40 protein-coding genes, 1 rRNA gene and 1 pseudogene are annotated in these 57671 nt (G+C 34.2%); 32 read left to right on the top strand and 10 right to left on the bottom strand.

Annotated elements, in window-relative coordinates:
• The first annotated feature begins 74 nt into the window (after nucleotides 1–74).
• The 5 genes from ACP7AV_RS15410 to ACP7AV_RS15390 all read left to right on the top strand — a co-directional run bounded on the left by ACP7AV_RS15410 (nucleotide 75) and on the right by ACP7AV_RS15390 (nucleotide 11296).
• Complete coding sequence (locus tag ACP7AV_RS15410; protein ID WP_426092699.1) at nucleotides 75–659, top strand: cytochrome b/b6 domain-containing protein; 585 nt, start codon at nucleotides 75–77, stop codon at nucleotides 657–659.
• 519 nt (nucleotides 660–1178) lie between these two features.
• Nucleotides 1179–1988 (top strand): NIPSNAP family protein, encoded by an 810-nt coding sequence (locus tag ACP7AV_RS15405; RefSeq protein ID WP_426063322.1) that lies wholly within the window; start codon nucleotides 1179–1181, stop codon nucleotides 1986–1988.
• Nucleotides 1989–2154: 166 nt separating this feature from the next.
• Complete coding sequence (locus tag ACP7AV_RS15400) at nucleotides 2155–3837, top strand: Na/Pi cotransporter family protein (protein WP_426092698.1); 1683 nt, start codon at nucleotides 2155–2157, stop codon at nucleotides 3835–3837.
• A gap of 168 nt (nucleotides 3838–4005) precedes the next feature.
• Nucleotides 4006–9009, top strand: coding sequence for a translocation/assembly module TamB domain-containing protein (locus ACP7AV_RS15395; RefSeq protein ID WP_426092697.1), 5004 nt, complete (start codon nucleotides 4006–4008; stop codon nucleotides 9007–9009).
• Complete coding sequence (locus ACP7AV_RS15390; protein WP_426092696.1) at nucleotides 9002–11296, top strand: BamA/TamA family outer membrane protein; 2295 nt, start codon at nucleotides 9002–9004, stop codon at nucleotides 11294–11296. The genes ACP7AV_RS15395 and ACP7AV_RS15390 overlap by 8 nt, the downstream gene beginning before the upstream one ends.
• Nucleotides 11297–11364: 68 nt before the next feature.
• Here the strand turns inward: ACP7AV_RS15390 and ACP7AV_RS15385 are convergent, their stop codons facing one another.
• Nucleotides 11365–13872 (bottom strand): M14 family metallopeptidase, encoded by a 2508-nt coding sequence (locus ACP7AV_RS15385; protein WP_426092695.1) that lies wholly within the window; start codon nucleotides 13870–13872, stop codon nucleotides 11365–11367.
• 238 nt (nucleotides 13873–14110) lie between these two features.
• Between ACP7AV_RS15385 and ACP7AV_RS15380 the strand changes: the two genes are divergently transcribed.
• The 13 genes from ACP7AV_RS15380 (at nucleotide 14111) to ACP7AV_RS15320 (ending at nucleotide 29968) form a co-directional block, all read left to right on the top strand.
• Nucleotides 14111–15538, top strand: coding sequence for an L-serine ammonia-lyase (locus tag ACP7AV_RS15380; RefSeq protein WP_426092694.1), 1428 nt, complete (start codon nucleotides 14111–14113; stop codon nucleotides 15536–15538).
• 85 nt (nucleotides 15539–15623) lie between these two features.
• On the top strand, nucleotides 15624–15794 hold the full coding sequence (locus ACP7AV_RS15375; RefSeq protein WP_426092693.1) for a hypothetical protein: 171 nt from the start codon (nucleotides 15624–15626) through the stop codon (nucleotides 15792–15794).
• Nucleotides 15795–15922: 128 nt separating this feature from the next.
• Complete coding sequence (locus ACP7AV_RS15370; RefSeq protein ID WP_426092692.1) at nucleotides 15923–16555, top strand: SatD family protein; 633 nt, start codon at nucleotides 15923–15925, stop codon at nucleotides 16553–16555.
• A gap of 4 nt (nucleotides 16556–16559) precedes the next feature.
• Nucleotides 16560–16907, top strand: a complete 348-nt coding sequence (locus ACP7AV_RS15365) for a hypothetical protein (protein WP_426092691.1) — start codon at nucleotides 16560–16562, stop codon at nucleotides 16905–16907.
• A 580-nt stretch (nucleotides 16908–17487) separates the two neighbouring features.
• Nucleotides 17488–18306 (top strand): 3-methyl-2-oxobutanoate hydroxymethyltransferase, encoded by an 819-nt coding sequence (panB, locus tag ACP7AV_RS15360; protein WP_426063330.1) that lies wholly within the window; start codon nucleotides 17488–17490, stop codon nucleotides 18304–18306.
• A gap of 30 nt (nucleotides 18307–18336) precedes the next feature.
• Nucleotides 18337–19026, top strand: coding sequence for an RluA family pseudouridine synthase (locus tag ACP7AV_RS15355; protein ID WP_426063331.1), 690 nt, complete (start codon nucleotides 18337–18339; stop codon nucleotides 19024–19026).
• Nucleotides 19027–19182: 156 nt separating this feature from the next.
• Nucleotides 19183–20511 (top strand): aldehyde dehydrogenase, encoded by a 1329-nt coding sequence (locus ACP7AV_RS15350; RefSeq protein ID WP_426092690.1) that lies wholly within the window; start codon nucleotides 19183–19185, stop codon nucleotides 20509–20511.
• Nucleotides 20502–21239, top strand: coding sequence for a nitroreductase family protein (locus ACP7AV_RS15345; RefSeq protein WP_426092689.1), 738 nt, complete (start codon nucleotides 20502–20504; stop codon nucleotides 21237–21239). Before ACP7AV_RS15350 ends, ACP7AV_RS15345 begins: the two co-directional genes overlap by 10 nt.
• A gap of 20 nt (nucleotides 21240–21259) precedes the next feature.
• Entirely contained in the window at nucleotides 21260–22042 is a 783-nt protein-coding gene (locus ACP7AV_RS15340; protein ID WP_426092688.1) for a hypothetical protein, read from the top strand.
• 211 nt (nucleotides 22043–22253) lie between these two features.
• Nucleotides 22254–26192, top strand: a complete 3939-nt coding sequence (locus ACP7AV_RS15335) for a PAS domain S-box protein (protein ID WP_426092687.1) — start codon at nucleotides 22254–22256, stop codon at nucleotides 26190–26192.
• 82 nt (nucleotides 26193–26274) lie between these two features.
• Complete coding sequence (ypfJ, locus tag ACP7AV_RS15330; protein WP_426092686.1) at nucleotides 26275–27135, top strand: KPN_02809 family neutral zinc metallopeptidase; 861 nt, start codon at nucleotides 26275–26277, stop codon at nucleotides 27133–27135.
• Nucleotides 27136–27300: 165 nt separating this feature from the next.
• Nucleotides 27301–28590, top strand: a complete 1290-nt coding sequence (locus tag ACP7AV_RS15325) for a DEAD/DEAH box helicase (protein WP_426092685.1) — start codon at nucleotides 27301–27303, stop codon at nucleotides 28588–28590.
• Nucleotides 28591–28957: 367 nt separating this feature from the next.
• Nucleotides 28958–29968 (top strand): alpha/beta hydrolase, encoded by a 1011-nt coding sequence (locus ACP7AV_RS15320; RefSeq protein ID WP_426092684.1) that lies wholly within the window; start codon nucleotides 28958–28960, stop codon nucleotides 29966–29968.
• A 421-nt stretch (nucleotides 29969–30389) separates the two neighbouring features.
• Here ACP7AV_RS15320 and ACP7AV_RS15315 read toward each other — a convergent pair whose 3' ends face one another.
• Both ACP7AV_RS15315 and ACP7AV_RS15310 read right to left on the bottom strand, forming a co-directional pair.
• Nucleotides 30390–31175, bottom strand: coding sequence for a pseudouridine synthase (locus ACP7AV_RS15315; protein ID WP_426063339.1), 786 nt, complete (start codon nucleotides 31173–31175; stop codon nucleotides 30390–30392).
• A gap of 152 nt (nucleotides 31176–31327) precedes the next feature.
• Entirely contained in the window at nucleotides 31328–32863 is a 1536-nt protein-coding gene (locus ACP7AV_RS15310) for a YifB family Mg chelatase-like AAA ATPase (RefSeq protein ID WP_426092683.1), read from the bottom strand.
• A gap of 233 nt (nucleotides 32864–33096) precedes the next feature.
• Between ACP7AV_RS15310 and ACP7AV_RS15305 the strand changes: the two genes are divergently transcribed.
• The 4 genes from ACP7AV_RS15305 to ACP7AV_RS15290 all read left to right on the top strand — a co-directional run bounded on the left by ACP7AV_RS15305 (nucleotide 33097) and on the right by ACP7AV_RS15290 (nucleotide 39498).
• Nucleotides 33097–36087: an amidohydrolase family protein gene (locus ACP7AV_RS15305; RefSeq protein WP_426092682.1), complete on the top strand. Its 2991-nt coding sequence runs from the start codon at nucleotides 33097–33099 to the stop codon at nucleotides 36085–36087.
• A 70-nt stretch (nucleotides 36088–36157) separates the two neighbouring features.
• Nucleotides 36158–37465, top strand: a complete 1308-nt coding sequence (locus ACP7AV_RS15300; RefSeq protein ID WP_426063342.1) for an amidohydrolase family protein — start codon at nucleotides 36158–36160, stop codon at nucleotides 37463–37465.
• A 9-nt stretch (nucleotides 37466–37474) separates the two neighbouring features.
• Nucleotides 37475–37852 carry a PH domain-containing protein gene (locus ACP7AV_RS15295; protein ID WP_426063343.1) on the top strand — a complete coding sequence of 126 codons (378 nt, stop codon included), beginning with the start codon at nucleotides 37475–37477 and terminating at the stop codon, nucleotides 37850–37852.
• Nucleotides 37853–38181: 329 nt separating this feature from the next.
• Nucleotides 38182–39498: an ammonium transporter gene (locus tag ACP7AV_RS15290; RefSeq protein WP_426092681.1), complete on the top strand. Its 1317-nt coding sequence runs from the start codon at nucleotides 38182–38184 to the stop codon at nucleotides 39496–39498.
• Nucleotides 39499–39746: 248 nt separating this feature from the next.
• On the opposite strand, the gene ACP7AV_RS15285 is transcribed toward ACP7AV_RS15290, so the two are convergent.
• Nucleotides 39747–41594 (bottom strand): CocE/NonD family hydrolase, encoded by a 1848-nt coding sequence (locus ACP7AV_RS15285; protein ID WP_426092680.1) that lies wholly within the window; start codon nucleotides 41592–41594, stop codon nucleotides 39747–39749.
• Between the two features lie 631 nt (nucleotides 41595–42225).
• Here ACP7AV_RS15285 and ACP7AV_RS15280 point away from each other — a divergent pair.
• Genes ACP7AV_RS15280 through ACP7AV_RS15260 form a run of 5 tightly spaced genes read left to right on the top strand, consistent with a single transcriptional unit; the run spans nucleotide 42226 to nucleotide 47488 of the window.
• Nucleotides 42226–43698 (top strand): sodium:solute symporter family protein, encoded by a 1473-nt coding sequence (locus tag ACP7AV_RS15280; RefSeq protein WP_426092679.1) that lies wholly within the window; start codon nucleotides 42226–42228, stop codon nucleotides 43696–43698.
• Nucleotides 43679–44113 (top strand): GNAT family N-acetyltransferase, encoded by a 435-nt coding sequence (locus tag ACP7AV_RS15275; RefSeq protein ID WP_091207447.1) that lies wholly within the window; start codon nucleotides 43679–43681, stop codon nucleotides 44111–44113. The genes ACP7AV_RS15280 and ACP7AV_RS15275 overlap by 20 nt, the downstream gene beginning before the upstream one ends.
• Before the next feature lie 6 nt (nucleotides 44114–44119).
• On the top strand, nucleotides 44120–45274 hold the full coding sequence (locus tag ACP7AV_RS15270) for an amidohydrolase (RefSeq protein ID WP_426092678.1): 1155 nt from the start codon (nucleotides 44120–44122) through the stop codon (nucleotides 45272–45274).
• Nucleotides 45264–46415, top strand: a complete 1152-nt coding sequence (alr, locus tag ACP7AV_RS15265; RefSeq protein WP_426092677.1) for an alanine racemase — start codon at nucleotides 45264–45266, stop codon at nucleotides 46413–46415. The genes ACP7AV_RS15270 and alr overlap by 11 nt, the downstream gene beginning before the upstream one ends.
• Nucleotides 46415–47488 (top strand): alanine/ornithine racemase family PLP-dependent enzyme, encoded by a 1074-nt coding sequence (locus tag ACP7AV_RS15260; RefSeq protein WP_426092676.1) that lies wholly within the window; start codon nucleotides 46415–46417, stop codon nucleotides 47486–47488. Before alr ends, ACP7AV_RS15260 begins: the two co-directional genes overlap by 1 nt.
• A gap of 6 nt (nucleotides 47489–47494) precedes the next feature.
• Here the strand turns inward: ACP7AV_RS15260 and ACP7AV_RS15255 are convergent, their stop codons facing one another.
• Genes ACP7AV_RS15255 through ACP7AV_RS15245 form a run of 3 tightly spaced genes read right to left on the bottom strand, consistent with a single transcriptional unit; the run spans nucleotide 47495 to nucleotide 52152 of the window.
• Nucleotides 47495–49528, bottom strand: coding sequence for a cytochrome c biogenesis protein CcdA (locus ACP7AV_RS15255; protein WP_426092675.1), 2034 nt, complete (start codon nucleotides 49526–49528; stop codon nucleotides 47495–47497).
• Nucleotides 49528–50838 (bottom strand): tRNA lysidine(34) synthetase TilS, encoded by a 1311-nt coding sequence (gene tilS, locus ACP7AV_RS15250; RefSeq protein WP_426092717.1) that lies wholly within the window; start codon nucleotides 50836–50838, stop codon nucleotides 49528–49530. Before tilS ends, ACP7AV_RS15255 begins: the two co-directional genes overlap by 1 nt.
• A gap of 27 nt (nucleotides 50839–50865) precedes the next feature.
• A complete protein-coding gene (locus ACP7AV_RS15245; protein ID WP_426092674.1) occupies nucleotides 50866–52152 on the bottom strand; it encodes an anthranilate synthase component I family protein in 1287 nt (428 codons plus the stop codon).
• 143 nt (nucleotides 52153–52295) lie between these two features.
• Between ACP7AV_RS15245 and ACP7AV_RS15240 the strand changes: the two genes are divergently transcribed.
• Nucleotides 52296–52694: a VOC family protein gene (locus ACP7AV_RS15240; RefSeq protein ID WP_426092673.1), complete on the top strand. Its 399-nt coding sequence runs from the start codon at nucleotides 52296–52298 to the stop codon at nucleotides 52692–52694.
• A 42-nt stretch (nucleotides 52695–52736) separates the two neighbouring features.
• Nucleotides 52737–53117, top strand: a complete 381-nt coding sequence (locus tag ACP7AV_RS15235) for a DoxX family protein (RefSeq protein ID WP_426092672.1) — start codon at nucleotides 52737–52739, stop codon at nucleotides 53115–53117.
• 78 nt (nucleotides 53118–53195) lie between these two features.
• Here the strand turns inward: ACP7AV_RS15235 and lpdA are convergent, their stop codons facing one another.
• Nucleotides 53196–54599, bottom strand: coding sequence for a dihydrolipoyl dehydrogenase (gene lpdA / locus ACP7AV_RS15230; protein ID WP_426092671.1), 1404 nt, complete (start codon nucleotides 54597–54599; stop codon nucleotides 53196–53198).
• A 151-nt stretch (nucleotides 54600–54750) separates the two neighbouring features.
• Nucleotides 54751–55209 carry an Lrp/AsnC family transcriptional regulator gene (locus tag ACP7AV_RS15225; RefSeq protein WP_426063350.1) on the bottom strand — a complete coding sequence of 153 codons (459 nt, stop codon included), beginning with the start codon at nucleotides 55207–55209 and terminating at the stop codon, nucleotides 54751–54753.
• A 285-nt stretch (nucleotides 55210–55494) separates the two neighbouring features.
• Here ACP7AV_RS15225 and ACP7AV_RS15220 point away from each other — a divergent pair, with 285 nt between their 5' ends.
• The 3 genes and pseudogenes from ACP7AV_RS15220 to ACP7AV_RS15210 form a co-directional block, all read left to right on the top strand.
• Nucleotides 55495–56721, top strand: coding sequence for an aminotransferase class V-fold PLP-dependent enzyme (locus ACP7AV_RS15220; RefSeq protein WP_426092670.1), 1227 nt, complete (start codon nucleotides 55495–55497; stop codon nucleotides 56719–56721).
• 264 nt (nucleotides 56722–56985) lie between these two features.
• Entirely contained in the window at nucleotides 56986–57201 is a 216-nt protein-coding gene (locus ACP7AV_RS15215) for a DDE-type integrase/transposase/recombinase (protein WP_426092716.1), read from the top strand.
• Between the two features lie 18 nt (nucleotides 57202–57219).
• Nucleotides 57220–57459: pseudogene (locus tag ACP7AV_RS15210) on the top strand (integrase core domain-containing protein); the annotation flags it as partial.
• A 101-nt stretch (nucleotides 57460–57560) separates the two neighbouring features.
• Here ACP7AV_RS15210 and rrf read toward each other — a convergent pair.
• Nucleotides 57561–57670 (bottom strand): 5S ribosomal RNA (gene rrf, locus ACP7AV_RS15205).
• Nucleotide 57671: the final 1 nt, after the last annotated feature.

Raw genomic sequence — 57671 nt, 5'->3', positions numbered from 1 at the left:
TGGAAAACGAGATTTACTTTCGAATTTCTACAAAAGTTGAATCAAAAGCATAATTACACAACAGCGTTATAATCATGAAAAACAGAGAATACTCCGCCATTTACAGAATAATGCATTGGTCAATCGCCATATGTATGACTTTATTGCTTGTAACTATCTTTTTGAGACTTACATGGATGAATAAAAATAATGTGGCGCTAATCATTCAAGACTATTTAGCGACTACAGACCAAAAGTTGACGCAAGACCAACTCATTACTCTTGCTAAAAAAATAAGAAAACCAATGTGGGACTGGCATATTTATATTGGTTATGTTTTGGTCGGTTTGTATAGTATTCGAATTGCGCTTCCATTTTTTGGAAAAATGAAGTTCTCTAATCCATTCAACAAAGATTTGGGCAATAAAGAAAAATTCCAGTACTGGACTTATTTAATTTTTTATGTTTGTGTTGTTATTTCCCTGATCACCGGTTTAATTATTGTGTTAGGTCCAAAAAATCTAAAAGAACCGATGGAGGAAATACACGTACTTTCTATATATTATCTTCTGGCGTTCATCGTGATTCACTTGTCGGGAATTTTCTTCTCTGAATTAACAACCCAACGAGGATTAATTTCCAGAATCGTAAGCGGACCAACAAAGACAAACGAAAATTAGAAGCAAAAAATACTCTTTTTTGATCAGCAATTATTCGGTTTGTTGTTAACAAAAAAACAATTTCGGATTAACGATTGAATCCAAAAATAATTGTGTAAAATTGGTCTGTGACGATATATGTCAAAAACATGGCTTGTGAAAGTTGTAAAATATTTTTAACAGAGGCTTTAGAAGAACTCGATATCAATGCAACAAAAATAGCTTGGTGAAATAGAAGTCAAAGAAGAACTCACTTCCACCAAAAAAAAGAAATTAAACAGTAAAATTAAAAAAGCAGAATTGGAATTATTAGAAAAAAATAAGGCAATCTAATTGAGAAAATCAGAAGCGTAATAATTTTTGGATTCAAAAAAATAAAAAGCGTATTTATAGTTTTGGACAACTCTGTTTTGGGATATGTATTGAATCTTCTTTAAAATAAAAAAAGTTATCCGCTCCTTTTGTAATCGTACCCTAAAAAATTGCAATTTTATTAATACTTTTATAGAATTACTAACTTCAAAATTCCGACTCGATAAAATGAAATTTATAAAACTATTTTTCGCACTGCTAACTGTTTTTTCTATTACCAGTTTTAAAACAATACAAAATGATATTCTCGAAGTAAAAACTGCAGCACCATCAAGAGAATTCTACCAAATTAAAACTTATATTTTCAAAACGGAACAGCAAGTACAAACCACTGAAAAGTATTTGAAAGAGGCTTTGCTTCCGGGTTTAAAAAAACTTGGGATTAAAAATATTGGTGTATTCAAACCAAAACCGAATGCTACGGACACCCTAAAAAAAGTTATCGTAGTTATTCCGTTTTCATCCATCAATCAATTTCTAAGATTAGAAGATAAACTGGCCAATGACAAAATCTATTTAACTGCCGCAGCCGATTATTTGAATGCTTCTTACAAACAAGCGCCTTATTTGCGTATCGAATCTATTTTATTAAAGGCTTTTTCAGATCATCCTATTTTGTCAAGTCCCGCTTTGAATAGTCCAAGAGCAAATAGAGTGTATGAATTAAGAAGTTATGAATCAGCAACTGAAGCGATTTACAAAAACAAAGTCGATATGTTCAATGCCGGAGGAGAAATAAAACTCTTTGACCGCCTTGCCTTTAATGCTGTTTTTTATGGCGAAGTTATTTCGGGAGCCAAAATGCCGAACTTAATGTACATGACTACTTTTGCAGATCAGCAAAGTAGAGATGCGCATTGGAAAGCCTTTGTGGATTCACCAGAATGGAAAGGATTAATAGCTATGGAAAAATACAAAAACAATATTTCCCATATAGATATTACTTTTTTGTACCCAACTGATTATTCTGATTATTAGTTTTCCAACACATAATTATAATCGTAAGTTATTAAAACTGCAACCCTAAAAGTTGTAGTTTTTTGTTTAAAATAATAACCTCAATAATAATTTTTAAAGAATAGCAGTTGATATTTTACCAAAATTTTACTAGTAAATTTAAGTATCTTTAATACCAATTTAAGCTATGGAAACCCTCATTACAATACTAAAACTTGCTGCAGGCGTTGGTTTATTCCTTTTCGCCATGTATTTAGTTGAGGAATCCTTAAAAAATCTCTCCGGAAGAAGCTTCAAACTATTTCTGCAACGAATTACAAAAAACAATATTGGCGCAGTGGTTGGTGGGACAATAGTTACTGGCATACTTCAAAGCAGTTCGATGGTTTCGCTAATGGTTTTAGCGTTTGTGGGTGCAGGTGTTTTTACCATGAAGAATGCTATGGCTATTATTCTAGGAGCAAATCTGGGTACAACACTTGCCAGTTGGTTAGTCGCTACACTTGGTTTTAAAACTAATATTGAAGTGATTGCTTATCCGGCAGTTTGTTTGGGTGGTTTTCTTCTTATTTTACTTGGAACCCGCAAGAACATCAAGTACATTTCTTATTTTCTTTTGGGATTTGGTTTAATGTTCATCGGACTTTCCTTTATGAAAACCGCTATGGAAGCGCAGGTTCAATACTTCGATTTCTCGCAATATGCTTCGATGCCGCTAATCGTTTTTCTCGTTATTGGTTTTCTTATTACGCTCGTTGTTCAATCGAGTTCCGTAACCATGGCATTAACGTTAAGCGCGTTAAATGCCGGAGCAATTGGATTTCCAATGGCGGCAGCGATCGTGTTAGGTGGTGAAACCGGAACTATTATTAAAATTCTTTTGAGTGCGATTGGAGGAAACGCTTCCAAAAAACGGGTTGCTTTAGGCAATTTATTATTCAACATTTTCATTACTGCCATTGCTTTTGCACTGCTAAAACCGATTCTGTTGCTCATTACTGATGTCATAAAAATCAAAGATCCGCTCATTGGTTTGGTTACGTTTTCAAGTCTTATTAATTTATTGGCAATTGTATTGTTCCTTCCGGTTCTCGATTTATTTACTCAATTTCTGGAACGTTTTTTCAAAAACACGGATGGTAATACTGCCGCTTTTATAAGTCACGCCTCTATTACGGAACCTGAAACAGCTCTTGATTTATTCCGAAGAGAAACGAGCTATTTCATTTATAACTCAATGCTTTTCAATTTGGAATTATTCAAGATTGACACTCTCGCTTTTAAAAAACAAAGCGAGTACATTGAAATCAATGAGAAAAAAAGCTTTACATCTAAAACCCGTGAGGAGAAATATGAATTCCTAAAACAATTACAAGGCGAAATGCAGGCTTTCTATTTGAAACTAAGAACAAAATTGAACAGCGAACAAAATTCAGAGCTTAACCAATTGATTTCTGCTGCGCGAAGTTCCATGCATGCCGTAAAAAGTGTGAATGATATTGATAGCAATATATTGGACCTCAGTCACTCTTCAAAAGACATAAAATATCAGTTTTTTCTTCATCATAAAAAAGAAACGGAAAACCTATATTTAAAATTAAGTGCTTTTCTGAGCATGGAAATACCCGTAAACTTTAAAGAATTGGAGGCTATATTTAATACTATTCAAACAAACTACACGACAGCACTTAATACCTTTTACACCGATGTACAACTTACAATCGTTGAAAACATTGATATCACAACAGTCATAAATTTCAACAGAGAATTATTTATGTCAAATAAAGCCATGCTAATGGCACTGAAAGATTTAATTTTGGACGAAAAAAATGCTCAAAATTTTAATGAAATTTCTATTTACAAAACCTAAAATATTAGTAATTCGTTCAAATTTTATTCCCAAAAATTTTACAACTATATTTTTAAATTTCATAACATATTCCACATTCAATTTTCGAACTTGGTTACCAATTTGGTTTCACAGTGAAATTGCGATTCTGATTTAAATTGGTTATTTTTAACCAAAAAAACACATCATTTGAAAACATACATAAAGAAAATTTCGAAGGTTTTCCTTTGGATAATAGGATCCGTAATTCTGTTGCTCTTAATATTGATAGTTGCTATTCAGATTCCATCCGTTCAAAATTATGCCAGAAAAAAAGCGGTAACGTATTTGGAAGGAAAAATCAAAACCAAAGTCACTATAAAGAGAATAGAAATCGGACTACCCAAAAAAGTGATTCTTGAAGGTGTTTATTTCGAAGACCAGAAAAAAGACACCCTTTTTGCCGGAGAAAAACTAGCCGTAGATATCAGCTTATTCCAATTATTAAGCAATAAAGTCGAAATTAATTCCGTTCATTTAGAAGGTATTACGGCACATTTAAATAGAGATTCAAAAGCCGTTTTTAATTTTGAATACATCATTAAAGCCTTTGAATCACCAGAGAAACAGAAAACGGATTCGCCACCAATGCAGTTTTCCGTAGAACAAATAAAACTGGACCGAATTCAATTTAAATACAATGACTTTGTCACCAAAAATAATATCTATGCCAATCTAAATCATTTTGATACAAACATCAAAACTTTCGATTTAGATCAAATGAACTTTGAAATTCCCAAAGCAAAAATCAATGGATTAAAGTTAAGATTGAGGCAAGGTGTCGTTCAAATACCCAAAGCGACTAAAGTAGCAGCAATCAAAAACGAACCTGAATCCATTTTAAATTTAAAATTAGGAGAAATTGATTTGGCAAAAATTGATTTCGATTACGAAAGTGAAGAAACAAAATTAGAGACCACATTCTATTTGAAAAAATTACTCGCTAAAATTGACAAAATTGATCTTGATAATCAATTTGCCATTATAGAAAGTGTTGATTTAACCGGTGTGGAAGGCGCTTTGACTTTTGGAAAATTAGATAAATCAGTATCAAAAAAAGCACCCGTTGAAGGGAAATCAAACAATTGGGAAGTAAAAATAAAAACGACCGAATTCAAACGGATTAATTTTCGTTACGACAATAATAATGTTGCAGCAGTGCAAAAAGGGATTGATTACAATCATTTAAATCTTACCAATTTGAACCTGCAAGTCGATTTTCTGAACTACAATGCTGAAAATATATCTGGTGATGCCAATTCCTTGACAGTTAAAGACAAAAGCGGTTTAAACATTCAGTCCTTTAATGCTGAATTTTTCTATGGAAAAAAGAATGCATTTCTTAAAAAACTATATCTCAAAACGCCTCAAACTGAATTGCGAGACGAAATCCGAATTGGATACCCATCTATTGAATCTTTGGCTGGAAACCCAGGTGAATTGGGCCTTATCGCTTATTTAAAGAAAAGCAAATTGGGAATCAAAGACATTTTGCTTTTTGCCCCTACTCTAAATAAGACGAATCCTTTCATGAGTAATCCCAATGCCATACTGTTGATTAACGGTACCATAACAGGGAAATTGAATAATATTGTATTTCCATCTATTGAGATTAGCGGCATTGGAACAACAAAATTAGCAGCAAGTGGCAGTATTGTGGGTTTACCGGACGTGAATAAAGCCTATTTTGATTTAAACATTAAAGACTTGCAAACCGGTGCAAAAGATTTTGTTGGCTTTTTACCAAAAGGTACGATTCCAAATTCAATTCAGTTACCGTCAAAATTCAGCGTTAAAGGAAATTTTAAAGGAACAATTGCCAGTTTCAAAACTAATATGAACTTGGTAAGCAGTTTTGGCAATGCAAAAATCAAAGCAACTTTCGACCAAAGCAGAAAAAATTACGAGAAATACGATGCCCAAACGGAACTTTATAATTTTGATTTAGGAAAATTTATCAAAAACGATTCCATTGGAAAAGTAACTTTAAAAGCCAACATAAAGGGAACTGGTTTTGATCCAAAAACTGCAACAGCTTCATTGAACGGAAGTATCCTGAAGGCCTATTACAATAAATACACGTATCGAAATTTGAATGTGAAAGGTGCTATTCGCAATGGAAATTTCAATGTAAACGCTACTGCTAAAGATCCTAATCTGACTTTTGATTTAGTCAGCAGCGGAAGTTTTAAAGACAAATATCCTTCCGGGAAATTAAAATTAAATGTAGATATCGCCGATTTGGAAAAACTAAATCTGCATGCAGGTCCCTTAAAAATAAGAGGTGTAGTAGATGCTGATATTCAATCGGCTGATCTAGATTATCTCAATGGAACCGTTAATGCGCACAGTATAAATGTGACCAATTCCGCAGAACAATTTGTAATTGACTCGATAAATGTTGTAGCAACATCAACTGCTGATAAAAACACTTTGTTAATAAATTCCCCATTTTTAGACGCAGAAGTTAATGGAAAATATAAGTTGTCACAAATTGCAAAAGCGGTATCAAATTCTGTTGCTAAATATTATGACAGCGACCCAAATTCAAGAAAAATAGCAGTTGAAAACCAACAGTTCGCTTTTAAAATTGGCGTAAAAGACAATCCAATTATATTGAAACTTATTCCTGCATTGAAAAGTCTCGAACCTATAAATGTAACAGGACGATTCAATTCAATTAATGATTCAATTGTTATCAATGGAGCTATTCCAAAATTAATTTACGGAACAAATACGATTACAAATGCGACTTTAAAAATAGATACTCAAGACAAATCACTGCTTTACAGCTTTGTTGTAGACGACATTCAAAACAAACAAATTCAGTTACCGCACACGAGCGTTACTGGAAAAGTCAAGAATAATCTTGTGGATTACACGGTACAACTAAAAGATGCAAAAGATGTAGAACGGTATTTAATAACTGGAACATTAAAGGCCATTAACGGAAATAACGAAGTGAGCCTTGGTCCGGATAATTTGTTACTGAACTATGAATCTTGGAAAATAGCGCAAAATAATCTAATTCGTTTTGGAAAAAAAGGAATTTACGCGGATAATTTCGAATTGAGTAAAGACGGAAATAACATTCGAATCCAATCTCAATCTAATAATCCAAATGCTCCTATTGCAATTAATTTCAAGGATTTTGACATTAATACCATCACAAGTTTTGTTGAGAAAAAAGATTTACAGCTCAGTGGAAAAATTAATGGTAACGCATTGGTGAAAAATTTGAATACCACCCCTCTTTTTACTTCAGACTTAAATATTGAAAATTTCACTTTTAAGAAAGATACTGTCGGTAATATCAGCATCAAAGTAAATAATGCGGTTGCCAATCAATTTGATGCCAAAGTGAATATCAGTGGTCAGGGAAATCAAGTAGATTTGGTAGGATATTACAAAGCGAGCGAAAGCACTTTTGACATGAATCTGGATATTGCAAAACTGAATTTAAAAAGTATTCAAGGTTTTACCTTGGATAACATTGCTGAAAGTACTGGATTCTTGACTGGGAATTTCAAGATTACTGGAAATACAACACAACCAAAAGTGCTTGGAGAATTAAAATTTAATGAAATTGGTTTCAAAGCGGTACCGCTCAATGCGAAATTTAAGTCTTTGAATGATAAAATCACGTTTACAAATAATGCCATTATTTTCGATAATTTTATTATTAAAGATGAGAAAGACAATGATTTAGCAATAAACGGAACTATCAAGAGTGAAAATTTCAGCAATTTTGGATTTGAATTATCCATTGATGCTGACAATTTTAAAGCCGTAAATTCTGAAGCTAAAGACAATGATTTGTATTACGGAGAATTGTATTTGGACAACCATTTACGAGTGAGAGGGACAATTGACAATCCTATCGTTGAGGGAAATATCAAAATCAATAAAGACACTAAATTTACTGTAGTATTACCACAATCTGATCCATCAATTGCAGACAGAGAAGGAATCGTTGAGTTCATCGATCAAGATAATCCGCAAATTCTGAAGACTGTTTCAGTTGATGAAATCACAAGTGAAATGGAGTTAAAGGGGATTAATGCCTCTGTGAATATTGAAGTGGATAAAGAGGCTGAATTATCACTCGTTATTGACAAAGCCAATGGTGATTTCTTAAAATTAAAAGGAGAAGCACAATTGAACGGCGGCATTGATCCTTCCGGAAAAACTACGCTGACCGGGAGATATGAATTATCTGAGGGAAGTTATGAAATGAATTTTAACGCTATCAAAAGAAAATTCGATATCAAATCAGGAAGTTATATTTTATGGACTGGAGAACCAACAACTGCTGATATAAGTATTACAGCGATTTATAAAACGGAAGCGGCGCCAATCGATTTAATAAACGACCAATTAGGAGCTGTTACTGCCGAAATAAGAAATACTTACAAACAAAAAATTCCTTTTGAAACCCGTTTAAAAATGACTGGAGAATTAATGAAACCAACTATTTCATTTGACATTGTTTTACCTGATGGAAATAACAGCGTTTCAACCGAAATCATTAATACAACACAGGCTAAATTGACTCAATTGCGCCAGCAACCAGATGAAATGAACAAGCAGGTTTTTGCCTTACTCTTACTAAATCGTTTCATTGGAGAAAATCCATTTGCCAGCGAAACCGGTGGAACTAACGTTTCGTCATTAGCAAGAGAAAGTGCCAGCAAAATTTTGTCACAACAGCTTAATAATTTAGCGGGTGACTTAATTGAAGGTGTAGAACTTAATTTTGATTTGAATACATCAGACGATTATACGACTGGTCAGCGCGAAAATAAAACTGATTTGAATGTGGGAATTTCCAAGAAATTGCTGAACGACCGATTGAAAGTTACTATTGGAAGCAGCTTTGGGATCGAAGGCCCACAACAAGTGAATCAAAACGCCAATAATATTGCCGGAGATGTCTCTCTTGATTACCAACTTTCAAAAGATGGAAGGTATAAGATGAGAGTGTACCGCGTAAACAAATATCAAGTGGCACTTCAAGGAGAAGTAGTTGAAACAGGAATTGCATTCGTTATTACAATGAATTACAATAAGTTCAAGGAATTATATGCTAAAAGCGAAGCAAAAAAAGCAAAGCAGATAGCAAAAAAAGAATTAAAAAAGAAATCAGATGAATAAGAGTCCTTTATTATATATTCTTTTTTTAGGATTGTTCGTGTCTTCGTGCAGTAATACCAAATATTTGCCGGAAGGGGAACTGCTCTACACGGGTGCAAAAATCAAAGTGGAAGGAAAACAAACTTCAAAGAAAGAAAACAAAACGTTAAAAAACCAGTTGGAAGAAATCGTGAGACCAAAACCTAATTCTTCTTTTCTCGGGTTCAAGCCAAAACTATATATTTATAATTTGACCGGAACGCCAAAGAAAGAAAAAGGATGGCGCTATTGGTTGAAAACTAAAGTGGGTGAACCTCCTGTTTTTTACAGCCAAGTGGATTTAGAATACAACAAAAGCGTTTTGCAAAACTTTGCTGAAAACAGTGGTTATTTCAACACGAAAACTGCAGCAGATTCAACCCGAAAAGGAAAAAAAGCAAGTGCAGAATATCTTGTAAATCCAGCGCAACAATACAAAATTAGAGAAGTTAAATTTCCTACGGATTCTTCAATGATTTCAACTAGTGTGCGCAATACAAGACGCAGAAGTTTATTGAAAAAAGACGACGGTTACAGCCTTGATGCCATCAAAGAAGAAAGGATTCGCATTGACGCCAGATTAAAGGAAAAAGGATTCTTTTACTTCAACCCTGACTATTTACAAGTTCAGGTTGATAGCACTGTTGCAGATCATCAGGTCGATTTAATTGTAAAAGTTAAGGAAGAAACGCCAAGTCTTGCAGAGACACCTTATAAAATCAATAAAATTATTGTTTATCCAAATTATTCTATCGGGATGGACAGTGTAAAAACCAACTTGGATTCGATCCAAAAATACAATGATTTAACGATTATTGACCCGGAGAATTTATTCAAACCACGAATTTTTGACCGAGCATTATACTTCAAAAAGGAAGATTTGTACAACCGTACAAACCATAATTTATCGCTGAATCGATTGGTGAATTTGGGAACTTTCAAATTTGTAAAAAATCAATTTACGGTTTCTGACACAACAGGAAATTATTTGGATGCGTATTATTATTTAACACCATTACCTAAAAAATCAATTCGACTGGAATTATTAGCCAAAACGAATTCAGCTAATTATACAGGAACCGAACTTAATTTAAACTGGAGCAACCGAAATACTTTCAGAGGTGCTGAATTGCTTACTGTATCTGCTTTTGGCGGTGTCGAAGTACAAGTTTCCGGACAAAATAATGGATTTAATGTTTACCGATTTGGAACTGAAGCGAATTTAGTTTGGCCACGATTAGTTGCGCCTTTCAAACTTGATTCTCCGAGTGGTTTTGTACCAAAAACTAAGGCAACTTTGGGTTATGAATTCCAAAACAGAATTAAGTTATACTCGCTGCAAACCTTCAAAGGCTCTTTTGGATATTTGTGGAAACAGAGCGAACAGAAAGAACATTTATTGAATCTTACTGAAATTACATACGCCAGTCCGCAAAATGTAACGCCCTTGTATCAAGAACAAATTAATGCAAACCCTTCATTAGAAAAAGTGATTGAAAAACAGTTAATTTTTGGTCCAACTTATTCCTACACGTATACCAATACGTTGCAAAGAAGAAAGAAAAACACTTTTTATTACAAAGGAACTATCGACTTAGCCGGTAATATCGCCGGATTAGCTTCGGGAGCAAACATTGAAAAAAAGGAACCAATTAAATTATTCAATGTTCCTTTTAGCCAATTTATCAAAGTAGAAAATGATTTCAGACATTACTATAAGTTAGGTCCTGATTCTCAACTGGCCACCAGAATAATCGCAGGCGCTGGTTTTGCTTACGGAAATTCCCGTGAAATGCCATTTATTAAACAGTTTTTCATTGGTGGAACCAATAGTTTAAGAGCTTTTAGAGCACGTTCTATTGGACCGGGAAGTTTTGATGGCGCATCAACAAATACCAATACTTTTTTACCCGATCAATCCGGTGATTTAAAATTAGAATTTAATACTGAATACCGAGCTAAAATCTATGGATTAGTTAAAGGAGCTTTGTTTATAGATGCTGGAAACATCTGGTTGTTAAATGAAAATACGGAAAAACCCGGAGCTAAATTTTCCAAAAAATTCATGAATGAAATAGCAGTTGGAGCCGGAGCCGGATTGCGTTTTGATTTCTCTTTTCTTATCCTGAGAACTGATCTTGCCTTTCCTTTAAGAAAACCGTATTTGCCTGATGGCGATCGTTGGGTTTTGGATAAAATTGATTTTGGAAGCGGTCCTTGGCGTAGAGAAAATTTAGTTTTTAATTTAGCGATTGGATATCCTTTTTAAACAATATTATTGATACAAAAAAGAGCACGAAATAATCGTGCTCTTTTTATGTAATCTATTTTTAAAATTTAGTTTACCAAAAACAAGGCATTGCTAAACAACAAATTACCATTTTCCCAGAAACCTCTAAATAAGGGATTGTCCACCATATAAATTACAGATCCGTCGCCTTTACTTTCCACCGCAAAACTTACGGTGTTGTTCAGTTTCTTTTTGATTTCATTACCCACAAAACCATAACTTTTATAATCTTTAGGGATATAAGCAACATTAGTAGCTTTTTTCAATAGCGAATAATGCCTGTCATCCGTTTTTAGACTGAAATATTTATCCCCTAAACCAAAAGACATTGGATGTGTTTTATTCAGAAGATTTTCAATGATAGCGCCAGGAATCGATTTAGAAATATACCTGCGCTCTGAATCCTGAAAATCTAGAAACCGTTCTTTTAACTCCTCTTCTTCGGCTTCTTTCTCAGAACTTAATTTGTCTTCTTCGGTTGCAAAAGGGCTTAACGCGTATCCTTCTTTAGCCTCAAAAAGAGCAAGAGCGCTGTTCATCGCAATTACTTTTCCGCCATTTTTAATCCATTCACCAATTTTCTTTTGTTGGTCTTCTGATAAATCATAATATCCGTCCGCCATAATCAAAGTGTTATAATTGAAAAGCTTTAATCTGTCAAAATTACTAACCTCAACCACGCTCACCGGATACCCAATAGTTTCTTCCATAAAATACCAAGCAGCACCAAACTCTGTAGAACCAACTCCTTTTCCTGAAAATAATACAACTTTTGGTGCTTTCAATAAATTGAAATTTTCACCACCAACATCTTTAGAATTCGACGAAAAGCCTGTGGCTATGTAATTATAATCAGTTTTTATTTTTACCAATTCACCAATCGTTTTTTCAAAATTAATAACTTTGGGATTATCTGCTCTGGTCACGATCAAACCGCCTGGTTCCACTATTACATCGCCAAAAATGGCTTTTTTCATCGCAGATCGAACTTTGATATTATTTTGGTGCAACAGCGAAAGCACCTGGGCTGAGATTCTGTTATTCCAAGGAATATGAAAAGCATATACATTTTGCGGAATCCCTTTATCTTTTACTTCAATAGACGCTTTTGTTTTGACAGGCAAACTATTTTTCAACGCATAGCCTTCCACTCCATATGCCAACGGCAAAGCCCAAGAAGTAATATCATACGATAAACTGTCATTCAATTTTTGATTTGGTTCAAAAAGGACCTGAGCAAAAACGGCTTTTTGTTGGTCTACTTTTACAATTAAATCATTTGGTTCTATCGTAAAACTTTTCTCTGTTTTGGTATTGTAATTAAATCCGGACGCTTTTTGACTGGCATCGGCATAACTGAATTCGACATTATTTCTTTTCAATAAATCCGCCATTTGAACCAACTTCGGATTGTTTTTCATCACATACATTTTATAATTTCCCTTCACAGTTTTTCGGGAATTATTCATAAAACCTCTGAAACCTTTCAGCAAAACATCCGCTTGCGCCGCAGCAGATTCTACCACAGTAAGTACTGCCGTAGCGTGATGTGTTATCCGGTCTTGTATCGTAAGCGTAATTCCGTTACTCATTGTGACGGCTCTCCCCGCGCCTATTCCGCCTTGTTCCATCGTCATTCCTACCGCACCATTGTACGTAGGATACGTATCGCCATAACTTGGATAAAACAAATCAAAACGTTCGCCAGTATTGTACATCCAGTTTTGAGCATCAAATTTTTTAGAAATATTTTTACCTAAAGTGTAATGAAAATCTTTTTGATACTTTTCAATATATTCGTGCAAAGGTTCCGCTGAGGGTGGAAAAAAATACGGAGAATTGTATCCCATTTCGTGTACATCCGTATGAACTTGCGGCATCCATTGATTGTACAATGCGATACGCTGTTGGGTTTCCGGTTGCGTTTGCCAAGCCCAGTCTCTGTTTAAATCAAAAATATAATGGTTGTATCTGCCGCCCGGCCAAACTTCCATGTGCTCTCTGTCTGATAATTCCGGATGCGTTTTTTTACCTGAAATTTCTCGTAACCAATTCCCGTATCTGGAATATCCGTCCGGATTAATACATGGATCCAAAATTACAATGGTATTTTCTAACCACTTTTTAGTTTCTGCATTCGAGGGATTTACCAATTCGTAAGCCACTGTCATCGCGCTTTCGGTTCCGGCAAATTCATTTCCGTGAACATTAAAACTCAACCAAACTATTAACTTATCCCCAATCATTTGAGATTTATTTTGGGATAAACCAATGGCTGCTAAATTGTTGTTTCGGATTTGTTCCAAATTAGCTAAATTCTCCGGACTGGAAATAAAATAAACATTCAAATCCCTTTGTTCCGGAGTAACTCCATATTTCTGGTGTTTGATGAAATTGGACTTTTCCGTAAGTTGCTTAAAATAATTTTCAGCCTCATGGTAGTAGGTTATTTGTTTTCCGTAATTGGGTAAAAACTGGGAAGGACTTTGCACTTGTGAATGAACACTCAATACCAAAGTTAGCATTAGATAAAAAGAAAAAACGGTCTTTTTCATATTGTTTTGGGTTAGTTATGCTTCAAAAATAGCCATTTACCAAGTATTTCACAAGCCAAATTTCGGATTAATAAAATATTAATTTCACCAAACTTCTCATTTTTATTAATTCATTTTTTGTTGCACGATACTAACAATACGGCAATATTCGATATTAAAAAAACAATAATATTCTATTTTCAATTCGAATCATTGCAACAATCTATTATATTTGCAACCAACAAAATTGACACTACAGATGGAAGAATGTATCTCCGTTTTTGATATGCTAAAAATTGGCGTTGGACCCTCTAGCTCCCACACACTGGGGCCTTGGAGAGCTGCCGAACGCTTTCTTAGCGAATTAAGAAAAGAAAATTTACTTCCTGCCGTAAATCGGGTAAAAATAGATTTATATGGTTCCCTTTCCTTAACCGGAAAAGGTCACGCCACGGATTTAGCAGTAATGCTGGGTTTGAGCGGACAAGATCCGGAATACATTCCCGTGGAAAATATTGATGTAATTATCAAATCAATTGAATCTAAAAACGAAATCAATTTAGGAAACGAAAAACCAATTTCTTTTTATTTCCTTCAAGATATCGTTTTCAATAAAAACTTTCTTCCTTTTCATGCCAATGGAATGACTTTTACAGCTTATATGACGGATGACAGCGAATACGTTTCCACCTTTTATTCTATTGGTGGCGGATTTGTGGTCAAAGAAGAACGCATCAACGCTAAAAAGAAAATCGAAATAAAATGTGCTTTTCCGTATCCAATTGAGAAAGCGGCAGAACTACTGGATTATTGCATAAAAGAGAACAAATCCATATCGGCAATCGTTTATGAAAACGAAAAATCGATGCGTACCGAAGCAGTTATTGATCATGAATTGATGCGCATTTGGAAAACGATGCTCGAATGCATGTACATTGGTTGTCATTCCGAAGGGATTCTTCCCGGAGGATTAAACGTACGCCGCCGTGCTTTTGATATGCACCAAAACCTCATCGGATTAGCAAATTATGATTCTCCTCAAACCTGGCTCGAAGAAATCAGGAAAACGGAAGTCAAATTCCGCCAGATCCTAAAATGGGTTTCTTGTTTTGCACTTGCGGTAAATGAGGTAAACGCTGCTTTAGGCCGGGTGGTTACTGCTCCTACAAATGGAAGTGCAGGTGTAATTCCTGCCGTTTTAATGTATTATTTAGTGATTGAAAACCATGATGCAGGAGAAAAAGAAATCAAACAATTCCTTATGGTTGCCGGAGAAATAGGCAGTATTTTCAAGAAAGGTTCCACAATATCCGCAGCAATGGGAGGTTGTCAGGCCGAAATTGGCGTTTCTTCCTCGATGGCTGCAGCGGCTTTATGCGAATTGATGGGCGGAACTCCCGAACAGGTTTTAATGGCTGCCGAAATTGCGATGGAACATCATTTAGGATTGACCTGTGATCCTATTGGCGGCCTGGTTCAGATTCCGTGTATTGAACGAAATACTATGGGTGCCATAAAGGCCATTAATGCAGCTGAACTAGCCTTGGAAACCGACCCAAAAAACGCAAAAGTGCCTTTGGACAAAGTAGTGGACACGATGTGGCAAACAGCCAAAGACATGAATAATAAATACAAAGAAACCTCAGAAGGCGGATTAGCCATTGCCGTGAATATGGCTGATTGTTAAATTTTATAACACAAATTTAAAATACGGAAAATCGATTATTCACCAATTTATATTACATTTAAACTATTTTCTCAAATCAAAAACTATGAAAATTAATTGGATAGTAGTTAGCATTGTAATCATTTGTATGCTTATTTTGATTGTATTTCTTATTAGAAAAAATCAAAAGGATAAAAAAAAATACAGCGATTTGTTAAACAATGATTTCAAAAAACCAGATGAAGAAGAGTCAGACTTGAATGACGACTCGTATTGATTTGTATTCTCTTTAAATTTTAGAACTTAATTACATCCTTCTTTAAAGTCTATTTTTAATTTCACTAAAAATGAAATTATATGTTTTATTTCACTATTTTTGATATAAAATATATAATTTCATTTTTTATGAAACATTACATCCTGATGGCGGATATTATTAATAGTGGAAAAAAGGAGCAAAAACCACTAATGGAAGATTTTAAAAATCTAATAGCAGAGGTAAATCAAATCTACAAAGCCGATATATTATCTCCCTTGACTATTACTTTGGGTGATGAATTTCAAGGCGTAATAAAAAACTTAGCTGCATCAATTCAAATTATTCTTACTTTAGAGGAAAATAGTATTCACAATAAATTAAATTTTAAATTACGCTATGTTTTGAATCAAGGTGAAATAGAAACGCCAGTAAATGAAAAGATTGCTTATGAAATGTTAGGAAGCGGTTTAACGGAAGCAAGATTGAAACTAAATGATTCGAAATATAAAAAATTTAGATTTAACATTGCAATAGACGATGTATTACAGCAAAGCATTTTAAATGATGCTTTCATAATTTTTGAAAATATTACTGACAAATGGTCTTTAAAAAATGACTATGAATTAGCGTCAAATTTCATTCAATTTAAAGACTATAAAATCGTTTCTGAAAAAATGAATAAAACCCGCTCCTTGATATGGAAAAGAGAAAAATCATTACACATGGAATCCTATAATGCGGCAAAAAATATAATTCAAACAATTACTTCAATAAAATAAAAGCATGGAAGTATTTCAATTTATGGTTTTAGTTATTTCTACAGAAGTGCTTCTGGGTATATTTTATTATATTATCACGCCAAAATCAATTCGAAAAACTAAAATAATAGATTATAAATCACTTCTTAAAGGAATCGTTGAACGAATCTTTTTATTAGTATCAATGATTAATGATTATCCACATGCGCTGACTTTATTTGGCGCTTTGAAATTGGCTACACGATTAAAAAGAGACGATGAACAAGATAAAGTAAAGCAATCTCTGTACAATGATTTTTATTTGGTGGGGAATTTTATTTCGGTCATGATCGCAATTTTATACGTTTTTCTTTACAGTATATACATTGGATAAAACGATTAATTGCCTCTATTATCTTTTAAAACCAATGCCTAATCAAAACTACTTTCTTCGGGTATCAATAAGACGTACGATTTTCCAAATATTATCTTTTTTGAAAAGCGTAAAAGCATTCACTCCTTTGTGGCTTGATTTTCCATTTAAATAAAACTCATAAGGTGTACAGACGCACGCCATACTTCTATCTACCTAAATGGAGTAACTCAAAATTTTTTCCTGAAACTTTACTTCTGAGGGAATAGAAGCTATCAATTTAAAAAACACTTCCTGTTTTTCATGGGATAATTTAGTGTCTTTCGCATTCTCATTTATAGACTGTAAAATCATTGTTTCATTACAAAGAACCCTTAGTTTCAAAGTATCTTTGGTTTGAAAAGTCTTAAAAAAGTTCCAAACATTTTTTAAATTTCTTAATTTTTATCTTGAGAATTAGCAGCTGTGAACTATGCAATCAATACAACTATTCTGCGCATAATTTTTTTTTTTGTTAATTGATACCTACAAAAACATTACTGTTACATTTTTGAGTTAAAAATATACATTTTATTACCTTTACGATTCTAAAACAACAACTATGTCTGTCGCAAAAAAAGATTATAAAAGGATTACTACAAAATCACTGATTGATATGAAAGCTAATGGAGAGAAAATTTCCATGCTTACTGCATACGATTATACCATGGCAAAAATCGTCGATACCGCTGGAATTGATGTAATTTTAGTGGGTGATTCCGCTTCGAATGTGATGGCCGGTCATGAGACGACTTTACCGATTACATTGGATCAAATGATTTATCACGCTTCTTCTGTTGTGCGAGCAATAGAAAGAGCGTTGGTTGTTGTAGATTTGCCTTTTGGAAGCTACCAATCAGACCCTAAAGAAGCCTTACGTTCTGCAATAAGAATCATGAAAGAAAGTGGCGGTCATGCCGTAAAACTGGAAGGCGGTAAAGAAATAAAAGATTCTATCAAGAAAATACTTAACGCAGGAATCCCAGTTATGGGACATTTAGGTTTAACGCCACAGTCTATTTATAAATTTGGAACCTATACCGTTCGTGCTAAAGAAGAAGAAGAAGCGCATAAACTAATAGAAGACGCTAAATTGCTGGAAAGATTAGGTTGTTTTGCGTTAGTTTTAGAAAAAATACCTGCTCATTTAGCCGAAAAAGTAGCCCAAAGTATTTCGATTCCGGTAATTGGGATTGGTGCTGGTGGCGGTGTTGACGGACAAGTTTTGGTAATTCACGACATGTTAGGAATGAACAATGAATTTAGCCCGCGTTTCTTGAGGAGATATATGAATTTATATGAAGGAATGACATCTGCCATCGGTCAATATGTTGCCGATGTGAAATCAAGCGATTTTCCTAATTCAAGCGAACAATATTAAGCCCCCTAACCCCCTAAAGGGGAACTGATAATGAAAATAATATCCAATAAAAATAACCTTCAAGTTCTTCACGAAGACAATCACCTTATTGTGGTAAACAAGCGAGTAGGCGATATTGTGCAAGGCGATAAAACCGGTGACAAACCACTATCTGATGTGGTTAAAGAATACATCAAAGACAAATACAACAAACCTGGAGAAGTATTTCTGGGTGTGGTACACCGTTTAGACCGACCAACGACTGGAATAGTCGTTTTTGCCCGAACCAGTAAAGCGTTAACGAGAATGAATGAGTTGTTCAGCAACCGTGAGACTCAAAAAACGTATTGGTGCATTGTCAAGAATAAACCATCAAATTCCGAGGATAAATTGGTTCATTTCCTGAAAAGGAACGAAAAAAACAATACTTCAAAAGCGCATTTAAAAGAAGTTCAGGACAGTAAACTAGCCAGTTTAGATTACAAAATTATTAAGGAACTCAACAATTATTTTGCTTTAGAAATCAATCTTCATACCGGAAGACACCATCAAATCAGGGCACAGCTTTCGGCTATTGGTTCACCAATAAAAGGTGATTTGAAATATGGTTTTGACCGAAGCAATCCGGATGGAGGAATTCATTTGCACGCCCGAAAATTAGTTTTTGTACATCCTGTTACCAAAGAAAACATAGAAATCATCGCACCAACTCCAGATGATGTGATTTGGAATGCAGTCTGATACTTTCCTGTTTTTAAACATAACGATAACAAAAACGATACTTCACCGACCTATATCGTTTAAAATAGTAATATAATCCTGTTTTTTTTATTCTTTAGATTATTCAGAAAGTTGGAATAAAATAATATTTATGTAATTTTAATTTAAAATAATCTTATGAATTACAAAACTGATATAAAATCACGAAAAGAATCCCTTAAAAAATTATTGCACGTCATCACACAACATGAACAAGCTATAATTTTGGCTTTGTACGATGATTTTAAAAAACCTGCTTTTGAAGCCGTTTTAACAGAAACTAATTATGTGATTAGTGACTTGAAAGAAACTATAAAAAATATCGATTCTTGGGCAAAGCCAAAGAAAGTTATGGCTTCATTTTTAAATTTCCCTTCCTCCGATTATATATATAGTGAACCATACGGAAATGTTTTGATTCTTTCCCCGTGGAACTATCCGTTTCAATTGGCATTATGTCCGCTTATTGCTGCTGTCGCTGCTGGAAATAAAGTAACCTTAAAACCATCTGAACTGACTCCAAATACTTCGAATATTATAGCGAAAATTATAAGCGAAACTTTTGCTGTCAAAGATGTGGTGGTCATCACGGGAGATGCCACTGTAGCGGCAAATTTATTGTCCAAACGTTGGGATTATATTTTCTTTACCGGAAGTGTCGCTGTTGGAAAAATAGTGGCGAAGGCAGCTGCCGAAAACCTAACGCCAGTAACATTGGAATTGGGCGGAAAAAGTCCTTGTATTGTTGACGAAACGGCAAATTTAGAATTAAGTGCCAGACGCATTGTTTGGGGAAAAATCATAAATGCTGGACAAACGTGTGTGGCTCCTGATTATATTTTAGTACACCATAAAATAAAAGTTATTTTCGTAAAATTACTGATGCAGGAAATCGAAAAAGCACTTGGAACAAATCCTGAAGAATCTCCGGATTTTGCCAGAATCATTAACCTAAAAAACTGGCAGCGTCAATTAAGTTTACTCGAAAATCAGAAAATACTTTTTGGAGGACAGTCGAACAGAGATTCGTTATATCTTGCTCCTACTTTACTGGATGAACCAAAAATGGATAGTTTGGTGATGACAGAAGAAATTTTTGGTCCAATACTCCCTATACTTTCTTATGAATCGAAAGCTGATATAGACAAAATAATTTCAAGCTTCGAAAAACCACTATCGCTTTATTTATTTTCCCAAAACAAATCGTTTGTCGATGAGGTATTGCAAAAATATTCTTTTGGTGGCGGTTGCATCAATGATACGGTAATTCATTTGGCTAACAATCGCCTGCCTTTTGGCGGAGTTGGAAACTCAGGAATGGGAGCATATCATGGAAAATTAAGTTTTGATATTTTTTCGCATAAAAAAGCGATTGTAAAAAGAGGACTATGGCTTGATTTACCTATTCGTTATGCACCTTATAAAGACAAATTAAAAACCATTCAAAAAGTACTAAAATGGTTGTAGCCAATGAAAAATCAGTAAGCGAGGCAATAAAATACAGACGCTCCGTTCGGGTTTTTAAAAATGAAGCTATCGATGCAGAAAAAGTAAAACAATGTATTCAATTAGCGACTCTGGCACCCACAAGCAGTAATATGCAGCTTTGGGAATTTTATCATATAGTATCCCCGGAAATCATACAAGAAATAGCCAAAGCCAGTTTTGACCAGAATGCTGCAAAAACAGCACAACAATTGGTTGTTGTTGTAGCGAGGAAAGATTTGTGGCACAAAAGAGTGCAATCGAACATTGATTTTTTAAAAAATCAATATGGCGAAAAACCGAAAGAAGCGTATTCAAAAAGAGAAAAATTTGCTTTAAATTATTACCAAAAAATTATTCCGACACTGTATTTTGATTTTTTAGGAATTATCGGAATGCTAAAATTTCTTGTTTTTCAAATCATTGGAATTTTCAAACCTATTTACCGACAGGCTCGACAAAGCGACATGCGAATTGTAGCCCACAAAAGTGCGGGACTTGCAGCTCAGAATTTTATGATCAGCATGGCAGCCATAAATTACGATACGTGTCCAATGGAGGGTTTTGATTCGTTGAGAATTAAAAAAATAGTACATTTGCCCGCTTCCGCAGAAATCAATATGATCTTAGGCTGTGGAATTCGAGACGAAAATGGTGTTTATGGAAAACGATTCCGAATCCCTTTTGAAGAAACCTATTTTAAAATATAAATAACCAATTTATAAATCAAATGAATAAAGCTACACAATACCGTATTGAAGAAATAAAAAAGAATGGCTACGTCCTAGATTTTGGAAATGTTTTCAACCACGCTTTCGAGAATTACAAAAAAATTGCGCTTTATGGCGGTTTAATCATTTTTGTATTTTTTGTTCTGCTTTGTCTTTTGGCATTTGGAATACTGATCGCAATTTTTGGAGCTCCCGCAGTTGTTGATTTTTTAAAACCAGAAAATTTACAATCGGAAAATATCAGTAATATTACTCTTTTAATCATTGCCGGAGCATCAGCCTTGATTTCCTGTTTATTAAGTCCATTTCCGGCAGGACTGATAAAAATGGCATATTGTGCAGAAAGAGACGAAGAATTTCATGTCTCAACCATGTTTGAGTATTATAAAGCTCCTTATTTCAAGGAACTTTTTGTAGCAACATTTCTCGTTTCTCTTACAAGTTTTATCATTTCCTCAATAATAAATTACGCCCAAATACCTGCACTTGGTTTCGTTAATACCGTGACAGTGTCGTTATTCACCATGCTAATGATTCCCCTTATCATTTTTGGAAAATTGAAAGCCGCAGAAGCTATACAAACCAGCATCCTTATAGTTTCCAAACAACCTTTAGTTTTACTCGGATTAATAATTATTGGATCTATTGCAACATTGGTAGGTTTTATAGGCTGCTGTATTGGAATCTTTTTTACTTTTCCTTTTATTTATTCCTTACACTACGCCATATACAGTGAGATAATTGGTTTTGAACCTGAAGATGAATCTGAAGAAAAAAACTAAAAAATAAAATTACTTTACGAATAAAAACCAAGGCATAAATACTAATTTGTTTTGGTTTTTATTTAATTTTTTTTCCTACATTGACAACCAAAGAAGATACAAACCCAAATCTACTCTTCACAAACCTGATAAAAATTTTACTATGGTGTTGTACTGTAGCCAATTAAATATTTTACCCAAACAATTAAATTTATTTTGGACATTTAATTCTATGATAAATAAACAATTGTTTTATGTTATAATTCCTATTTTAATAATTTTTTTAATTTACAAAATTCATAAAATAAAAACCGGATTAAAAAGTAATTTATTAGAAAGAAGCCACAAGGCAATTACACAAAAACGAGAATATCAAATCTACCTTTTGTTTCTAGGAATTATACTTATTATCATAGAAATCACTTATGAAATTTTAAAAGTAAGGCCACAAAGTTTATTAATAGTAAACTGCATGATTGGGGTATTTTTAATGGCGCTGTATTTTGTTAGTACTAAGTCATCGATAGTTTTTAGAAATATTAAGCAAATTTTTATTCTATTTTATTTAGTCTATTTTAGCTCTATTTCTCGAAATATAATTATTTCTCCTACTGATAATATACCAATTGTAGCTTATGTAGTAACCTTTTTCTTTTCTTATAGCGTTTTAAAACCTGCTAAACTGTACTGGGGATTTGTTGTGGCAGTTTTTATTTATTTTGGAATTGTTTTTATTTTCGATTTAGTGCCATTAAAAACAATTTTGGCGCTATTAATTAGTGCTTCAATAATTCTAGTCATAAATTACATGCACTATATTTTATGGTTAAATAGTACTGAAGAAATTCGTTTCAATAATCAAATAATTAACAAAGGGAATTCACTGATTTTAGCGATAAACAGAAAAGGTAAAGTTGTATTTTGCAGTGAAAATGTAGAATCGATTTTAGGATATACCGTTGATGAAATCATGGGATTAGGCTATTGGAAAGTCACGGAAGACCCAGCGTTTTTTAGTAAAGATTACCAAACTAAATTTAAGGATAACAGGATCTTCATCCGTAAACTCAAATGTCAAAATGGAGATTATAAACACATTCAATGGAACCATAAAAAATTTTCGGACAACTTAATTATTGGTATTGGGCAAGATGTAACTAATGAAATTCAAATCCAAAATCAGTATAAAAATTTAATTGAAAATGCTATCGATCTCATTTTTGAAGTTGATAATTACGGTACTTTTATATTTGTAAATGACTTTACCATCAAATCATTGGGTTACGAGGATGGCGAAATTATAAATCGAAATTACTCGGAATTTATTCGGAAAGATTACATTATAAGCGTCATGGATTTTTATCAGAGTTTATTAAAACATGAAAATTATTTTCCAACTATTGAGTTCCCGTTAATAAAAAAGAACGGAGAAGAATTGTGGGTTTCACAAAAAGTGATAATCCGAAGAAATGATCTAGGAAAAGTAGTTGGCTATTCCGGAATTGCCCGAGATATCACTAAATTTAAAGATATTGAAGCTGAAAATAAAATAAGTCAGGAAAAAGTAGAACAATACAACCAAACGATTAAAAAATTAGCAACTACCAACTTTAGTAACGATAAAAATTTGGATGTCAGCGTGATGCAAATCATTGAATCTGCAGCAAAAGTTTCTAAGTGCAATCGCGTAAGCTACTGGAAATATACCGAAGATATAATCACATGCGAAAACTTATATGATTTAGACACAAATTCGTACAGCAAAGGTACTGTTTTAGAAAAAGAAAAATATCCAATTTATTTTAATTCGATAAAAAGTAAAACACAAATAAGTGCTCCAGACGTTTTTAACAAATGGGAAATATCTGAATTCATTTATGATTATTTCTTGAAATTTGACATCAAATCACAACTTGATATTCCTATTTTTATCAATGGAGAATTAACCGGAACCATAAGCTTTGAAACTACAAGAACACAAAGAAATTGGGATAACGACGATATTATTTTTGCTCGAACAATTTCGGATATTATATCGCTGACCATGATTTCGCACAGTCGTTATATAACAGAAAAAAAATTAGAGTACAAGAGTGAACTTTTATCCGCACTGGCACTTTGTACTGAGAAATTTTTGAATAGTAATGATATAAACGATATTTTCTCGGATGTCCTTATTATTATGGGAAAGGCGACAGAATCACACAGAGCGTACTATTATGAAAATGAAGGAAATACTAAGATAATAAGCCAAAAATACCGATGGCTAATCAATAACATCAAATTAACACCTAACAATATTAGCCTTCAAAATCTGCCTCATGATTTTTTTGAAGAGCTATTGACACCTCTTTTAAATAACAAAATTTATAAAGCAATTGTTCCAAAAATTGAAAATCCATCTCTTAGAAACAAATTAAATAATGTGGATGCGGTTTCAATTATTCTTATTCCAATTTTCGTTAAAAACAAATTTCATGGCTTTTTAGGATTTGATGACACCCAAAATGAAAGAGAATGGTCAGAAGACGAATTGAATATTTTACAAACATTAGCAAGTAATATTGCTTCTTCCATTGAGCGTATTGCTAATGAAACCGCTATTTATGAAAGCGAAGAAAAATTCAGATTATTAGCTAATAATATTCCCGGAACCGTTTATTTATCCAATTATGATGAAAATAATACTAAAATTTACATCAATGATGAAGTTGAAAAACTTACTGGTTATCCAAAAGAAGATTTCCTAAATAACCATTTGTCATTCATTGATTTAATTCATCCGGAAGATAAATTAAGGACAATTAATGCTCAAAAAAATGCAATAGAAAGTACAATTCCCATTCATTTGACGTACCGAATAATTCACAAAGACAATCGCACGGTTTGGGTAGAGGAATTTGGAGATACCATTTACAAAGACGGAAAAATTGCTTTTCTTGAAGGCATTTTCATTAATATTACGGAGAGAAAACAATCCGAAAACATATTTCAGGAAAAGGAATTAGCCGAAGCTGCCAACAAAGCAAAATCGGAATTTCTGGCAAACATGAGTCACGAAATCAGAACTCCATTAAACGGAATTATCGGTTTTACTGATTTGTTAATGAATACAAATCTTGGTAAAACCCAAGAAAAATACATGATTACGATAAATCAGTCCGCTAAATCATTATTGGATATTATAAATGACATACTTGATTTTTCTAAAATAGAAGCTGGAAAATTAGAACTGTATTTGGAAAAAAATGATGTTCACGAAATTTTGAGCCAAATTATTGATTTGATATTATATGAATCAAATCAAAAGAATTTGACGTTAAAACTGAATATTGCGTCAGATGTACCTAAATATATTTGGACAGACAGCGTACGCTTAAAACAAATTTTATTAAATCTTTTATCAAACGCGGTGAAATTTACTGAAAAAGGTTCAATAAAATTAAATGTTTCAGTTGCTGAAAAAACAAATGATTCCATAGCTAAAATACTTTTTTCTGTTATTGATACCGGTATTGGAATACAAGAGGAGAACAAAAGGAAAATTTTTAAAGCCTTTTCTCAGGAAGATAACTCAACTACAAGAAAATTTGGAGGAACTGGATTAGGTCTCACCATCTCTAACCAGTTATTAGGTTTAATGAATAGTCACTTACAATTAGAAAGTACAGTTCAATTTGGTAGTGCCTTTTATTTTTATTTAGATTTAGAAATTAGCAATGAACCATCAGAAGATGTAAAGCAAATTACAATTCCTGTTATTACTAATGAAATTGTTGGCAAACCAAATAAAAGCTCAAAAAAAATAAAAATAATGCTTGTTGAGGACAATAATGTTAACATGTTATTACTTAAAACTATCATTAAAAACTTATTTACAAATGTGACAATTTTTGAAATTCCAAATGGTAAAGTGGCGGTGGAACAATTTGAAACGATTCATCCAGATATTATTTTTATGGATATCCAAATGCCCATCATGAATGGCTATGAAGCAACAGAAATCATACGGAATTTAAAATCTGGACAAAATGTACCTATTATTGCTATAACTGCAGGTACGGAAAAAGAAGAAAAAGAAAAATGTCTTAAAGCGGGAATGAATGATTATATTCCAAAGCCGATAATAAAAGGAATTATTGAAGAAACATTTTTAAAATGGGTACACTAACGTATTTAAAAAAGATTATTTAACGTTCTAAACAATGTAATTCTAAAAAATTAAAGATAATAAACAACTAAAATAATAAAGTATGAAATGGAGTGGCAGACGTTCAAGTGAAAATTTTGAAGATCGAAGAGGAATGTCCTCTGGTGGAAAAACAATTGTTGGAGGAGGAATTATTGGGATTATTATCTTATTATTGAATGTTTTTGGTGGTGAAAACGCCAAAATGCTTACGCCGATACTAGAACAAATGCATCAAGGAAACAGCGCTCCTACTGAACAAAGAGACCTAACAGCCGCCGAAATTGAAGAAGGCAAATTTATAGAAGCCATATTGGTAGATACAGAGGATGTTTGGGGAAAAATATTTCAGGAAAACAACATGCAGTATAAAAGACCAAAATTAAGATTGTTCACCCAGGCTGTAGAAACTGCATGCGGCAACGCCACATCGGCTTCAGGACCGTTCTATTGTCCAGCTGACGAAAAAGTGTATATGGATTTAGTTTTCTTTGAGGAATTGAAAACAAGATTTGGAGCTGAAGGAGGGGATTTTGCGACCGCTTACGTAATCGCTCATGAAATTGGCCATCATGTACAAACCTTGTTAGGGACTTCCGCTAAAATGAGACAGATGCAGGAAGGTAAAAGCCAGGCCGAAGCCAATAAATTATCGGTAGCTCTGGAATTACAAGCTGATTTTTACGCAGGAGTTTGGACCCATTACAATCAAAAAATGAAAAACTTCTTAGAAGAAGGCGATATAGAAGAAGCTTTAAGCGCGGCTCACGCGGTTGGTGATGATGCGATTCAGGCTAAAATTCAAGGACATATTGTTCCGGAATCCTTTACACATGGAACTTCTGCACAACGAAAAGCTTGGTTTATGAAAGGCTATAAATCTGGAGATATCACTCAAGGCGATACTTTTGCAGAAATAAGATAAATGAAAAATTAACTAGAATTTAAAAATCGGGATGTATTCCCGATTTTTTTTTATCCAGTTTAAACAAATTCAACCAATCAAAAGCACATCGGAAAATTAACTGTACCTTTGCGCCCAATTAAAAAAGTAACCTAAATAATAGTGTTTACTTTATAAACACCATTTATGTCATTTAATTCATTAGGCTTATCTGATGCTTTACTTAAAGCCATCAGCAAAAAAGGATATACAACTCCTTCACCAATACAACAAAAAGCAATTCCCCCAATATTAGAAGGCAAAGATGTTTTAGCATCCGCGCAAACTGGAACAGGAAAAACGGCCGGTTTCACGTTACCCATATTGCAAATCTTATCGCAGGGTCAGCATTTAAGACAAAGACCCATTCGTGCTTTAATATTAACTCCAACCAGAGAATTAGCAGCACAAATATTGGCCAATATCAAAGAATACAGTGAATTTTTAGACTTAAAAAGCACCGTTATTTTTGGAGGTGTAAACCAGAATCCACAAGTTACCCAACTGCGTCAGGGTGTCGATATTTTAGTCGCCACACCAGGTCGATTAATCGATTTGCAAAACCAAGGTTTAATATCGCTTGCCAAAGTTGAAATCTTAGTTTTAGATGAAGCAGACCGTATGCTGGACATGGGTTTCGTGCGAGACATTGAGCGTATTATAAAAGTATTACCTTCAAAAAGGCAAAACCTGATGTTTTCGGCAACCTTTTCAAAAGACATCAAGAAATTGGCAATGGGCATTTTGCACAATCCCGTTCATGTAGAGGCTACCCCGGAAAACACAACCGTGGATGCTATTACTCAAATAGTTTATCCTGTTGCAAAAGAGAAAAAAACCGAATTAATAATTAAATTGATTACAGAAGGGAACTGGAAACAAATTTTGGTTTTTACCCGCACTAAACAAGGCGCCAATAAACTGACGGAAAGCATGATTAGTGCCGGAATCAAAGCAGCAGCTATTCACGGAAATAAAGGCCAGGGAGCACGAACCAAAGCCTTGGCAGGTTTCAAAGACGGAAGCCTGACCGCTTTGGTCGCTACTGATATTGCCGCGCGAGGTTTAGATATCCCGTTATTACCACATGTGGTAAATTTTGAATTGCCTAACATTCCTGAAGATTACGTTCACCGAATTGGTCGTACAGGAAGAGCTGGAGCCAATGGTGAAGCTATTTCGTTATTCAGTCCAGACGAAACGGTCTTTTTACGTGATATAGAAAAATTAGTTGGCTTAAAACTGCCGGTTCAAAATATCAAAGGTTTTGAACCAGATCCTAACGCTTCAAAAGAACCAATCAAACAAGGCCAAGGAAGACAGCAACGCGATTCCACTCCTAAGAAACCAAAAACAGACACTACAAACCGAAGCAGCAATAATAGTTTTGGTCCAAGGCGTCCGAGTCAAAATAATGACCGACACTCTAATAGATAATTAATTTTTATTGTTTTTTAGGAGCAGAATATTTTCGTTTTTTTAGAACGTATTTCCCGCTATACATTACAAACCTTCTAAGGGCTGAACACCAGCTCTAAGAAGGTTTTTCATTTCTATCGGGGCTATTTAGAGCGTTTTTACTTTCATACTATCGTTTTGTAAATTCATCCCACAAATCTACAATAGCCAGATAATTTGTAAGAAAAAATGAATATATTTGAAATAAAATAATATAATCTTTGTCACTCCTATCTACACTAAATTGGGTGGCTTTATATGATTTTGTTATACATACAAATTGGCGGCAGCCTTGCAAAACGCACACATATTAATCACTTGCATACAATTTCATAAGATATAAATCATGAAAAAATTTAAAATCATATTAATTTTATTGTTAGCTGTTTCTGTAATTATAGTAGGTTATATCTACTCTCTAACATTCCAACCCGAAGGGCGGATAGATTGGGGGCAAGCTTTATTCTTAAAAATGGTAGGTAACAATGATAAACAAATAGGTTTACTAAAAAAAATGACAGTAAAGCAACGTAGTCATTTTACAGATGCGGTACCTATAAATACTGAAGGTTTAAATATTGATACTCTTAAAATCACAAATGATAGTCTAACTATTTTTATCTTCAAACCTAAAAATTTACCTAAGAATAGCCCTGTGATCGTCTATTTTCATGGTGGGGCATTTGTTTTACCGTGGACAAATGTATCAGTAACTTATGCCACACTTTTGGCTCACACGTTTAACGCTATTGTAGTTGGTGTTGATTATAGAGTTGCTCCAGATCACCCCTTTCCGACACCTAACAATGATTGTTATACTACACTACTTTGGACAATAAAAAATATAAGGAAATGGGAAGGAAATCCAAATCAAATAATTGTAGCTGGCGAAAGTGCTGGAGCGACTTTGGCCGCATTAGTAGCAATAAAAGCTAAAAAAGAACATTTAACAAACATTAAATATCAACTTTTAGATTGTCCTGTTAGTTATATTCCTTACAAAACTGATGCTTATATAAAGTTCAAGAATAGATATTTTTTAGAAGAAACTGAAATGCTTTTTGGGGTAGAAAGTTATTTACCAAATATGACTGATTATACAAATCCTTTAGCAATGCCGTACCACGAAAAGAATTTGTCAAATTTAGCCCCAGCTTTTGTGGTAACTTGTGAATTTGATCCTTTAAGAGATACAGGGCGGGATTACGCAAAAAAATTAAGCGAAGCAAAAGTTTCAACAGTTCATAAAGAAATGAAAGGAATGCTTCATTGCATGCCAGGTCCATTTAATGAAAGAGATAGAACTGAATTATATAGTGAAATAGCCAAAGAAATCAATCATAAAAATAAAAATTAAATTACAAATAAATCACCAATAAGAAAGGCAGCAGCCAATAGCTTCACAGCATTAGTCGGGAAATAGACTTTGTAGAAAGTTAGTTTTGTATTTGGGATGATTTGCTTCGCCTGTTCGCTATCGCTCGGGTGGCGAATCTCAATAATTAGCTTAATTTTGTCTCCCCACTACGCAAAGTCTCCGACTTTGAGTACGTATTTTTCAGTCTCCGACTGACCTTAAAATTCAAATATTTTAAAAATAAAATCGGTTAAAAACCGAAAGTCACTTCCTCAAAATCGGAGACTTTGTGGAACGTTGTAATTAACATTTAAAATCAAAAATCGTCAATAAAAAATCTGAAATCGGCTCCTCTTTATACTGAAAACTGTTGTTTCCAAATGCAACAATAATTTAAAGCATTACTTTACAAATTAGTATTCTATTTATATGTAGATAATATTTGTTTTTTATAGGAATATGGTATCGCCAGATCTTCATTGGTGTTTGCGACAGCTTCTGTCATGGCGATTTCATACTTATTCAAATCTAGATTAAGAATAATACCTACTCGGCTAAACTCTTCATTAATCTTTGCATTCAAGATCAGTTGTTCATTAGTTATAGGATGATTAAAAATTAATTGATGGGCATGAAGCATCATTCCTTTCAGTTCAAAATTCTCCAACCATAATTTATTTTGTTTGTTACAACCATGTGGACGACTTCCTAAAATAGGATGAAAAATATGTTTAAAATGTTTTCGTAATTGATGCATACGTCCAGTTTCAGGAATCGCTTCTACCAAACAATATCGTGAAGTAGGTTTATTGTTAAATTCTAACTCAATTTCGGTAGTTTGCAATCGATGAAAGTAAGTTATTGCATTTTGTATAATGCCATCATCATTGGTTAAATCATAATCAATCGTTAGATCTTCGGGTGACCAACCACGTAAAATTGCTAAATACTTTTTTTCGACTTCGCGTGTGGCAAAACGATCATTCATAATTTTTAAAATCTCCTTATCCAACGCAAATAACAAGACACCAGATGTTTTGCGATCTAACCGATGAATAGGATAAACATGTTGCCCTCCTATTTGATTTCTCAATTCTTGAATAGCAAACACTTTTGCATCGCGCGCGTAAAACGATTTGTGGACCAATAATCCACTTGGTTTATTAATTGCAATAATATATTCGTCTTGGTAAAGAATTTCTAGCATTTGGCAAAAATAAAAGAGATTCCTATCGAAATCTCTTTTTTGACTTATTTATTTCTATCTTTTTCTTTTTCCCTAACGCGAGCGTATTCCCAATTTTGCAGAGCTTAATCATCTCCAATCAAAAATCGCTAATCAAAAATCTGAAATCTGTTTTAGCCCAACCAACCATCACGATCCAAACTTCTGTACTGAATCGCTTCGGAAATATGACTGGAAACAACTATTGGAGCGGCATCCAAGTCAGCGATTGTGCGTGCTACTTTCAAAATCCTGTCATAGGCTCGCGCAGAAAGATTCAATCGTTCCATGGCAGTTTTCAATAATTGCTTAGAAACATTGTCCAAGGCACAATATTCCCGAATGTGTTTGGTATTCATTTGGGCATTATAATGGATATTTTCCATTTGCTCAAAGCGTTCGGTTTGAATTTCACGAGCCGCAGTCACTCTTTTGCGAATATCAACACTGCTTTCTGCTTTTTGGTCATCCGATAATTTTTCGAAAGGAACTGGCGTTACTTCGATGTGAATATCAATTCGGTCTAATAATGGTCCTGATATTTTACTCAAATACCGTTGCATTTCATGTGGCGAAGAAGTTTGTGGAGAATCCGGATCGTTGAAGAAACCACTAGGGCTCGGATTCATACTAGCCACCAACATAAACGAAGACGGATAAGTAACCGTAAACTTAGCTCTGGAAATAGTCACTTCTCTATCTTCTAATGGTTGACGCATCACTTCCAAAACATCTCTCTTAAATTCCGGCAACTCATCCAGAAACAAAACACCATTATGCGCCATAGAAATTTCGCCAGGCTGTGGATAACTTCCTCCTCCTACAAGTGCCACATTTGAAATGGTATGATGAGGACTTCTAAACGGTCTTTGATTCATTAGACCGACTTCCTTTAATTTTCCTGCCACACTATGAATTTTAGTAGTTTCTAAAGCTTCACGCAACGTCATGGGCGGCAAAATACTGGGTAATCGTTTGGCTAGCATTGTTTTCCCTGCTCCCGGCGGGCCAATCAAAATAATATTATGTCCTCCGGCGGCGGCAATTTCCATACAACGCTTGATACTTTCTTGTCCCTTAACATCAGAGAAATCAAATTCGGGAAAATCTAAGTTTTTATAAAATTCTGCTCTCGTATCTATTGTTGTTGGTTCCAGAGTGCCTTTTCCTTCCAGGAAATCAATTACTTCCTGCACATTTTCAATTCCATAAACATCCAATCCGGCAACAATTGCGGCTTCTTTCACATTTTGCTTCGGAAGAAAAAAACCTTTAAAACCTTCTTCTTTGGCTTTTATGGCAATTGGCAAAGCACCTCGTATCGGTTGAAGACTTCCATCAAGGGAAAGTTCCCCCATAATAATATATTTATCAACATCTTCCGCATTAATTTGTCCCGAGGCTACCAAAATTCCAATGGCTAAAGTCAAGTCATAGGCAGAACCTTCTTTGCGCAAATCGGCCGGAGCCATATTGATAGTAATTTTTTTGCCGGGCATCGCGTAGCCATTATTTTTGAGCGCTGCCGCAATACGGTAACTACTTTCCTTGATAGCATTGTCTGGCAAGCCAACTAAATGATATCCAATCCCTTTGTCAATATTTACTTCAACAGTAATCGTTGTGGCTTCGACTCCAAAAACTGCACTTCCAAAAACTTTTACTAACATGTATCCTTATTTGATTCTAAAATTAGAAAAAACTTTTCTTATTATAATTACAAATCCTACAAAACTTGCAATGAAATAATGAATAACAAAAATTTATTCAAAAAATAGTCAAAATTCTTTGGTATATAGCCCTATACCATTCATTTTTCGCAAAAACCAAATGTTAAAATTAAAAAAATTGACGTATACTATTAGCATTTTTCTACTTTTAGAAAATAATTAGAAACCATACTATGAAAAAAATCTTACTCCTACTCTTTTTCAGTTTTTTACTGCCAAAAACCTACGCACAGGAATACTTTCCAAATAATGAAAGTGTTCAAAACAAAACCAGCAATTTTACTGCTTTTACCAATGCAAAAATCTATGTAACACCGACGCAAGTTATTGAAAAAGGTACTTTACTGATTCAAAACGGAAAAGTAATTGGTGTTGGAAATAACATTTCAATTCCTAAAAATTGTACGACAATCAATTTAGATGGAAGATCCATTTATCCCTCTTTTATTGACATTTACACCAGTTTTGGAATCGAAAAACCAAAAGCAACCACCGAAAGGAATCCGTCATACGATACTAACAGATCCGGTTTTTATTGGAATGAGAGCATTCGTTCCGAGGTAAATGCCTACCAAGCTTTTAAATACGACCAAACTAAAGCGGAAGAATTATTGAAAGCTGGATTTGGTGTAGTAGGAACTCATGTACCTGACGGAATCGCCCGCGGATCAGGAACCTTAATCGCTTTAAACAACTTTGAAAAGAAGAATCAACTGCTTTCCGATAAAGTGACCAATCATTTTGCTTTTACTAAAAGTGTAACCACTAATCAATCCTATCCAAGTTCATTAATGGGAATGATGGCATTATTACGCCAAATGTATTATGATTTAGACTGGTATAAAAAAGGAAATTCAACTACCAAAGATTTGTCGTTAGAAGCCTTAGCGAATAATGAAAAGTTAGTGCAAATATTTGCTTCAGAAGATAAATTAAACAGTTTACGCGCTGCCAAAATAGCAAATGAATTTGGCTTAAATTATGTTTTAAAAGGAAACGGAAATGAATTTGAACGCATTGAGGAAATCAAAAAGACGAATTCGAAATTTATTATTCCTGTCAATTTCCCGGAAGCGTATGATGTTTCAGACCCAAACCAAGCGAACCAAATGGAATTGAAAGACTTGCGTTTTTGGAACCAAGCACCGACGAACCTTAAAGTTTTAGCTGACAATGGAATTATTTTCGCTTTGACAACAGACAAGTTAAAGAAGATGGAAGATTTCAGACCAAATCTTTTAAGAGCTATTAAATATGGTTTTGATAAAACGAAAGCATTAGAAGCATTAACGACAATTCCTGCTGCTCTTTTAGGAAAAAGTAACGAAATGGGAACTTTGAAAACAGGAAGTTTGGCGAATTTTGTGATTACATCCGGAGAAATTTTCGAAGAAAAAACGGTGTTATACGAAAACTGGGTTCAAGGAAACAAATTTGTTGTCAATGACATTGCAACGAAGGACATTCGTGGAAATTATGATTTAACCATAAACGCTGAAAGATACAAATGGAAGATTGATGGCGAAATTACTGCACCAAAATCAGAAATCACAACGGTTGACGCAAAAAAAATCAAGTCAAAACTTACAATGACCAATAATTGGATTTCTACAGTTATTAAACCCAATGATTCAACAAAAACCAGTTTCACAAGATTAATTGGATATATTGACGACACCCAAAATCTTTCTGGAAAAGCGGTTTTATTCAATGGAAATGAAGTGAAATGGTCGGCGGTAAAAACCTCCCCATTTATAAAAGCGATTGATTCCTCCAAAATTGAGAAGAACAATATGATTATCCCAACAACATTTCCTAATGTTGCTTTTGGAAATCTAAAGAAACCTGTAGCAGAAACAATACTTTTTAAAAATGCTACCGTTTGGACCAATGAAAAAGATGGTATTTTAGAAGAAACAGATGTATTGGTCAAAAACGGAAAAATAGCCTCCATCGGAAAAAATATTTCTGATGCATCCGCTACAGTCGTTGATGCCAAAGGAAAACATTTAACCAGTGGAATTATTGATGAACATTCACATATTGCCATTTCTAATGGTGTGAATGAAGGTGGACACAACTCCAGCGCCGAGGTCACAATTCAAGATGTAGTGAATTCAGAAGACATAAATATATACCGAGATTTAGCCGGTGGGGTTACGACATCACAATTATTGCACGGTTCAGCCAATCCAATTGGGGGACGTTCAGCGATTGTAAAATGGAAATGGGGAGCACCTGCGGATGAAATGCTGTACAAAGACCAACCAGGATTTATTAAATTTGCTTTGGGAGAAAATGTAAAACAAGCCAATTGGGGTAACGTAAATCCTACTCGTTTTCCGCAAACTAGAATGGGTGTTGAGCAAGTTTTTACAGACTATTTTCAACGTGCTAAAGAATATGACTTAGCTTGGAAAAACTACAATTCTACTGGTAAAAAAGGAAAAGGGAAAGCGCCAAGAGTTGATTTAGAACTTCAAACATTAGCCGAAATCTTAAACAAAAAACGTTTCATCTCTTGTCATTCTTATGTACAATCTGAAATTTTGATGTTGATGAATGTAGCCGAAAAATTTGATTTTAGAGTCAATACCTACACCCACATTCTTGAAGGCTATAAAGTCGCCGACAAAATGAAAGAACATGGTGTTGGAGCCTCTACTTTTTCGGATTGGTGGGCTTATAAATTTGAAGTAAATGATGCTATTCCTTTCAACGGACCTATTATGCACAATGCCGGAATTGTAGTAGCCTACAACTCTGATGATGCTGAAATGTCCCGAAGATTGAATCAGGAAGCAGCAAAAGCAGTAAAATATGGGAATATTTCTGAAGAAGATGCTTGGAAATTTGTTACTCTGAATCCTGCTAAACTATTGCATATTGATGACAAAGTAGGAAGTATCAAAGTGGGTAAAGATGCCGATATTGTATTGTGGAACACCAATCCATTATCAATTTATTCCAAAGCTGAGAAAACCTTAATTGAAGGTATAGTATATTACGATGCTCAAAAAGATGAAGCGCAAAGAGTAGCAATTGCTAAAGAAAGAAGTGAGCTAATAGGTCAGTTATTGCAAGAAAAAAATAAAGGCATGACCACGCAAGAACCTAAAAAAACGGAGAAGAAAGAATATCATTGTGATACTTTAGAAGAATAATACAATGCATTTAAATTTCAACAATCGTGCTTTTATGATAAAGCAAAGCACTTCTAAAAAATCTATAACTATGATTAGTAAAAAAATATATCTTTTAATATTGGCATTTAGTATATCAATACTTACACAGGCACAACAAACACCTGCCGCGAAACAATCAAAATCTATTTTGATTCTCAATGCTACAGCACACCTTGGTAATGGCGAAATAATTGAGAACAGTGCCATCGGATTTGTGGACGGGAAAATTACTTTGGTTGCAGATGCCACAGTAATCCGATTAGCCGCCGGTGCATACGATGTAACAATTGATGCAAGCGGAAAACACGTTTATCCAGGATTTATAGCTCCCAATTCTACACTAGGTTTAGTTGAAATTGATGCTGTAAAATCTTCTGATGATGAAGATGAAATTGGCGCTATGAAGCCTCACGTAAGAAGTATTGTTGCTTACACAGCCGATTCAAAAGTAATAGAAACTGTAAGACCGAACGGTATTTTGATGGCTCAAATCACGCCCAGAGGCGGAGTTATATCTGGTTCTTCCTCAATTGTTCAACTGGATGCCTGGCACTGGAAAGATGCGCTTATAAAAGAAAATGATGGCATTCACATCAACTTCCCTACTACGTTCAAACGTGGCGGTACCAGATTTGAACCGGGAAACATCGAGGCCAATAAGGATTATTCAAAACAAATTTTAGAATTATCCTCTTTTTTATCTAATGCAAAAGCGTATTTAGGCGAAAGTTCGAAAGAGCGAAATTTAGTTTTAGAATCTACAAAAGGTTTGTACGACGGAAGCCAAACGCTATTTATTCATGCCAATGAAGAAAAACAAATCATCGATGCGGTGCAATTTGCCAAAGAAAGTGGCATTAAAAAAATGGTGATTGTTGGCGGATATGAAGCCTACAAAACAGCTGAATTATTACAAAAAAATAATATTGGCGTGCTGCTTAGACGAGTGCATGAAATGCCTGAAAATGACGATCATGATATTGATTTACCATACAAAAACGCTAAATTACTAACAGATAAAGGAGTTCTTGTAGGTTTAGAAAACAGCGGTGCCCATGAAAGAATGAATACCAGAAATCTACCATTTTTAGCTGGAACATGCGCTGCGTACGGACTAAACAAAGAGCAAGCGTTGCAATTAATAACATCAAATACTGCTAAAATATTAGGAATTGATGCGCAATGTGGTACCTTAGAGCAAGGAAAAGACGCTACACTATTTGTTTCTGAAGGTGATGCTTTGGATATGAGAACAAATAAATTGACCAACGCTTTTATCCAAGGCAGGATGATCAGTCTGGAAACGCATCAAACAAAGCTGAACGATCGCTATAAAACAAAATACAATCAAAAATAAAGTAATACAATGGGACTATTTAATGCCATTTTAGGCAATGCATCAGAAGTGAATATTGAAAATATTTCTAATGAATTTGAGCCAATCTTAATTGATGGCGAGATAATTGAAAAAGCGTATAAACTTATTCGCGATATGTTTATTTTCACCAATAAAAGACTGATTTTGGTCGAAAAACAATTGGTTGGAAGCAAAGTTGATTACATGTCAATTCCGTATTCAAGTATTAAGAAATTCTCTAAAGAAAGCGCCGGAATATTGGATTTAGATGCCGAATTAAAAATTTGGTTGAATAACGACAACAATCCAATTATCAAACAATTTGGAAAGGGCGGAAACAACATTAATGAAGTATACAAAATTTTAAGTATGCATACTTTGAAATAGAAACAATATTGAAGAAATCCTAAAGATGACACTAATTGAAATTCAGTTAGTGTCATTTTTATTTTACCCAATTCTGTTTACAATTAAAAAATAAAACAAACCCGGATCAGAGAATTAAATATTATAAGAATACCCACTTTAACAGTTAAAATAAGATTTCTCTTTGAGCTTACTTTGACAAATTCTAATTTTTCACTTAAAATTACACTATACCTATAATAAAAAGGGGTACACATTGTTTAAATCATAAAAATAAAACATTCAACAGCTTTTTTTAAGGGGGTTAATGATGATTTTTATATTTTTATTGAAATTTAAAACTAAAAACAATGAGGAAAATTATTTTAAGTGTACTATTAATCACAATCTTGGTATTAACCTTTTTTTCAAATTATTTCCTAGCAGATAACCCTGCTCCGACAGAAGCTGTAAAATTTGATACTGGCGATACCGCTTGGATGATTGTTGCGACAGCACTTGTATTCATTATGACTCCTGGTTTAGGTTTCTTTTATGGTGGAATGGTAGGCAAAAAAAATGTTATCAGTACCATGCTTCAAAGTTTTATGGCAATGATAATTGTAACCGTTTTATGGATTGTTATCGCTTTTGGATTATCGTTTGGCCCATCAATTGGTGGTTTCATAGGAAATCCTATCCCAAATTTATTTTTTCAAGGTGTAGGAACCAACACATCATGGAGTTTGGCTCCAACAATCCCTTTTATGTTGTTTGCTTTATTTCAGGCGAAATTCGCCATAATCACGCCAGCATTAATTACAGGCGCATTTGCAGAAAGAATTCGTTTTTGGGCGTACTTATTATTTATGGTTTTATTCATATTACTTGTTTATACGCCATTGGCACACATGACCTGGCATCCAGATGGTATTTTCTTTAAAATGGGAGTTTTAGATTTCGCCGGTGGAACAGTTGTTCACATGAGTGCTGGATGGGCTGCTTTAGCCGGAGCCATTTTCTTAGGAAAAAGAAAAGTACAAAAAGTAAATCCTGCTCGTATCACTTATGTATTATTAGGAACTGGTTTATTATGGTTTGGATGGTTTGGCTTCAATGCGGGATCAGCTTTAGGTTCAAACGGTCTGGCAGTTCAAGCTCTTGGTACGACTACTGTTGCAGCTGCGGCTGCGGGAATGTCTTGGGTATTTCTTGATAAAATTCTTGGTCACAAACTTTCCGCAATGGGAGCTTGTATCGGTGTTGTAGTAGGTTTAGTCGCCATAACTCCTGCGGCAGGATTTGTAAGCATTCCACACGGTATGTTCATCGGAGCCTTTGCCAGTATAGTGAGTAATTTAGTGGTTAGGAGTTTCCATAAAGGGAAAATTGATGATGCTTTAGACGTTTTCGCCTGTCATGGTGTCGGTGGAATGGTTGGAATGCTTTTAACTGGAGTATTTGCTTCAAAATCAATCAACTCTGTTGTTGGTGATAACCAAGGACTGATTTTTGGCGATGCTACATTATTCTTGAACCAGTTAACTGCTTTAGCAGCCGTTTCCATATTTGCTTTTACAGCTTCTTATTTCCTTTTCTTTATTGTAAATAAAATTACTCCGCTTCGTGTAAGTGAAGAAAAAGAAGAGTTAGGCTTAGATATTTCTCAACATGGTGAGTTTTTGTAAATCATTACAAAATTAATAAACTCTCTAAAATTCAGAGCGTTTATTTTTACTCTATAACTGTCCTAAAAACTTATAATTTATAAAATAAGACCCATTCTTTAAACAATGAACTAACAGCATTAAATCTAATTTATCAAATATTAATTTTAGCCAACATACTTTTAAAACAAAATCCCAATCTTAAGATAAAGATTGGGATTTTATTTTAAAATATAGTCTAAGGCTTTCTTATTACTTAACCCGATTATCTATTTTAAGATAGTAAACTCAACTTTTGAATCATTATAAATTCTGTGGGTTTGTTTTTGAAAATCTTCTGGTTTAGCATAAAAAATATTATCAACAAACGTTTGCGGATTCAAATCAATAAATGGAAACCACGTACTCTGAATCTGAATCTGGATTTTATGTCCTTTTTTGAAAGTATGAAAAACATCCTGTAATTTAATGTTAACTGCCGTTTTTTCATTGGCTACAAAAGGTTCTGGTTTTGAAAAACTGTTTCTAAAACGCCCTCTCATCACTTCACTGCGCACCATCATGTGATAATTACTCATTTTTAAATAAGGAGCCACTTCTTTTGTCTCCGGTTCATCATTCGGGAAAACGTCAATCACCTTAACAATCCAATCCGCATCAGTTCCAGTGGTTGACACTTGTAATTTCGCCAATATTTCTCCGGCTAATGTAGTATCGTCGTTCAATATTTCTGTTTCAAAAACAATTACATCGGGGCGTCTGGCAGAAAAACGCTGATCATCTGTCATGTATTTCCTTGGCGTTAGCCCTGCTTGTTTGATATCTTCAGAATAAGGAACCGGTTTTTTAGGATCACTGATGAATTCTTCAAAAGAAATATTTTTCTTCGCCATTTTTGTCAATTGACTTCCTTGCAAAAAGAAATCTTGTTTTTCGGTATTTTGAGGAGGCCAAGTTTCATACGTTTTCCATTCTTTTCTTCCAGTGTCAAAAACATATGCTTCCGGTAATTTGTTTTCACCTTTACTGTTGTTTTTTAAGAAATGACGGAAGAAATTAGCTTCTATATTTTTTTGATAATAACCGGAAATACTGTCGCCAAAATTAATATTACCAATTACTTGTTTTGCAGAATTTCTAGCCCAATCACCGTGACTCCAGGGTCCCATTACGATTGTGTTGTAGTTTTTGCTGCTCTTTTCTATCGTACTATAAGTATTTAAAGGACCGTATAAATCTTCAGCATCAAACCAACCTCCTACTGTCATTACAGCTGGTTTAATGTTTTTTAAATGTTGTAAAATGCCACGCTTTTGCCAAAAATCATCATAACTGGAATGGTCTTTCAGCTGTTGCCAAAACTCATTATCTTTATTGTAATACTGATCTAAATTAGACAATGGGCCTGCATCCAAGAAAAACTGGTAATCGTCATTGCTACCTATAGTGGTGAATTTATACCATGGCTCAGTAGTACGTTTTGTTTTTTGAGGTCCAAATAATGGCGTTACTTTCCAATAGCTCAACAAATAAGCGCCATTATGATGAAAATCATCAAAAAAGAAATCAGCAATACACGCTTGAGGCGAAACTGCTTTCAAAGCTGAATGATTACTTAATAGTGAATAGGTCGCATAAAAACCCGGATAAGAAATCCCCCAAGTACCCACATTGCCGTTGTTATTAGCCACATTTTTAACCAACCAATCAATAGTATCATACGTATCCGAAGCTTCATCGGTATCTTTCTTTCCTTTTTTATTTGGAATAAAACCACGCATATTGTCGTATGAACCATCACTCATAAATCTACCGCGAACATCTTGATAAACTACAATATATCCTTCCTTCATCATAGTTTCACTTGGAGAAATACTTTTCTTGAACTGATTTTCTCCATAAGGCCCAGAATTATAAGGCGTTCTTTGCATTATAATAGGATATTTTTTGGAAACGTCTTTTGGAGTGTAAATGGAAGTAAACAACTCTGCACCATCACGCATCTTGATATGCACTTCTTTTTTAGTATAATTATCCGCAACATAATTAGGTGCTTTATCTTGGGCAAAAAGAATTGCACCAATAAAAAAAAGAGAAATACTTAATAATTTTTTCATGAATTTTTTGGATTTAAATAGTTTTTAAAGATAAAAAATCTTGTAGAAAATCATCTTGTTATTTTGTTTATTATTTTACGAATAATAGTTAACGATTAGTAATAAATAACAAAAAGTGTTTCAACTATTCCAAGTGATTTTACATCATTATTTTTACAAAAAAAGGAGTAATCGACATGCTATTTAATGTTAATTTTTATTTCAAAAACTTTAAAAACTGCCGTTATAAATTAAATTTACATTTTTTTTGAACAAAAGATTATTTTAACTTTTCCCTATAAAAATTTAAATAGCATTTATTTTATAATACTATGATATGTAATGTATTGAGACTGTATTTCGTTTTTATTTTATTGTTAAAACGCTTAAAAAAAGTCTCTAATTTATTTACAAAAAAGACTTTGCTTACACTTTTAGAGTGCTTTTTGGATAAATTTACCCTACATTTGTAAAATACCAATTTATTATTTGCGGGTTAAATAGTCTTTTTTTGTAAACTATTATTCCAAAATAAAAAAACCTTGATTTCAGAAATCATTCTGAAAAAATCATCTTTTTTGTAGTTTACTACATCTTTTGCCTTTTGGAAAAATTCCATTTACAGGCTATTAAATAATCTAAAATAAATAATATGCACATAATAGATTATGCAATCTTTGTTATTTATATGCTGGCTATGTTAGGCGTTGGCGTTTATTTTTTCAACAAAAACAAAACCGCTGAAGATTTTTATGTAAGCGGCAGAAATATGAGTAGCTGGCACATCGGATTGTCCGTGGTAGCCACAGATGTTGGCGGTGGATTTTCAATTGGTCTGGGCGGGCTGGGTTTTACGATGGGAATATCAGGATCTTGGATGCTTTTCACCGGATTGTTAGGTGCTTGGCTCAGTGCCGTTTTCCTTATTCCAAAAGTGAGTGCCTTAGGCCATAAATACAAGTTTTTCACTTTTCCACAAATATTTAATCATTTTTACAACGCCAAAGTTGCGTTGCTGGCCGGAATTATTTCGGCCGTTGGATATATTGGATTTACGAGTTCTCAGGTTTTGGCTGGAGCCAAATTAGCTTCGGCAACCATAGAAGGACTTAATTTACAAACAGCACTGATTGTCATGGGACTTATCGCGGTAATTTATACGGCTATTGGAGGATTGAAAGCCGTTATTTATACCGATACGATTCAATGGTTAGTCCTAATTGGCGGCTTGGTTTTCATAGGAATTCCAATTGCTTACACTGCCGTTGGAGGTTACGAGGCCATAAAAGCTACATTAGCACCCGAATATTTATCGTTGACTAATGTGAAATGGTATCAGATTGTAAATTGGTCCATAACCATAATACCCATTTGGTTTGTAGGAATGACTTTGTATCAGCGAATTTATGCCAGCAAAGGTGAAAAAGAAGCAAAAAAAGCATGGTTGATTGCGGGTGTTTTTGAATGGCCCATAATGGCATTTATGGGAGTGACTCTGGGGATGCTTGCTAAAGTGGCTGCCACTAAAGGAATGTTTGACGGCATTGCTGATGCAGCTTCTATGGACAGCGAGATGGGATTGCCTATTTTATTAGCAACTATACTTCCTGTGGGATTAATGGGACTGATGCTTTCCTCCTATTTTTCGGCCATACTTTCGACTGCTGATAGTTGTTTAATGGCAGCATCTGGAAATATTGTGACTGATATTATTGCTAAATTTTCTAAAAAAGAATTAACTCATAAAAAGGAGTTGCAACTGTCACAAATTGTCACACTGATTGTTGGCTTTCTTGCTATTTTAATAGCTTCGCAAATGCAAAATGTACTGGAACTTATGCTTTACTCCTATGCTTTTATGGTTTCAGGATTGTTCGTTCCGGTAATAGGCGCTTTGTTTTGGAAAAAAAGCCATCCGACAGCGGCTTTTTGGAGTATGCTTTTTGGAGGCGCTACCACAATCCTGCTAATTGTTACGGAGAATAAACTACCCTTAGGAATAAAACTTCCGGAACACTTAGACGCAAACCTCTATGGAATAAGTATTTCACTTATTTTATTTGTTACAATATCAATCTATCATTTTAACAAAAAAGAAAGACAAAATGGAATTCAAACAAATTAATGCGATTACTGGAGCAGATACAATTTACACCAATCAAATTGTAGCACTATTCCTTTATACTCATTTAGAACAATATGGCGATACCATTACAGACATTCAAAAATGTATTGATTATGTCATGAATCCTGATAAGGGAGGAAATATTATAGTGGGAATCGAGGAACAAAAAATTGTAGGTGTTGTGATCTTAAACAACACGGGAATGAAAGATTTTATTCCCGAAAATATTTTGGTATACATTGCCGTAGACAACAGTCAGCGCGGAAAAGGTTTAGGAAAACAATTGATGCAAAAAGCCATATCAATTGCCGAAGGGAATATTGCACTGCATGTAGAACCAGACAATCCAGCCAAAAAGTTATATGAAAAATTAGGCTTTACGAATAAATATTTGGAAATGCGTCTTATCAAATAGTCCAAAATGGAAAAATCAAACCAGTATATCGATTCACTTGTGCGGTTGCGAAAGGAATTACACAAACACCCTGAGGTTTCAGGAACAGAAATTCAAACCGCTAAACGCGTCATTTCATTTCTCGAAAATTATCCTCCTGATGAATTGATTACCGGAATAGGAACAACGGGCATAATCGCAATTTATAAAGGTACAAAAACCGGAAAAACAGTATTATTCCGGTGTGAACTGGATGCTTTGCCAATTGAAGAGAGCAATACTTATGAACATCGCTCCGTCATTAATGGCGTTTCACATAAATGCGGACACGATGGCCACATGGCCATTCTTTGCGGTTTAGCTGCTGAATTGCAGCAGAACAAACCAGAATCAGGAACTGTCATTTTATTGTTTCAACCGGCTGAAGAAGATGGTAGTGGCGCTCGAAAAGTGTTGTTAGATCCGAAATTCACTTCGATCCAACCCGATTATGTATTTGCGCTGCACAATTTACCAGGATTTCCAATACATCAAATTGTAGTGAAAAACGAAACTTTTACCTGCGCCGTAAACAGTATTATTATAAAATTAAAAGGCAAAACCGCCCATGCAGGTGAACCCGAAAAAGGAATAAATCCTACATTAGCAATAGCCATTATAATAAATCAATTCAATGCAAATATTCAAACCGACAATACTAAAGAAAATTATTGCCTGATTACCCCTATTTACGCAAAAATAGGAAGTAAAGCCTATGGCGTAGCTGCTGGCGCGGGAGAAATTCATTTTACAGTACGAAGCGACAGCAATTTGCAAATGAGAAAGATTGAACTCACTCTAGAAAATTTATCAAAATCAATCGCAAAAGCACATCATTTAAAGTGTAAAACCAAATGGACGCAAAGTTTTCAAGCCAATGAGAATGATAAAACGGCAGTAGCAATTATCAGAAAGGCCGCAATAGTTACTGATTTTACTTTATTCGAAAAAGAAAAACCATTTACGTGGGGTGAAGATTTTGGCTTGTTTACGCAACACTATCCTGGTGCAATGTTTGGAATAGGAGCAGGAATAAACACACCGGCTTTACACAATCCTGATTATGATTTCCCGGATGAAATTATAGCAACTGGAGTAGCTATTTTTCATGAAATAAGTAAACAAATTACAAATGCACACTAATTCACTCATAGAGCTTGATCGCTCCGCTTATCAAAACAACATCGCTTTTCTAAAAAAAACCTTTGGAAAAAAAGTAATCATTTCCAGTGTGGTAAAAGGAAATGCTTATGGTCATGGGGTGCAGGAATTTGTGTCTATGGCTTTTCAATCTGGCGTAACTCATTTTTCTGTTTTTGATGTTCAAGAAGCTAAAGTTGTAAAAACTACTTTAGATAACAAGGCGACAATTATGGTAATGGGACTTGTACAGGATGAAGATCTGGAATGGGTAATCCAAAATGACGTCGAATTTTTTGTTTTTGATAAAAGCCGGCTTACTAATGCTATGAAAGTCGCCAAAGAACTCAATAAAAAAGCAATTCTGCATATTGAAGTAGAAACCGGAATGAACCGAACCGGTTTTGATAAAAAAGAGCTGAATGCCGTGATTGCTTATTTAAAAAAAGAAGAACAACACCTAAATTTTAAAGGACTTTGTACTCATTATGCAGGTGCCGAAAGTATCACTAATTATTATAGAGTGGATCAACAAATTAAAAAGTTTGAAGAAATATATGCCTTTTTTTGTAAAAATAATCTGAAGCCACAAATCAGACATTCCGCTTGTTCTGCGGCATCAATTATATTTCCGCAAACGCGAATGGATTTAGTACGCATCGGAATCATGCAATATGGATTGTGGCCCAGTCCAGAAGTATTTGTAACATACCTTAATTCTAAAAAGAATAAAACAGATCCATTACAACGCGTTATCACGTGGAAAAGCACTATAATGAGCGTAAAAAAAGTAAATATTGGTGAATTTATAGGATATGGGACCAGTTTTATGGCTAAAAGGAAAATGATAATTGCTACTATCCCCATTGGGTATTGCCACGGATACAGTCGTTCACTAAGCAACCAAGGACGTGTGCTCATTCATGGACAACGCTGCGTTGTTGTGGGCTCCGTAAATATGAATATGATAACAATCGATATTACTGATGTCGATACGGCAAAAAAAGAGGATGAAGTGGTCCTGATAGGCACACAGAAAGAGTTATCGATTTCTGTTGCTTCATTTAGTGATTTTAGCGATCAGCTAAATTATGAATTATTAACTCGGATTTCTAAAGCAATTCCACGTAAAATTATGAAATAATGGCCTTTATAAAATTATACCGCAAAAAATTACAGGAAAACTATCATTTTTTAGACCACATATTTAAATCCAGAAATATTCAGTGGGGAGTAGTGTCAAAACTCTTATGTGGAAATAAAATTTATCTTAAAGAAATTATCGCTTTAGGAGTACGTGAAATTCATGATTCCAGAGTAAGTAATTTAAAAAAAATTAAGGGACTGGATCCGGAAATTCAAACCGTTTATATAAAACCACCAGCAAAACGAAGTATTGAAAGCATTGTTAAGTATGCCGATATCAGTTTTAATACTGAAATCTACACCATACAATTACTTTCCGATGAAGCAGTGAAGCACAATAAGACGCACAAAATCATAATCATGATTGAAATGGGCGACCTTCGTGAAGGTGTTATGGGAGAAGAATTAATAGCCTTTTATGGTACTATTTTAAAAATGCCGAATATCGAAATCTCTGGAATTGGTACCAATTTTAATTGCCTCAGCGGTGTAATGCCAACACAGGATAAACTGATTCAATTGAGTTTATACAAACAATTAATCGAAGCTAAATTCAACATCAGTATTCCCTTCGTATCGGGAGGAACTTCTGTTACGGTACCGTTACTCCTCAAAAATGCCCGACCAATGGCAGTGAATCATTTCCGAATAGGAGAAGCGCTCTTCTTCGGGAAAGATTTGTTTACCGGAAATACCATTAAAGGAATGCACCATGATGTTTTCAAATTGTATGCTGAAATCATTGAAATTACTGAAAAACCAAATACACCAACAGGTGAATTAGGCGAGAATGTAGCAGGAAATTCCTTTTCACTGAATCAGGTTACTGATTTGGGAATTACTTCACTCAGAGCCATTCTAGATATTGGATTATTAGACATGCAACCGCAATACATCGAATCTGACGACGAAGATATTACAATTGTAGACGCCAGTTCTGACATGCTGGTAATAGATATTTCAAATTCTAAAAAAACCTATAAAATTGGAGATTTAGTTGCTTTTAAAATAAGATATATGGGTGCATTGTATCTTTTAAATTCCGATTATATAGAAAAAATAATCGAATAAAAAGGCCTATCTAGCCTTTTTAAATCGATCAATTCCCTCTCTCAACCATCCTTTGTAAGCATTGATATCTGAATTATAACTTTCTGGTTTATCAGATAACATGTTTTCTTCGGTATCCAAAACAATGTAATACGGTTGCGCATTGGCTTTGTATCTTGTAATTTGAAAATCACTCCATTTATTCCCCACACTTACAATTTCTTTACCCGTTTCTTTAGATACATATTGCTCGCTTTTTGGCAATTCTCTTTTATCATCAACATATAAAGAGATCAACACCACTTCATCTTGTAATATTTTTAAAATCGCAGGATCAGACCAAACATAATCTTCCATTTTTCTGCAATTTACACAAGCATATCCTGTGAAATCAAGTAAAATGGGTTTATTTACTGATTTAGCATAAGCCAATCCTTTTTCATAATCTTCAAAAGCTATAAGATCATGCGGTCCTAAATGTGCGCCGTCCGGCAAAATTAGAGCTGATGCATTAGTACCACCTTTAGAGTTTCCCACTCCGTATGGACTTTCGCTATAGGTCATTGGCGGCGGGAAACCAGAAATTAATTTTAAAGGTGCTCCCCAAATTCCTGGGATTAAATAGATGGTAAAGGCCAAAACTACTAATCCAAAAGACAATCTTCCCACTGAAATATGATTCATGGGGCTATCATGCGGAAGCGTAATTTTTCCGAATAAATAAAATGCCAATGTTCCAAAAATAGCAATCCAAATCGCTAAGAAAACTTCTCTTTCCAAGAAATGCAACTGCAATACCAAATCCGCATTCGATAAAAATTTGAATGCCAAAGCCAATTCCAAAAATCCTAAAACTACTTTAACGGTATTCAACCATCCACCGGATTTTGGTAATGAATTCAACCAGCCCGGGAACATGGCAAACAACATAAAAGGTAAGGCCAAAGCCAATGAAAATCCGAACATACCTATAATTGGTGCAATTCCGCCTTTGGAAGCTGCTTCAACCAAAAGTGTTCCTACAATAGGTCCTGTACATGAAAAAGATACAATCGCTAATGCCAAGGCCATAAATAAAATTCCAATTATTCCGCCTCTGTCGGCTTGATTATCCACTTTATTAGCCCATGAATTAGGCAACATAATTTCAAAAGCGCCCAAAAACGAAGCAGCAAATGTGACCAATAATATAAAAAATATAATATTAAACCAAACATTTGTCGACAACGCATTTAATGCGTCGGCACCAAAAATCCAAGTCACCAAGAAGCCTAAAACTACATAAATGAATATAATGGCAATTCCATAAATAATGGCGTTCCTAATTCCTTTTGCTTTTGTTTTACTTTGTTTCGTAAAGAAACTTACTGTCATAGGAATCATCGGAAAGACACAAGGAGTAAGCAACGCGGCAAATCCAGAAAGAAAAGCAATAAAGAAAATAGACCATAAACCTCTTTGTTTTGAAGATTTAGAATCTAATACAGGAACTTTTTCAGGAGTAACACTTTGTGCTTTATTTACATCTGTATTTACAACTGCAGTATCAACTTTAGCCGAATCTATAGTAGTTAAATCAGTTGCTAAAGTAGTTACTTCTGCTGTTTTTGAACCCGCAGGAATGGTAAACGAAAAATTCTTCTCGATATTGATACACGCTTCTTTACAAACTTGATAGTTCAAATTGACCTCAATTTTTGTAATCTTTGGATTTGTTATTGTAATCTTCTGCTGAATTTGAGCTTTTTTCTCAAAGTACGTTTCGTTCACTTCAAAAATATCATTGAAAGCAGTTGTGGTTTTGCTTTCTTTAGCTTTGCCCACTAAATTAAAATTTCCTTTTTGATTTTTGAAACTAATTTCCAAAGGCAAAGAGCCGCCTTCAACCGTAAATTGGGAATACAGATGCCAATCTTTTTCTATGATAGCATCAAAAGTTAGGATGTAATTAGTTTCTGATTTTTTTTCTATTTTGGTCGTCCATTTTGCAGGATCAAGAATTTGAGCGTCACCATTGGCAAAAGCCAAAAAAGCAATAAGTATAAATAGTAGTTTCTTCATTATTCTAATTGTATTTTAAGTATATTCTTTGTTGTATTCTCTATTCTAAAACGTTCATCCTGACGAAGACCAATAATCCAAACTATTTCATCATTTGAACATAAAAGCCACGAGTTTTCTTTTTCTATCAAGGATAATTTTTCATCTTTAAAAAGTTTACTCACTTTCTTCGATTTACCATTCATCCCAAAAGGTTGAAAACTGTCGCCCTCGTTCCAATGGCGCAAAACTAATGGAAATTGCAATTTATCAGCATCAACAAAGATAGTTTTATTTGTAGCGATACTAATGTTAGCTACTTTACAAAACGAAAGATTTAAGGGAATATTAACTTCCTTTTGATTTTCAGCAATAAAATATTCATCCTTTTCGTTTACGAAATTAATCGGGCTTAGGATTAAGGAATCTCTGTCTTTCAATAATCGGAATTCAGGAGAAAAAACGTATTTTCCAGATTGGCTTTCGACCAAATCATAAATATCATCCCAAGCCGAAAACTCAAATTCTTTCAGCCATTGATACAAATACGATTTGTAATTGGGTAATTTTTTTAATTTCTTTAAATCAAAATAAATAGTCTCCTCCTCTTGCTTTGCAACTTGCTGATAAATCATTATCGAAGCATCTTCAACCATAACTTGTGCTTCTTGCAAATATGTTTGCGTTTTGTGAAACGAGGAAAGGAAATTTGGATTTAAATCCTTTAATAGCGGAACTAGATGATGGCGGATTTTATTACGAAGGTATTTATCCGATGCATTACTGCTGTCTTCGCGCCATTGAATGCTATTTAATCCGGCATATACTTCCATTTCTTCTTGGCTAAATGCCAAAAGTGGACGTATCACTTTTTCGTTTTGTTCTGGAATCCCTGTCAAACCTTCTAATCCAGTTCCTCGACTGAAGTTGATTAGGAATGTTTCCAGATTATCATCGGCATGATGCGCCGTAAGAATATAATCGAATTTTTCGGTTTCCAATAACTCATAAAACCAATTATACCGCAACTCGCGGGCTGCAACTTGAGTCGAAATTTTATAATCTTCAGCAAAAGCTTTAGTGTCAAATTGTGTTATAAACACGGGGATTTCATGTGCCGTGGCATACTCCTGAACAAAATTTTGATCTTCAAAACTTTCCATTCCACGCAATTGGAAATTACAATGTGCAATTCCTATTTTATAATTCAATTGCCGAAACAGATGGACCATAACCATACTGTCTTTCCCTCCGCTTGTGGCAAGAAGGATTTTTTTTCCGTTCAAGAACTGGAAATTATGAAGAAGATGGTTTTTGAATTTCTGTAGCATATTCAAATTTAATTTATTCATTTGGATTTAACTTAAAACTTCTCGCATAGCTTTTGCTTTAAGCAAACATTCTTCATACTCCTTTTCAGGAATAGATTGTGAAGTGATGGCACTTCCAACCGAAAAAGAAACATATTTTTTTTCTTGATTGTATAAAATGCTACGGATAACCACATTAAAATCGAAATCCCCGTTAGGCTTAAAGTACCCCACTGCTCCACTATATAAACCTCGTTTTGTTTCTTCCAATTGTTCAATGATTTTCATCACCGAAATCTTTGGAGCTCCAGTCATACTTCCCATTGGAAAAGTTGTTTTCAAAATATCAACTACGAAATATTGCGAATCTAATTTAGAAGTAACCGTTGATATCATCTGATGCACTTGCAAAAAAGAATAAATCTTGCATAACTCCTGTACTTCAACGGATCCTTTCTGTGCCGTTCGAGATAAATCATTGCGCACTAAATCCGTAATCATAATATTTTCGGCTCGTTCTTTTGGGTCGAAAGCCAATCGCATTTTTGATTGCTCATCTTTACTTGCGTCCAAAAATCGTTTTGCGGTTCCTTTAATCGGTTGCGAAATAATGAACTCTCCTTCTTTCTTTAGATAGCGTTCCGGTGTCGCCGAAAGTAAAAAATGTTTATTGTTTTTAAAAAAAACTGCAAATGGTGGCTGTGAAATTTCGTTAAGTTTTATAAATTTTTCGATTGGATCTATTACGGCATTTTTAGCAAAAAATTCCATACAAAAATTAGCTTCATAAATATCGCCTTGATGAATGTGTTCCAATATTTTAGAAACCTTCTCAAGATAATTCGCTTTCGGAATTCGTTGTTGAATCTTGGCTATTTCTTCTATTTCGACTTTTGACTTTCGACTTTCAACAATTTCTTCAAAATCTTCCTCCACTTCATCATCACACATATTGAGATATTGAATTTCCAATTGGTCTCCTTTCAATAAAAACAGTTTTTTAGGTTGAAAAAAAAATAAATCCGCAAATTCCAATCCGTCATAATTCTGAGATTGTAATTGCTCGATATCATTTTTTAAATCATACGATAAATAACCAAAAAGCCAGTCTTTGGTATTTTGCTGGTATTGTTTTAAATCCTCAAAAGCATTGTGATAGTCTGTTTTTATTGAAGTAAAAGCGTCAACGGCAAGAACACAATCATAACTGGAATAATTTTGTGGATAATCATTGCTGTCCAAATAAATGATTTCTCGAAACTGTTCAGACCAAAATAAAAGTTGCTGTTTGAACAATTTTGGATCAGAAATAGACTTGTAAATTGAAGTTCTCAAAAAGTATTGGTGTTTAAAATTCAAAATTACAACAAAAAATAAACCTTCAATAACCGATTTTACTAAAATTAGCTTATTTTTTTTGTAAATTTGATAGTCCGTGATCAGTTTTAGCTTTTTTAAATCATTAAATCATTCCCGTTATGGCTTCAAAAATTTTTATCAATTTAGCTGTTAAAGACCTAAAAAAATCAATTGATTTTTTTACTACGCTTGGATTTTCTTTCAATCCAAAATTTACTGATGAACATGCCACTTGCATGATTATAGCAGAAAATATTTTTGCGATGCTAGTTACTGAGCAACGTTTTAAAGACTTTACCAAAAAAGAAATTTGCAACGCCCATAAAAATACCGAAGTATTAATTGCCATAGATGTTGACAATAGAGAAAAAGTAGATGAAGTGGTCAAAAATGCAGTTGGTGCCGGTGGTACAATTTATATGGAGCCACAAGATCATGGGTGGATGTATGGACATAGTTTTGCCGATTTAGACGGACATCAATGGGAAATTATGTATATGGATGAAAATGCAATTTAACAATAATAGTTTTCAAATATGTAACCTCTATCACAATATACTATGAAAATCGCAACGATTATTATCCGAACTTTAATTGGACTTTTGCTACTTTATGCATCAATCAGCTTTTTTTTAAAACTAGCACCAGAGCCAGAAGTTACCGGAAATTTCAAAGCTTTTAATGTGGGTTTAGTTGCATCGACTTACATCTTGCCATTATCCAAATCAATAGAATTATTATGCGGACTAGCATTTGTAACCGGTCGTTATGTTACCCTTGCCGGTATTTTAATTTTACCAATTACCATCAACATTTTATTTATTAATTTTTTCTTGTCTTCCGAGGGAATTCCAGTTGCCCTTTTCTTGTTCTTGGGAAATATGTTTTTGATTTTCAACCATTGGGAAAATTATAAAGGTTTATTTGTAGCAAAAGGTTAAATGATTGCACCTCATAACAAAACAAAACCCGCTCAATTGAACGGGTTTCACTATTTTTAAATAAAATTATTTAACTATTTATACATGCAAAGCTCTATTGTCAGTAGCCGCTAACGCCGCTTCTTTAATCGCTTCCGCAAATGTTGGATGCGCATGAGACATTCTCGAAATATCTTCAGCAGATGCTTTAAATTCCATTGCTGTAACTGCTTCAGCAATTAAATCCGCACATCGAGCTCCAATCATATGAACTCCTAAAACTTCATCCGTTTTTGCATCAGCAAGAATTTTCACAAATCCGTCTAAATCTCCACCTGCTCTTGCACGACCTAACGCTTTAAAAGGGAAACTTCCTGATTTGAAATCTACACCAGCCGCTTTCAATTGTTCCTCCGTTTGACCTACAGCAGCCACTTCTGGCCAAGTATAAACGACACCCGGAATCAAGTTATAATCAATATGTGGTTTTTGACCCGCTAATATTTCAGCAACCATTGCTCCTTCTTCTTCTGCTTTGTGTGCTAACATTGCTCCACGAACAACATCGCCAATGGCATAAATATTAGGAACTGAAGTTTGTAAATGATCGTTTACTTCTACCATTCCTCTATCCGAGATTTTTACTCCAGCTTTTTCAGCATTTAAACCGTCAGTGTATGGACGACGTCCCACAGAAACTAATGAATAATCCCCTTCTAGAGTAATTGTTTCTCCTTTTGCATTTTCGGCTTGAATAACAACACCTTCGCCATTTCTTTCTACTGATTTCACTTTGTGTGAAACGTAAAATTTCATGCCTTGTTTTTTTAATACTTTAGTCAATTCTTTAGACAATGACGCATCCATTCCAGGAATGATTCTGTCTAAATATTCTACTACAGAAACTTGCGCTCCCAATCGTAAATACACTTGACCTAATTCAATTCCGATAACTCCACCACCAATAATCACCAAATGTTTTGGCACTTCTTTCAGTTTCAAAGCTTCGGTAGAAGTGATGATTCTTTCTTTGTCAATTTTAATAAATGGTAAAGAAGATGGTTTTGAACCTGTAGCGATAATGATATTTTTAGCTTCAATCGTTTCAGAAGTTCCATCCGCTTTTGCAACAGCAACATGTGTAGCATCAACAAATGAACCCAACCCATCAAGAACTGTTATTTTATTCTTGTCCATTAAAAATTTCACACCACCAGAAGTCTGATCTACAACAGCTTGTTTGCGGGCAATCATTTTTTCAAGATTCACTTTTACTTCTCCGGAAACTTCAATTCCGTGATCTGCAAAATGAGCAATTTCACTGTAATGGTGAGAGGAAGCAAGTAATGCTTTTGATGGAATACAACCTACATTGAGGCAAGTTCCTCCAAGAGTTGAATATTTTTCTATAATTGCTGTTTTGAAACCCAGTTGTGCACAACGAATTGCTGATACATATCCGCCTGGTCCAGAACCTATAATGACTACGTCAAATGAACTCATAGTATATTTTTTTTATTATGTTTTGTAAAATGTTCCACAAAATTAAGGAATTAAGTTTTGTTTAAAGTTTAATTCATAAGGTTTTTTATTATGAATTTTTAGCAATTAGTATTTACTAAACGTTAAATATTTATGTAAATGGACCTATCTACTAAATATCAACTACGGTCGTGCTTTTTACTTCACTAATCATAAATGTGCTATGTGTGCTTCCTATATGTTGTAATGTAGTGAGTTTTGTAACCAAAAATTCCCGGTAGGCTTCCATATCTTTTACGACTATTTTTAGTATATAATCGTAATCTCCACTCACATGGTGACATTCAATCACTTCCCTGAGTTGTATCACTTCGCTTTCAAACTTAGCGATAAACTCTTTAATGTGCTGTAATAATTTAATGTGACAAAAAACCACAAACCCTTTTCCTACTTTCGAACGATTAACTAACACAACATATTTATCGATAATTCCTTCTCTTTCTAATTTTTTTATGCGTTCGTAAACGGCAGTAACTGAAAGATTGAGTTTTAAGGAAAGTTCTTTGGTTGTTTTCTTACTGTCTGTCTGTAATAAAAAAAGCAGTTTTTTATCTACTGAATCTAATATCATTTTTTGTTAAAATTGAATTGAAATAAAATCTATATAAACACTATTTAAGAAGCTAATTTAGAAAATTAATTTACATTAATCATATTTTGCAGTTTTAAAATCCAATATTTAATGATATGATTGATAATTAATCTATAATGATTTTATTTTGAAATAGATTTCTCGATGTACACCAGATTTCTAGCCCAGATAGCAGTGAAAATCGTTTTCTTTTTTTGTTCAAAAAAGAAAAGATTGAAACGAATAGCTGGAAATAGCTCCTAAATTAACGATTAAATATAAATTATGAAAAATTTCAAGCCGGCAGACAACATTCAGGATTTACAGTACTTTGGTGAATTTGGTGGCGTCAATCCATCAATTTCAGATTCTTCAACCTATACTTTCTTATCGGCAAAAACAATGTTTGATACTTTTGAAGGCAATATGGAAGGCTGTTATTTGTATTCTCGACATTCCTCACCGAGCAATTTATACTTAGACAAAGCATTGGCAGCAATGGAAGGAACAGAATCAGCTAATGTTTCGGCTTCGGGAATGGGAGCGATTACGCCTACTCTATTGCAATTGTGTGGAACGGGCGATCACATCGTTTCGAGCAGAACTATTTATGGTGGAACCTACGCTTTTTTGAAGAATTTCACGCCAAGATTAGGTATTAAAACTACATTTGTCGACATCACAAAACTCGATGTAGTTGAATCCGCAATTACACAAGAAACTAAAGTTTTGTACTGCGAGACGGTGAGCAATCCTTTGCTGGAAGTCGCTGACATTGCCGGTTTAGCAAAAATAGCCAAAAGACATAATTTGAAGTTAGTTGTGGATAATACATTTTCGCCATTATCCGTTTCTCCAGCCAAAATAGGTGCAGACATTGTCATTCACAGTTTAACAAAATACATCAACGGAAGCAGTGATACTGTAGCTGGTGTTACCTGTGGTTCACACGAATTTATTGATAGTTTAAAAAACGTGAATAGTGGCGCCAGTATGTTACTGGGTCCAACAATGGATAGCTTGCGTTCGGCCAATGTAATGAAAAACTTGCGTACGTTACATATCCGAATGAAACAGCACAGTCATAATGCGCTATATCTAGCAGAACGTTTTGAAAAAGAGGGACTAAAAACAGTTTATCCGGGATTAAAAAGTCACCCTAGTCATGAATTGTATGCAACGATGATTGATCCAGAATATGGTTTTGGCGGAATGATGACATTGGATGTTGGAACTTTAGAAAAAGCCAATGCATTAATGGAATTGATGCAAGAAAAAAACTTGGGTTACCTTGCTGTAAGTTTAGGGTTTTACAAAACCTTATTCAGTGCGCCGGGAACTTCAACTTCTAGTGAAATACCGATCGAAGAACAAATGGAAATGGGATTGACTGATGGTTTAATTCGATTTTCTATAGGATTAGATAATGACATTGAAAGAACATATCAAATGATGATGAAATGCATGATAGAACTAAATGTTCTTACATCCAAATCCGTTTTGACAGTATAGTTTATTTATTTATACTTTGAAAAAGCAGCAAATATTTTGCTGCTTTTTGTTACTAATTTTTCGCAATGAAGCTGTAATAAGACAAAATTGTAACCTAAAGCACTCCTAAATGCTGATTTAATAAACCTAACATCCGCGTAAATTATCAGTAAAGCTTTAAATTTCCGTCATGTGATAACCCGTTAGAATGCAACGGTATTTGCTTAAAAGCAATTTAAGAAGATTCTTTATTTGACTATTAAATCGTTTTATTAGGACTAGACAATTGTTACAGATGCTTATTACAAGAAGATAATGGAATATTATGTGGCAGACAAAATGAATACAGAGAGTAGTGTTATGGCTCTAAAAATGGCGATAAGACAAAGAAAAAACAAAGAAATGCCGTTGATTCATCACTCAAATAGAGCATTACAATATTGTGCTAATAATTACTTAACTGTTTTGAGTAAAAATGGAATACTTCCAAGTATAACATAAAATTCTGATCCGTACGAAAATGCTTTAGCTGAAAGAATAAATGGTATATTAAAACAAGAATTTATGATTGATGAATACAATCTAGAATTAAGTGTTATCAAACGAATTGTCAAAGAATCAATTAATATTTACAATACGCAACGACCACATTATTCAAATTACATGCTTACTCCAGGTCAAATGCACTTACAAAATCAAATTAAAATGAGAACTTATAAAACAAAAAACAGCAGTGAACTTTTGCTTACCACTGCTTAATAATTGTAATTTTATTTTTTATTAATCCTGTATCGTTATTTCAGGACGGGACATATTAAACACAAAAAAACCTATTCAAATAAATGAATAGGTTTTTCAAAGAAAGGCGACGACATACTCTCCCACATAACTGCAGTACCATCTGCGCAGGCGGGCTTAACTACTCTGTTCGGGAAGGGAAGAGGTGAGCCCCGCCGCAATAACCACCTTAA

Origin of the sequence: Flavobacterium sp. DSR3-2, assembly GCF_049896525.1 — a bacterium.
GTDB lineage: Bacteria > Bacteroidota > Bacteroidia > Flavobacteriales > Flavobacteriaceae > Flavobacterium.
Note: the sequence above shows the minus strand (reverse complement) of the source record. Positions and strands in the feature narration are given on the sequence as shown.

Excerpts from the sequence above, each read along its gene's own strand:
- ACP7AV_RS15350 (WP_426092690.1), top strand. The coding sequence starts at position 19,183 with ATGAATTACAAAACTGATATAAAATCACGAAAAGAATCCCTTAAAAAA.
- ACP7AV_RS15335 (WP_426092687.1), top strand. The coding sequence starts at position 22,254 with ATGATAAATAAACAATTGTTTTATGTTATAATTCCTATTTTAATAATT.
- ACP7AV_RS15260 (WP_426092676.1), top strand. The coding sequence starts at position 46,415 with ATGGCCTTTATAAAATTATACCGCAAAAAATTACAGGAAAACTATCAT.
- ACP7AV_RS15410 (WP_426092699.1), top strand. The coding sequence starts at position 75 with ATGAAAAACAGAGAATACTCCGCCATTTACAGAATAATGCATTGGTCA.
- ACP7AV_RS15325 (WP_426092685.1), top strand. The coding sequence starts at position 27,301 with ATGTCATTTAATTCATTAGGCTTATCTGATGCTTTACTTAAAGCCATC.
- ACP7AV_RS15315 (WP_426063339.1), bottom strand. The coding sequence starts at position 31,175 with ATGCTAGAAATTCTTTACCAAGACGAATATATTATTGCAATTAATAAA.
- ACP7AV_RS15310 (WP_426092683.1), bottom strand. The coding sequence starts at position 32,863 with ATGTTAGTAAAAGTTTTTGGAAGTGCAGTTTTTGGAGTCGAAGCCACA.
- ACP7AV_RS15220 (WP_426092670.1), top strand. The coding sequence starts at position 55,495 with ATGAAAAATTTCAAGCCGGCAGACAACATTCAGGATTTACAGTACTTT.
- ACP7AV_RS15305 (WP_426092682.1), top strand. The coding sequence starts at position 33,097 with ATGAAAAAAATCTTACTCCTACTCTTTTTCAGTTTTTTACTGCCAAAA.
- ACP7AV_RS15405 (WP_426063322.1), top strand. The coding sequence starts at position 1,179 with ATGAAATTTATAAAACTATTTTTCGCACTGCTAACTGTTTTTTCTATT.
- panB (WP_426063330.1), top strand. The coding sequence starts at position 17,488 with ATGTCTGTCGCAAAAAAAGATTATAAAAGGATTACTACAAAATCACTG.
- ACP7AV_RS15340 (WP_426092688.1), top strand. The coding sequence starts at position 21,260 with ATGAATAAAGCTACACAATACCGTATTGAAGAAATAAAAAAGAATGGC.
- alr (WP_426092677.1), top strand. The coding sequence starts at position 45,264 with ATGCACACTAATTCACTCATAGAGCTTGATCGCTCCGCTTATCAAAAC.
- ACP7AV_RS15285 (WP_426092680.1), bottom strand. The coding sequence starts at position 41,594 with ATGAAAAAATTATTAAGTATTTCTCTTTTTTTTATTGGTGCAATTCTT.
- ACP7AV_RS15390 (WP_426092696.1), top strand. The coding sequence starts at position 9,002 with ATGAATAAGAGTCCTTTATTATATATTCTTTTTTTAGGATTGTTCGTG.
- ACP7AV_RS15320 (WP_426092684.1), top strand. The coding sequence starts at position 28,958 with ATGAAAAAATTTAAAATCATATTAATTTTATTGTTAGCTGTTTCTGTA.
- ACP7AV_RS15375 (WP_426092693.1), top strand. The coding sequence starts at position 15,624 with ATGAAAATTAATTGGATAGTAGTTAGCATTGTAATCATTTGTATGCTT.
- ACP7AV_RS15380 (WP_426092694.1), top strand. The coding sequence starts at position 14,111 with ATGGAAGAATGTATCTCCGTTTTTGATATGCTAAAAATTGGCGTTGGA.
- ACP7AV_RS15255 (WP_426092675.1), bottom strand. The coding sequence starts at position 49,528 with ATGAAGAAACTACTATTTATACTTATTGCTTTTTTGGCTTTTGCCAAT.
- ACP7AV_RS15280 (WP_426092679.1), top strand. The coding sequence starts at position 42,226 with ATGCACATAATAGATTATGCAATCTTTGTTATTTATATGCTGGCTATG.
- ACP7AV_RS15365 (WP_426092691.1), top strand. The coding sequence starts at position 16,560 with ATGGAAGTATTTCAATTTATGGTTTTAGTTATTTCTACAGAAGTGCTT.
- ACP7AV_RS15400 (WP_426092698.1), top strand. The coding sequence starts at position 2,155 with ATGGAAACCCTCATTACAATACTAAAACTTGCTGCAGGCGTTGGTTTA.
- ACP7AV_RS15300 (WP_426063342.1), top strand. The coding sequence starts at position 36,158 with ATGATTAGTAAAAAAATATATCTTTTAATATTGGCATTTAGTATATCA.
- ACP7AV_RS15275 (WP_091207447.1), top strand. The coding sequence starts at position 43,679 with ATGGAATTCAAACAAATTAATGCGATTACTGGAGCAGATACAATTTAC.
- ypfJ (WP_426092686.1), top strand. The coding sequence starts at position 26,275 with ATGAAATGGAGTGGCAGACGTTCAAGTGAAAATTTTGAAGATCGAAGA.
- ACP7AV_RS15290 (WP_426092681.1), top strand. The coding sequence starts at position 38,182 with ATGAGGAAAATTATTTTAAGTGTACTATTAATCACAATCTTGGTATTA.
- ACP7AV_RS15235 (WP_426092672.1), top strand. The coding sequence starts at position 52,737 with ATGAAAATCGCAACGATTATTATCCGAACTTTAATTGGACTTTTGCTA.
- ACP7AV_RS15370 (WP_426092692.1), top strand. The coding sequence starts at position 15,923 with ATGAAACATTACATCCTGATGGCGGATATTATTAATAGTGGAAAAAAG.
- ACP7AV_RS15355 (WP_426063331.1), top strand. The coding sequence starts at position 18,337 with ATGAAAATAATATCCAATAAAAATAACCTTCAAGTTCTTCACGAAGAC.
- ACP7AV_RS15240 (WP_426092673.1), top strand. The coding sequence starts at position 52,296 with ATGGCTTCAAAAATTTTTATCAATTTAGCTGTTAAAGACCTAAAAAAA.
- ACP7AV_RS15295 (WP_426063343.1), top strand. The coding sequence starts at position 37,475 with ATGGGACTATTTAATGCCATTTTAGGCAATGCATCAGAAGTGAATATT.
- tilS (WP_426092717.1), bottom strand. The coding sequence starts at position 50,838 with ATGCTACAGAAATTCAAAAACCATCTTCTTCATAATTTCCAGTTCTTG.
- ACP7AV_RS15225 (WP_426063350.1), bottom strand. The coding sequence starts at position 55,209 with ATGATATTAGATTCAGTAGATAAAAAACTGCTTTTTTTATTACAGACA.
- lpdA (WP_426092671.1), bottom strand. The coding sequence starts at position 54,599 with ATGAGTTCATTTGACGTAGTCATTATAGGTTCTGGACCAGGCGGATAT.
- ACP7AV_RS15345 (WP_426092689.1), top strand. The coding sequence starts at position 20,502 with ATGGTTGTAGCCAATGAAAAATCAGTAAGCGAGGCAATAAAATACAGA.
- ACP7AV_RS15270 (WP_426092678.1), top strand. The coding sequence starts at position 44,120 with ATGGAAAAATCAAACCAGTATATCGATTCACTTGTGCGGTTGCGAAAG.
- ACP7AV_RS15385 (WP_426092695.1), bottom strand. The coding sequence starts at position 13,872 with ATGAAAAAGACCGTTTTTTCTTTTTATCTAATGCTAACTTTGGTATTG.